This window comes from Erwinia sp. MYb375 (assembly GCF_037479175.1).
Classification (GTDB): Bacteria; Pseudomonadota; Gammaproteobacteria; order Enterobacterales; family Enterobacteriaceae; genus Erwinia; species Erwinia rhapontici.
This window is the reverse complement of sequence record NZ_JBBGZS010000020.1, coordinates 1-49230: the sequence shown is the minus strand read 5'-3', so window position 1 is coordinate 49230 and position 49230 is coordinate 1. Positions and strand designations below refer to the sequence as shown.

The 49230-nt window shown below is 54.2% G+C and carries 44 protein-coding genes and 1 rRNA gene; 15 read left to right on the top strand and 30 right to left on the bottom strand.

Going from position 1 to position 49230, the window contains the following annotated elements:
* The 5 genes from WH279_RS11915 to pepQ form a co-directional block, all read right to left on the bottom strand.
* Positions 1 to 249, bottom strand: a 16S ribosomal RNA gene (locus tag WH279_RS11915); the annotation flags it as partial.
* Between the two features lie 410 nt (positions 250 to 659).
* Positions 660 to 1196 (bottom strand): menaquinone-dependent protoporphyrinogen IX dehydrogenase, encoded by a 537-nt coding sequence (hemG, locus tag WH279_RS11910; RefSeq protein WP_339456766.1) that lies wholly within the window; start codon positions 1194 to 1196, stop codon positions 660 to 662.
* Positions 1197 to 1210: 14 nt separating this feature from the next.
* Positions 1211 to 2662, bottom strand: a complete 1452-nt coding sequence (trkH, locus tag WH279_RS11905; RefSeq protein WP_339456764.1) for a Trk system potassium transporter TrkH — start codon at positions 2660 to 2662, stop codon at positions 1211 to 1213.
* Positions 2663 to 2690: 28 nt separating this feature from the next.
* Positions 2691 to 3302, bottom strand: a complete 612-nt coding sequence (locus tag WH279_RS11900; protein ID WP_200643919.1) for an IMPACT family protein — start codon at positions 3300 to 3302, stop codon at positions 2691 to 2693.
* Positions 3302 to 4633, bottom strand: a complete 1332-nt coding sequence (gene pepQ / locus WH279_RS11895; RefSeq protein ID WP_339456762.1) for a Xaa-Pro dipeptidase — start codon at positions 4631 to 4633, stop codon at positions 3302 to 3304. The genes WH279_RS11900 and pepQ overlap by 1 nt, the downstream gene beginning before the upstream one ends.
* A 186-nt stretch (positions 4634 to 4819) precedes the next feature.
* On the opposite strand from pepQ, the gene fadB reads away from it, so the two are divergent.
* Positions 4820 to 7006, top strand: coding sequence for a fatty acid oxidation complex subunit alpha FadB (gene fadB, locus WH279_RS11890; protein WP_339456760.1), 2187 nt, complete (start codon positions 4820 to 4822; stop codon positions 7004 to 7006).
* 10 nt (positions 7007 to 7016) lie between these two features.
* Entirely contained in the window at positions 7017 to 8180 is a 1164-nt protein-coding gene (gene fadA, locus WH279_RS11885; RefSeq protein WP_339456758.1) for an acetyl-CoA C-acyltransferase FadA, read from the top strand.
* Positions 8181 to 8238: 58 nt separating this feature from the next.
* Here the strand turns inward: fadA and fre are convergent, their stop codons facing one another.
* Together fre and ubiD are read right to left on the bottom strand one after the other, a co-directional pair.
* Complete coding sequence (gene fre, locus WH279_RS11880; RefSeq protein WP_133846817.1) at positions 8239 to 8937, bottom strand: NAD(P)H-flavin reductase; 699 nt, start codon at positions 8935 to 8937, stop codon at positions 8239 to 8241.
* A gap of 45 nt (positions 8938 to 8982) precedes the next feature.
* Positions 8983 to 10467, bottom strand: a complete 1485-nt coding sequence (gene ubiD, locus WH279_RS11875) for a 4-hydroxy-3-polyprenylbenzoate decarboxylase (protein WP_133846818.1) — start codon at positions 10465 to 10467, stop codon at positions 8983 to 8985.
* Positions 10468 to 10795: 328 nt separating this feature from the next.
* On the opposite strand from ubiD, the gene rfaH reads away from it, so the two are divergent.
* The gene (gene rfaH, locus WH279_RS11870; protein ID WP_200643915.1) at positions 10796 to 11281 is read left to right on the top strand and encodes a transcription/translation regulatory transformer protein RfaH; all 486 of its coding nucleotides are present in this window, start codon (positions 10796 to 10798) and stop codon (positions 11279 to 11281) included.
* 39 nt (positions 11282 to 11320) lie between these two features.
* Here rfaH and tatD read toward each other — a convergent pair whose 3' ends face one another.
* The 9 genes from tatD to udp form a co-directional block, all read right to left on the bottom strand.
* Positions 11321 to 12100, bottom strand: coding sequence for a 3'-5' ssDNA/RNA exonuclease TatD (gene tatD / locus WH279_RS11865; RefSeq protein ID WP_200643914.1), 780 nt, complete (start codon positions 12098 to 12100; stop codon positions 11321 to 11323).
* Positions 12101 to 12181: 81 nt separating this feature from the next.
* Complete coding sequence (gene tatC / locus WH279_RS11860; RefSeq protein WP_339456753.1) at positions 12182 to 12943, bottom strand: Sec-independent protein translocase subunit TatC; 762 nt, start codon at positions 12941 to 12943, stop codon at positions 12182 to 12184.
* A gap of 2 nt (positions 12944 to 12945) precedes the next feature.
* Positions 12946 to 13479: a Sec-independent protein translocase protein TatB gene (tatB, locus tag WH279_RS11855; protein ID WP_200643912.1), complete on the bottom strand. Its 534-nt coding sequence runs from the start codon at positions 13477 to 13479 to the stop codon at positions 12946 to 12948.
* A gap of 3 nt (positions 13480 to 13482) precedes the next feature.
* Positions 13483 to 13728 (bottom strand): twin-arginine translocase TatA/TatE family subunit, encoded by a 246-nt coding sequence (gene tatA, locus WH279_RS11850; protein WP_200643924.1) that lies wholly within the window; start codon positions 13726 to 13728, stop codon positions 13483 to 13485.
* A gap of 116 nt (positions 13729 to 13844) precedes the next feature.
* Complete coding sequence (gene ubiB / locus WH279_RS11845) at positions 13845 to 15482, bottom strand: ubiquinone biosynthesis regulatory protein kinase UbiB (protein WP_339456751.1); 1638 nt, start codon at positions 15480 to 15482, stop codon at positions 13845 to 13847.
* Positions 15479 to 16084, bottom strand: coding sequence for a ubiquinone biosynthesis protein UbiJ (gene ubiJ / locus WH279_RS11840; RefSeq protein ID WP_339456749.1), 606 nt, complete (start codon positions 16082 to 16084; stop codon positions 15479 to 15481). Before ubiJ ends, ubiB begins: the two co-directional genes overlap by 4 nt.
* Positions 16085 to 16096: 12 nt before the next feature.
* Positions 16097 to 16852, bottom strand: coding sequence for a bifunctional demethylmenaquinone methyltransferase/2-methoxy-6-polyprenyl-1,4-benzoquinol methylase UbiE (gene ubiE / locus WH279_RS11835; RefSeq protein ID WP_200643909.1), 756 nt, complete (start codon positions 16850 to 16852; stop codon positions 16097 to 16099).
* 74 nt (positions 16853 to 16926) lie between these two features.
* Positions 16927 to 18462, bottom strand: a complete 1536-nt coding sequence (gene rmuC, locus WH279_RS11830) for a DNA recombination protein RmuC (RefSeq protein WP_339456748.1) — start codon at positions 18460 to 18462, stop codon at positions 16927 to 16929.
* A gap of 177 nt (positions 18463 to 18639) precedes the next feature.
* On the bottom strand, positions 18640 to 19401 hold the full coding sequence (gene udp / locus WH279_RS11825; RefSeq protein WP_133846827.1) for a uridine phosphorylase: 762 nt from the start codon (positions 19399 to 19401) through the stop codon (positions 18640 to 18642).
* 295 nt (positions 19402 to 19696) lie between these two features.
* Here udp and WH279_RS11820 point away from each other — a divergent pair, with 295 nt between their 5' ends.
* A complete protein-coding gene (locus WH279_RS11820) occupies positions 19697 to 20533 on the top strand; it encodes a dienelactone hydrolase family protein (protein WP_339456746.1) in 837 nt (278 codons plus the stop codon).
* 49 nt (positions 20534 to 20582) lie between these two features.
* Here WH279_RS11820 and metE read toward each other — a convergent pair whose 3' ends face one another.
* Complete coding sequence (gene metE / locus WH279_RS11815) at positions 20583 to 22856, bottom strand: 5-methyltetrahydropteroyltriglutamate--homocysteine S-methyltransferase (protein WP_339456744.1); 2274 nt, start codon at positions 22854 to 22856, stop codon at positions 20583 to 20585.
* A 251-nt stretch (positions 22857 to 23107) separates the two neighbouring features.
* Here metE and metR point away from each other — a divergent pair, with 251 nt between their 5' ends.
* The 4 genes from metR (at position 23108) to glpQ (ending at position 27442) form a co-directional block, all read left to right on the top strand.
* The gene (metR, locus tag WH279_RS11810; protein ID WP_200643905.1) at positions 23108 to 24046 is read left to right on the top strand and encodes an HTH-type transcriptional regulator MetR; all 939 of its coding nucleotides are present in this window, start codon (positions 23108 to 23110) and stop codon (positions 24044 to 24046) included.
* Between the two features lie 146 nt (positions 24047 to 24192).
* Complete coding sequence (locus tag WH279_RS11805) at positions 24193 to 24666, top strand: YehS family protein (protein ID WP_133846831.1); 474 nt, start codon at positions 24193 to 24195, stop codon at positions 24664 to 24666.
* A 365-nt stretch (positions 24667 to 25031) separates the two neighbouring features.
* Complete coding sequence (glpT, locus tag WH279_RS11800) at positions 25032 to 26378, top strand: glycerol-3-phosphate transporter (RefSeq protein ID WP_339456741.1); 1347 nt, start codon at positions 25032 to 25034, stop codon at positions 26376 to 26378.
* A gap of 14 nt (positions 26379 to 26392) precedes the next feature.
* The gene (glpQ, locus tag WH279_RS11795) at positions 26393 to 27442 is read left to right on the top strand and encodes a glycerophosphodiester phosphodiesterase (RefSeq protein WP_339456739.1); all 1050 of its coding nucleotides are present in this window, start codon (positions 26393 to 26395) and stop codon (positions 27440 to 27442) included.
* A 50-nt stretch (positions 27443 to 27492) separates the two neighbouring features.
* On the opposite strand, the gene yigL is transcribed toward glpQ, so the two are convergent.
* Together yigL and pldB are read right to left on the bottom strand one after the other, a co-directional pair.
* Entirely contained in the window at positions 27493 to 28293 is an 801-nt protein-coding gene (yigL, locus tag WH279_RS11790) for a sugar/pyridoxal phosphate phosphatase YigL (RefSeq protein ID WP_200643902.1), read from the bottom strand.
* A 65-nt stretch (positions 28294 to 28358) separates the two neighbouring features.
* Positions 28359 to 29351: a lysophospholipase L2 gene (gene pldB, locus WH279_RS11785; protein ID WP_339456737.1), complete on the bottom strand. Its 993-nt coding sequence runs from the start codon at positions 29349 to 29351 to the stop codon at positions 28359 to 28361.
* A 114-nt stretch (positions 29352 to 29465) separates the two neighbouring features.
* Between pldB and rhtB the strand changes: the two genes are divergently transcribed.
* Positions 29466 to 30089 (top strand): homoserine/homoserine lactone efflux protein, encoded by a 624-nt coding sequence (gene rhtB / locus WH279_RS11780; protein ID WP_200643900.1) that lies wholly within the window; start codon positions 29466 to 29468, stop codon positions 30087 to 30089.
* A gap of 78 nt (positions 30090 to 30167) precedes the next feature.
* On the opposite strand, the gene recQ is transcribed toward rhtB, so the two are convergent.
* Both recQ and pldA read right to left on the bottom strand, forming a co-directional pair.
* Positions 30168 to 32000 (bottom strand): ATP-dependent DNA helicase RecQ, encoded by a 1833-nt coding sequence (recQ, locus tag WH279_RS11775; RefSeq protein WP_339456734.1) that lies wholly within the window; start codon positions 31998 to 32000, stop codon positions 30168 to 30170.
* Positions 32001 to 32067: 67 nt separating this feature from the next.
* The gene (gene pldA / locus WH279_RS11770; protein WP_200643898.1) at positions 32068 to 32946 is read right to left on the bottom strand and encodes a phospholipase A; all 879 of its coding nucleotides are present in this window, start codon (positions 32944 to 32946) and stop codon (positions 32068 to 32070) included.
* A gap of 173 nt (positions 32947 to 33119) precedes the next feature.
* On the opposite strand from pldA, the gene WH279_RS11765 reads away from it, so the two are divergent.
* Positions 33120 to 33590, top strand: a complete 471-nt coding sequence (locus tag WH279_RS11765; RefSeq protein ID WP_339456733.1) for a thioesterase family protein — start codon at positions 33120 to 33122, stop codon at positions 33588 to 33590.
* A 4-nt stretch (positions 33591 to 33594) separates the two neighbouring features.
* A complete protein-coding gene (rarD, locus tag WH279_RS11760) occupies positions 33595 to 34488 on the top strand; it encodes an EamA family transporter RarD (protein ID WP_339456732.1) in 894 nt (297 codons plus the stop codon).
* A 57-nt stretch (positions 34489 to 34545) separates the two neighbouring features.
* On the opposite strand, the gene corA is transcribed toward rarD, so the two are convergent.
* From corA to WH279_RS11720, 9 genes are all read right to left on the bottom strand, one after another.
* Positions 34546 to 35505 (bottom strand): magnesium/cobalt transporter CorA, encoded by a 960-nt coding sequence (gene corA, locus WH279_RS11755; protein ID WP_133846841.1) that lies wholly within the window; start codon positions 35503 to 35505, stop codon positions 34546 to 34548.
* Between the two features lie 150 nt (positions 35506 to 35655).
* Positions 35656 to 35712, bottom strand: a complete 57-nt coding sequence (gene ysgD / locus WH279_RS22740; protein ID WP_374760164.1) for a YsgD/CorL family protein — start codon at positions 35710 to 35712, stop codon at positions 35656 to 35658.
* Positions 35713 to 35798: 86 nt separating this feature from the next.
* Positions 35799 to 37961, bottom strand: a complete 2163-nt coding sequence (gene uvrD, locus WH279_RS11750; RefSeq protein WP_200643895.1) for a DNA helicase II — start codon at positions 37959 to 37961, stop codon at positions 35799 to 35801.
* Positions 37962 to 38020: 59 nt separating this feature from the next.
* Complete coding sequence (yigB, locus tag WH279_RS11745) at positions 38021 to 38737, bottom strand: 5-amino-6-(5-phospho-D-ribitylamino)uracil phosphatase YigB (protein WP_339456730.1); 717 nt, start codon at positions 38735 to 38737, stop codon at positions 38021 to 38023.
* A complete protein-coding gene (xerC, locus tag WH279_RS11740; RefSeq protein ID WP_339456729.1) occupies positions 38737 to 39645 on the bottom strand; it encodes a tyrosine recombinase XerC in 909 nt (302 codons plus the stop codon). Before xerC ends, yigB begins: the two co-directional genes overlap by 1 nt.
* A complete protein-coding gene (locus WH279_RS11735; RefSeq protein WP_339456728.1) occupies positions 39642 to 40349 on the bottom strand; it encodes a DUF484 domain-containing protein in 708 nt (235 codons plus the stop codon). The genes xerC and WH279_RS11735 overlap by 4 nt, the downstream gene beginning before the upstream one ends.
* Complete coding sequence (dapF, locus tag WH279_RS11730) at positions 40346 to 41170, bottom strand: diaminopimelate epimerase (RefSeq protein WP_339456727.1); 825 nt, start codon at positions 41168 to 41170, stop codon at positions 40346 to 40348. Before dapF ends, WH279_RS11735 begins: the two co-directional genes overlap by 4 nt.
* Before the next feature lie 27 nt (positions 41171 to 41197).
* Entirely contained in the window at positions 41198 to 41398 is a 201-nt protein-coding gene (gene lptM, locus WH279_RS11725; protein WP_200643892.1) for an LPS translocon maturation chaperone LptM, read from the bottom strand.
* Positions 41399 to 41601: 203 nt separating this feature from the next.
* The gene (locus tag WH279_RS11720; RefSeq protein WP_200643891.1) at positions 41602 to 44157 is read right to left on the bottom strand and encodes a class I adenylate cyclase; all 2556 of its coding nucleotides are present in this window, start codon (positions 44155 to 44157) and stop codon (positions 41602 to 41604) included.
* Positions 44158 to 44449: 292 nt separating this feature from the next.
* Here WH279_RS11720 and hemC point away from each other — a divergent pair, with 292 nt between their 5' ends.
* From hemC to hemY, 4 genes are all read left to right on the top strand, one after another.
* Positions 44450 to 45391: a hydroxymethylbilane synthase gene (gene hemC, locus WH279_RS11715; RefSeq protein WP_339456723.1), complete on the top strand. Its 942-nt coding sequence runs from the start codon at positions 44450 to 44452 to the stop codon at positions 45389 to 45391.
* Positions 45388 to 46131 (top strand): uroporphyrinogen-III synthase, encoded by a 744-nt coding sequence (gene hemD / locus WH279_RS11710; protein WP_339456721.1) that lies wholly within the window; start codon positions 45388 to 45390, stop codon positions 46129 to 46131. The genes hemC and hemD overlap by 4 nt, the downstream gene beginning before the upstream one ends.
* 79 nt (positions 46132 to 46210) lie before the next feature.
* Positions 46211 to 47350: a uroporphyrinogen-III C-methyltransferase gene (hemX, locus tag WH279_RS11705; RefSeq protein WP_339456719.1), complete on the top strand. Its 1140-nt coding sequence runs from the start codon at positions 46211 to 46213 to the stop codon at positions 47348 to 47350.
* Between the two features lie 2 nt (positions 47351 to 47352).
* Positions 47353 to 48543, top strand: a complete 1191-nt coding sequence (gene hemY / locus WH279_RS11700; protein ID WP_339456768.1) for a protoheme IX biogenesis protein HemY — start codon at positions 47353 to 47355, stop codon at positions 48541 to 48543.
* Positions 48544 to 49230: the final 687 nt, after the last annotated feature.

The following is a 49230-nucleotide window of genomic DNA, read 5'->3' as shown; positions in this document are numbered from 1 at the left end:
AGCTAATCCCACCTGGGCACATCCGATGGTGTGAGGCCCGAAGGTCCCCCACTTTGGTCCGAAGACGTTATGCGGTATTAGCTACCGTTTCCAGTAGTTATCCCCCTCCATCGGGCAGTTTCCCAGGCATTACTCACCCGTCCGCCACTCGTCACCCGGGGAGCAAGCTCCCCTGTGCTACCGTTCGACTTGCATGTGTTAGGCCTGCCGCCAGCGTTCAATCTGAGCCATGATCAAACTCTTCAATTAAAAGTTCGATTTGCTGCAACAAGTGCAGCGATGCTCAAGTGTAAAACGTCATAATGAATTTCATTATGTGTTCACTCTTAAGACTTGATATTTTTTGTCACCCGGAGGTGACTGATATCAATCCTGCGAGTGCCCACACAGATTGTCTGATAAATTGTTAAAGAGCGGTGCAATCAGTGCCGAAGCTTCCTGTTGCGAGGTGGCGTATATTACGCCTTCCTCCTTCGGAGTCAACTTCTTTTTGAGAAGTTTTTCCGGCGGTTCAGATGCTTCCTGAACCTCCTGAGCCGCTGGCCGTAAGCCGTTGTGCCGTCTCAGTGGTTGCGCATTATAGGCAGTTTCCGACGAGTGACAAGTGTTTATTGCAATAAAATGACTGAGCGCGTTATTTTTCAGCGAAGCGCGTTTTTTTACTGCGATTTGCTCGGTAATTCAGCAAATTCATGGGCAAAACGGGCCACTTGTTGCCAATCGGTATACTCCACTTCTTTACTGGCATCGGTTTCTCCCTTTGTCATACGCATAATCAACTGGATCATGATGCGGTCGAAGAAACTGTAGCGAGGATAGCGCAGCGCACCAGCAAAGACAGCACAGCAGTCAGGCTCCCACGGCGACTGAATCAAAAACTTGCGAGTATAAGCATTAGTCTGGGGTGTACGCTTCTCAGGCTTACGTGCCGTGAGGTTTACCGAGAAAAAGCCACTTGAACGCTGCTGCAATGCATTAAGGTGTGTTTTCACAAATTTGGCCACCGCAGGATGGAAGTGACCATAACGAATAGAAGCACCAATCAACACCCGATCGTACTGTGCCCAGTCAATCTCGTTAATAAGCTGGATGTTGAACACATCACAGTCCCGAACCTCCTTTAGCTGGTTAGCTATATAGAAGGCAATCTCGCGGGTCTGCCCATCACGGCTGGAAAACAGGATTAACGCTTTCATTATTCCACTCTCACTTATTCACGCCAGAATGTCGGCGTAAACAGAACTAATAAGGTGAAGACTTCAAGACGCCCGAAAAGCATCGTCAAAATCAGGATCCATTTGGCGGTATCATTCATGGAAGTAAAGTTGTCAGCCACCACACCAAGGCCCGGGCCAAGATTGTTCAGCGTTGCCGCCACCGCCGCAAATGCAGAGAAGTCATCAACGCCAGTGGCGATGATCGCCAGCATGCTGAGGATGAATACCAGTGCATAGGCAGAGAAGAACCCCCACACCGCTTCAAGAATGCGTTCAGGCAGCGCACGGTTACCCAATTTAATAGTGTATACCGCATTAGGGTGTACCAGCCTTTTCAGTTCTCTCGATCCTTGCTTAAACAACAGCAGAATACGGATCACCTTCAGGCCGCCGCCCGTTGAACCGGCACAGCCCCCAATAAAAGCAGAACAGAGTAACAATACGGGTAAGAAAAGAGGCCAGCGAGCAATACTGTCCGTCGTGAAACCTGCGGTGGTTGCCATCGATACCACCTGGAAGAAAGCCTGATTAATTGTCTGCATTCCTGTCTGATAGACATTATGGAACCACAGCACCAGGGTACAGATAATCACCAGTGTAATCTGTACGCCGATAAACATACGAAATTCAGGGTCACGCCAGTACACGCGTAAGTTGCGCCCGCTCAGTAACGAGAAGTGCAGGCCATAGTTACAGCCAGAAATCAGCAGGAAGACGGCGATGATGGTATTAATAGTCGGACTATTAAAGTAACCAATGCTGGCATCATGGGTAGAAAACCCCCCAATGGCGATAGTTGAGAAGCTGTGCCCAATGGCATCAAACAACGACATACCCGCCATCCACAGCGACACTGCACAGGCAATTGTCAGCAGCACATAGATCAGCCACAGCGTTTTCGCTGTTTCAGCAATACGCGGCCGCATTTTGTTGTCTTTCAACGGGCCAGGCATTTCGGCACGGTAGAGCTGCATTCCCCCAACCCCAAGAATGGGCAGGATCGCTACGGCGAGTACGATGATCCCCATCCCCCCCAGCCACTGCAGCATCTGGCGATAAAACAAAATCGCCTTCGGCAATGCATCCAGCCCCACCAGCGTGGTGGCTCCGGTGGTCGTCAGAGCGGAGAACGATTCGAAAAAGGCATCGGTCAGCGACAGGTTAGGCTGCTCTGCGAAGATAAAGGGCATAGCACCCACACTACCCAGCACCGTCCAGAACAATACGACGATCAGGAATCCTTCCCGTGGCTTCAGCTCGCTCTTCTTTTTACGGTTGGGCCACCACAGTAACGTCCCAATCATCAGCGCCATGAAAAACGTCTGAGTGAATGCTCGCCCTGCCCCATCGCGGTAAATTAACGCCACCAGCCCGGGCACAATCATGGTGCCTGAGAACAAAATGACCAGTAAACCCACTATGCGGGTAATGGCGCGAAAATGCATTCTGCCGTTCCTTTCCTGACATGAAGTGTTATGTGAGCGAGGCTAAGTGCAAAGCGCCCCGGCTAAAGTCTGACAGATTTTGCCTGAAACCCGGCACCTGCACGTGAGGCAGAGCCAGGTGAAGAGTAATGTTCTGTTGGAACTCAGTATGAATCAGCTGACCCTCAAAGCGTGCCACCATCCGTTCAATATCACCCAGTTGGGCATAATCGCAGATTAGGCTGAACTGCAGCATGGGAACCTTGACCTTGCGGGGCAGTAATCGCAACGCCTGCTGCACGCCACCGCCATAGGCCTTGACCAGCCCCCCCGTTCCCAGCTGGATGCCGCCATAATAACGCACAACCACCGCCGTAATTTCGCCAATATTGTTACCCATTAACTGGGCCAGCATCGGTTTACCGGCGGTACCGGACGGTTCCCCGTCGTCAGAGAATCCCAACTGTTGCGAATCATCGGGAGCCCCGGCAACGAACGCCCAGCAGTGATGCCGGGCCGTTGGGTGCTGTTGCTTGATCTGCTGTACGAATCCCCGCGCCGCCTCCACACCTTCGGTATGGGCCAGTAACGTGATAAAGCGGCTTTTCTTGATCTCTTCGCTAAAGCTGAATAGTTCAGCCGGGATATCGTAAGCGTCCATCAGGCCAGATGCAGATCGCGAGTCATATTTTCTACGCCGTTGGTATGAATCACGACATTATCTTCAATACGGATACCACCGTAAGGTTTCAGCGCATCAATTTTCGCCCAGTCAAAATGCTGGCTGAACTTACCGGCACGCCACGGTGCCAGCAGCGAATCGATGAAGTAGATACCCGGTTCAATCGTCAGCACCATTCCAGGCTCCAGCATGCGGGTACAACGCAGGTAAGGATACTGCGCAGGGGCGGCCAGGTGTGTCCCCTGGTCATCCTGCATAAAGCCTGCAACGTCATGCACCTGCAAGCCCAGCGGATGCCCGATGCCATGGGGCATAAAGGGACCCGTAAGATCCTCTTTAACCATGGCTTCCGCGCTAATGCCATTCACCAGTTGATGTTTAAGCAACAGACTGGCGATACGGTAATGCATCTGCTGATGGTATTCGGTATAGCGCACACCCGCTTTCATCGTGGCAATCAACGCCAGCTCTTCAGCATTCATGTCCCGGATCAACTGCGCATAGTCGCTCTTCTCGTTAGCCGCATAGCTGCGGGTCAGGTCGGCCGCATAGCCGTTATACTCGGCCCCTGCATCGATCAGAAAACTGCGGCGCTGTTCAGGAAGCTGATGCTCGAGTTTAGTGTAGTGCAGCACCGCTGCATGTTCGTTAAGGGCAATGATATTGCCATAAGGAACATCGGTATCGCGATGGCCGGTCGCACTGAGATAGGCGACATTAATATCGAACTCGCTCATACCCGACAGAAACGCTTCTTTCGCCGCACGATGACCGGTCACGGCTGTTTTCTGCGCCTGACGCAGACAGTGCAGCTCATAACCCGTTTTATAAGCACGGTGATAATGCAGGAAGTCGATCACACCCTGAGGATTAATCGCCCCGGCACTGAATCCAAGCTGAGTGGCTCGTGCAGGCACCGGGCCGATATACGCCACATTCTGGCGCTGCGCAGGTAAATGCTGGCCAATGTCATCCGCACTCTTCAGGCCGACAATGTCAATTTCGCCTGTCCAGAAACTGTGCGGCAAAGGTTCAACGTTGTGCCAGTAGTCAACAGGGGAATAGAACCACAGTTTCGGTTTGTTCACACCGTCGATCCACAGCCAGCAGTTTGGCACCTGAGTGACCGGCACCCAGGCTTTGAACTGAGGGTTTACCTTGAAGGGATACGTGTGATCGTCGAGAAATACCGTCAGTAATTCCCCGGAATGAACCAGCATGGCATCAAGATTGTGCCGCGCCAGCACCTGCTGTGCGCGCTGCTGTAACGTTTTAACATGCTGCTGATAAAGCGTAACCAGTGACTCCATCTTCCTGTCTCCGTTATTACGAAATTGTCGGCATCTTACCACAGCCAGCAGGGGTATGGCGTTTTGCCGCAGTTGTGATCTTGTTTGCAAATCGACAACGTATCGTTTGCAAATAAGCAACACCAATCCCACACTCACGATCATCTGGTATGACCAGATCCCCTTATCGCAGCACAGGAGACACACATGCTCTACCAAGGCGAAACCCTATCCCTCGACTGGCTGGAAGACGGCATAGCCGAACTGGTTTTTGATGCGCCCGGCTCGGTGAACAAGCTGGATACACAGACGGTTGCCAGCCTCGGTGAAGCTATCTCGGTGCTGGAACAGCAACCCACCCTGCGCGGCGTTCTACTAACCTCGCGCAAAACGGCCTTTATCGTCGGTGCCGATATCACCGAATTCCTCTCACTGTTTATCGCCCCGGAAGAAAAACTGACAGCATGGCTGGGCTTTGCTAATAGCATCTTTAATCGGCTGGAAGATCTGCCTGTCCCCACCGTTTCGGCCATCCGGGGTTATGCATTAGGTGGCGGATGCGAATGCGTGCTGGCAACAGATTTCCGTATCGCGACTGCCGATACCCGCATTGGCCTACCGGAAACGAAGCTTGGCATCATGCCAGGTTTCGGGGGCTCCGTGCGCCTGCCACGTCTGCTGGGAGCTGACAGTGCACTAGAGATTATTGCCGCAGGTAAAGATATTGATGGCGCCCAGGCACTGAAAGTAGGTCTGGTAGATGCTGTCGTGGCTGCGGATAAACTGGATGCCGCCGCATTATCCGTGTTGAAAGAGGCTATCTCCGGCCGACAGCCGTGGCGGGAACGCCGCCAGTGCAAGCTGGAGCCGCTAAAACTGAATAAGATTGAAGCCGCAATGAGTTTCACTACGGCCAAAGCCATGGTGATGCAAACCGCTGGCAAACACTATCCGGCCCCACTGACCGCAGTGAAAACCATTGAAGCTGCTGCACGTCTGGGACGCGATGAGGCACTGAAACTGGAGACCGCTGCGTTTGTTCCCCTGGCGCGATCGAATGAAGCCCGCGCCCTGGTCGGGATTTTCCTTAACGATCAGGCGGTGAAAGCCAAAGCGAAAAAACTGACCCGCGACGTGGAAACGCCAAAACAGGCCGCCGTGCTGGGTGCTGGCATCATGGGCGGCGGTATCGCGTATCAGTCCGCCTGGAAAGGTGTGCCGGTTATCATGAAAGATATCAGCGACACATCGCTGACGCTGGGGATGAATGAAGCCGCAAAGCTGCTGAATAAGCAGCTGGTGCGCGGCAAGATTGATGGTCTGACGCTCGCAGGCGTCATCGGCACCATTCAACCCACGCTGAGCTATGCGAATTTCGATCGGGTTGATGTGGTGGTAGAAGCCGTGGTTGAAAATCCGCAGGTTAAAGCAGCCGTTCTGGCCGAAACAGAAAGCCATGTTCGGCCGGATACGATTCTGGCATCAAACACCTCGACTATTCCCATCAGCCAGCTTGCTAAGGCACTCACCCGCCCGGAAAATTTCTGCGGTATGCACTTCTTCAACCCGGTGCCGCGTATGCCCTTAGTTGAGGTTATCCGGGGAGAAAGAACCGCTGACAGCACCATCGCCAAAGTGGTGGCCTGGGCCAGCAAAATGGGCAAGACACCGATTGTCGTCAATGACTGTCCAGGATTCTTTGTGAACCGCGTGCTGTTCCCCTACTTCGCTGGCTTCAGTCTGCTGCTGCGCGACGGCGCCGACTTCCGTCGGGTTGATAAGGTGATGGAAAAACAGTTCGGCTGGCCAATGGGCCCCTCGTGGCTGCTTGATGTCGTAGGAATCGATACGGCGCATCATGCGCAACGCGTAATGGCAGAGGGCTTTCCGCAACGCATGAAGAAAGAGTACCGCGATGCCATCGATATCCTGTTTGAAGCGAAACGCTACGGCCAAAAAAACCAGCAGGGGTTCTGGCGTTGGGAAACCGACAGCAAAGGCAAAGCGAAGAAGGTGACGGATGCCGAAACCGATCGTCTGTTGCAGAGCGTGTGCCAGCCTAAACGCGTGTTTAGCGATGAGGAAATTATCGCACGCATGATGATTCCGATGATTAACGAAGTGGTTCGCTGCCTGGAAGAAGGCATTATCGCCAGCCAGGCGGAAGCCGATATGGCGCTGGTTTACGGCCTTGGCTTCCCACCGTTCCACGGCGGTGCTTTCCGTTATCTGGACACCCTCGGCAGCGATCAGTTTGTCGCCCAGGCTGAACCGTTCACTTCACTGGGTGCACTTTATCAGTTGCCGGACGGGCTACGCGATAAAGCTGCGCAAGGCGCAAGCTGGTACCCGCAGGCGGTCCCCCTGAATGCTCTCTCTTTGAAAACGGCGTGAGGAAATCAAAATGGAAAAAGTTGTGATCGTTGATGCCATTCGCACGCCAATGGGACGCTCGAAAGGCGGCGCGTTTCGTCACGTGCGGGCCGAAGACCTGTCAGCCCATCTGATGCGTAGCCTGCTGAGCCGCAATTCTGCGCTGGATGCCGCATTGCTGGATGACATCTATTGGGGTTGCGTTCAGCAAACGCTGGAACAGGGTTTCAATATTGCGCGTAATGCAGCTCTGCTGGCGGAAATTCCTCACAGCGTGCCCGCGACCACCGTCAACCGCCTGTGTGGCTCGTCAATGCAGGCCCTGCACGATGCTGCACGCGCCATTATGGTCGGCGATGCCCGTGCCTGCCTGATTGGCGGCGTAGAACATATGGGCCACGTACCGATGAATCACGGCGTCGACTTCCATCCCGGCCTGAGCCGCAATGTCGCGAAAGCGGCGGGAATGATGGGGCTGACGGCTGAAATGCTGGCGAAAATTCACGGTATCAGTCGCGAGATGCAGGATCAGTTTGCCGCCCGCTCACATCAGCGCGCCTGGGCAGCAACGGAAGCCGGGCATTTCGCCAGTGAAATTGTGTCTGTTTCCGGGCATGACGTCGATGGCGTATTAAAACGCTATGATACCGATGAAGTTATTCGCCCGGATACCTCGGTGGAGAATCTGGCAGCATTGCGTCCGGCATTCGATCCGGTGAACGGTACCGTGACGGCGGGCAGCAGTTCAGCGCTCTCCGACGGTGCAGCCGCCATGCTGGTGATGAGCGAGTCACTCGCCCGTGAATATGGCCTCACACCGCGAGCCCGGATTCGCGCAATGGCCGTTGTCGGCTGTGATCCGTCAATTATGGGATACGGCCCTGTTCCGGCCTCGCAGCTGGCGCTGAAACGTGCCGGGCTGAACGTCAGCGATATCGGTGTATTTGAACTGAATGAAGCTTTTGCGGCACAAACCCTGCCCTGTATTAAGGATCTGGGGTTGATGGATCAGCTCGACGAGAAAGTGAATCTGAATGGCGGTGCGATTGCATTAGGCCATCCGCTGGGATGTTCGGGGGCACGTATCAGCACCACACTGCTGAATCTGATGGAGCGGCGGGATGCGCAATTTGGCCTTGCCACCATGTGCATCGGGTTAGGACAGGGCATCGCAACGGTGTTCGAACGCGTTTAGCTTTCGACACGGAGACTAAACGGGTAAAAAAACGGGGCAGCCAGGCTGCCCCTTACTGTCAGATAAAGGCAAAAGCATCGCCAAACATGCGTGATTCCTGTGCACCACGTTCAGCACAGAAGCGTTCACGGGCGATTTTAGCCATCTCAAAACGACCAGCAATGTAGATATCGTGATCGGCCAGAGAGCCATAATCCTGCATGACAGCGGTCAGAACCGTGCCATTACGGCCGGTAAAGCCCTCTTCAGGTTGCTCCACCACCGGAATAACGCTCAGGTTCGGGTGTTTGATCGCCAGGGCGTTCAGTTCATCCAGATCGTACAGGTGTTTCAGCTCGCGCCCACCCCAGTAGATCGCAATATGGCGATCCGGCTGCTGCGACAAGGCCGTCAGCAAAATGGAACGCGCATAGGAGAAGCCTGTGCCGCCCGCAATCAGTACCAGCGGACGTTCGCCCTCTTGTAGCCATGCATCACCATGAGGAATATCAACGGTGATCTGACGCTGCTGTTGGATACGTTCCATTACGGCCATCGCATAGAGGTTCAGCTCAGAGGCACCAATATGCAGCTCAATAATGTCTTTTTCCATCGGCGTTGATGCCAGTGAGAACGGACGTTTGTCGTTTTCGTCCATCACCACCATCAAATACTGACCCGCCTGGAAGCTAAAATCAGCTTCAGGGATCATTCGTACGCGGTACACGGTATCGGTAATAGCCTCTACTGAGGTCACTTTACAGCTTAAGGTTGTCATGCGTTCCCTCTGTCGGGTCGTCATTATCATTTGACCGCCAGCGCTTTAGCGCGCTGGTGTATCACTCAAGATGCCTAACTCATCCCAAATCGCATCAATACGTGCGGTAACGGCAGGATCCTTACGGATTGGCGTACCCCACTCGCGCTGGGTTTCACCCGGCCATTTATTGGTCGCATCAAGCCCCATTTTTGACCCCAGACCCGAAACAGGCGAGGCAAAATCGAGGTAGTCGATCGGCGTATTTTCAATCAGAACCGTATCACGAGCCGGATCCATACGCGTGGTGATCGCCCAGATGACATCATTCCAGTCACGTGCATTAATGTCATCATCACAGACAATAACAAATTTGGTATACATAAACTGACGCAAGAAAGACCAGACGCCCATCATGACGCGTTTGGCGTGCCCGGCATACTGTTTCTTAATCGTCACCACGGCCAAACGGTATGAACACCCTTCCGGGGGTAAATAGAAATCCACAATCTCCGGAAACTGTTTTTGCAAGATTGGCACAAACACTTCATTCAGCGCCACACCCAGTACCGCAGGTTCATCCGGCGGACGCCCGGTAAAGGTGGAATGATAGATCGCATCGCGGCGCTGCGTAATATGCGTGATAGTGAACACCGGGAAATTATCCACTTCATTATAGTATCCAGTGTGATCACCGTATGGACCTTCCGGTGCCATCTCACCCGGCTCAATATATCCCTCCAACACAATTTCTGCACTGGCAGGCACTTCCAGATCGTTGGACACGCACTTAACCACTTCGGTTTTCGTGCCGCGTAACAGCCCGGCAAAAGCATATTCCGACAGGGTATCCGGCACGGGTGTGACGGCTGCGAGAATGGTGGCCGGATCGGCACCCAGCGCAACAGAGACAGGGAAGCGTTCACCCGGATGCTGCTGGCACCAATCCTGGAAATCCAGGGCACCGCCACGGTGTGAAAGCCAACGCATGATCAGTTTGTTTTTACCAATCACCTGCTGACGATAGATGCCTAAATTCTGGCGCTCTTTCAGCGGGCCGCGCGTCACAGTCAGACCCCAGGTCACCAGCGGTGCTGCATCGTCTGGCCAGCATTTCATCACCGGAATACGGCTGAGATCGACATCATCGCCCTGCCAGATTTGTTCCTGGCAAGGTGCACTGCGCAGCCGTTTAGTTGGCATGTTCAGGACCTGCTTCCACTGCGGCATTTTATCGAAGAAGTCGCGGAAACCACGCGGCGGCTCAGGCTCCTTAAGGAATGCCAGCAAGCGGCCAACGTCACGCAGTGCTTTAACATCCTCCTGGCCCATGCCCAGCGCCACGCGGTCCGGGGTACCAAAGAGGTTGCACAGGACTGGCATGCTGTAACCTTTAGGGTTTTCAAACAGCAGAGCAGGGCCACCGGCACGCAGTGTGCGATCGGCAATTTCGGTCATTTCCAGATCGGGATCGATCTCGTGTTTGATGCGTTTTAATTCCCCACGCTGTTCAAGCAGAGAAAGGAAGTCGCGTAAGTCGTGGTATTTCATGACTTTCCATCAGTACGGTCAGTGAGTCGGCCATTATAGTGCCGATCCATCGTTCAGGGTAAATTTTGTTGCAACGTTTAGCCCCTTGCGGAAAGCAAGACGCTGCGGATTCGCTTATTAGAATACGGCTCACCCGCCGTGCATAATAAGGATACGACACCGGTGTAAGGAGACAAGTTGATTCGATAATAACGGCGAATTCAGGGTTATAGTATGACTGAGTACCTTGTGAACCCGGGGGATGAAACAGACTGATGCCGCCAATCTCGCTATATCTCTCAGAGCGATTTTGCTATTCTTATCGGACAGATAATTGGAAAGTGATGTTATGGAATCCTGGTATTTACTTTACTGCAAACGAGGTCAGTTACTGCGCGCAAAAGAGCACCTTGAGCGCCAGGCCGTGCATTGCCTCAGCCCGATGATTGCTTTAGAGAAAACAGTGCGTGGCAAACGTACCCAGGTGAATGAGCCGTTATTCCCTAATTATCTGTTTATTGAGTTCGATCCTGAATCCATTCACACCACAACCATCAGCGCAACGCGTGGGGTCAGCCATTTTGTCCGTTTTGGTAACCAGCCCGCCACCGTTCCGCTGGATGTGATTGTCGCGTTGCAAAGCCCCATCGAATCCCCCTTAGAAAGTGAGCTTCCGCAGCCAGGCGATACGGTGATTATTACCGAGGGGGCATTTGAAGGGTTGCAGGCGATATTCACTGAACCTGACGGTGAAGCCCGATCTATGCTGCTACTGAACCTGTTAAATAAACAGGTGGTACGCAGCGTGGGCAACCGCCAGTTTCAGAAGCTGTAACACGCATCATCAAGGGGCAAAAATAGCCCCCTGGGCGTATCACAGACCAAACAGTTTTCGTGCGTTTAACGCCGTTTGCCCTGCCAGTTCACCCGCATCTTCCCCACGCAGTAGTGCCACCTGTTGAACAATATGCGGTAAAAAACAGGGTTCATTGCGGCGCGATGCAGGGCGTGGGTGCATATCACGCGGGAGCAACCAGGGTGCATCCGTTTCCAGCAGCAGACGCTCTGCAGGGATCAGCGGCATCAACTCGCGCAGCGCCTGCCCTCTTCGCTCATCGCATACCCATCCGGTAATACCGATGGATAATCCCAGTGCCAGACAGGCTTCCAGCTCTTCACGCGTCCCGGTAAAGCAGTGCAATACAGCAGCCGGTAGCTTAGGTAACCACGGCGTCAGGATCGCAATAAACCGCTCATGAGCTTCGCGGCAGTGCAAAAATACAGGCAGTGACAATTCGGCGGCCAGAGCGAGCTGAGCCTCAAAGGCGTAAGCCTGCTGTTCTGGCTCAGAGAAGTTACGATTAAAATCGAGGCCACACTCACCGATGGCAACAACCCGGTCGTTTTCAGCCAGGCGACGCAGCGTAGCCGCCGTTTCTCCCGACCATTCGCTGGCATGGTGGGGGTGAACGCCAGCGGTTGACCAGCAATAATCCGGATGCTGCTTTGCAAGGCTGCACGCCTGCTGACTTTCCAGCGCGTTGGTGCCCGTAATTAACATGCCGGTGACACCCGCTTCACGCGCACGTTTAACGACTTTTTCGCGATCTTTCGCGAACTGCGTGCTGGTCAGGTTTACACCAATATCAAACATAGTCTCTTCCATACAGTAACCGCCCTGACGGGCGGTTAATTTATTCAGGTTGTTCTGCCGATGGCAGCCGTTCGCGTATCGTTACTCCGATTCCGCGTCCTGCGCGTCGTCTTCGTCGCGACGGTTTTTACCCACGTAGAAGCGGGAAACAAAAACACCGACTTCAAACAGGCAGTACATCGGGATGGCCAGCAACGTCTGGGAGAAGATATCCGGCGGCGTCAGCAACATGCCAACGACAAATGCACCTACCAGCACATACGGGCGCTTCGCGCGCAAATCTTCTGGCGTTGTTACCCCAGTCCAGCACAGCAGAACGATAGCGATCGGTACTTCGAACGACACACCAAATGCCATAAATAACGTCATCACAAAATCGAGATAGTTATTAATGTCGGTGGCAATCGTCACTCCCTGTGGCGCGGTCTTGGCAAAGAAGCTGAACGCCAGCGGGAAGACAATAAAGTAGGCGAAAGCCATCCCCAGGTAGAATAGGAATGAACTGGAAAACAGCAGGGGCATAACCAGCCTGCGTTCATGGCGATACAACGCAGGTGCCACAAATGCCCAGACCTGGTAGAGGATAACCGGTACTGAAAGGAACAATGAGACAATGATCGTCAGCTTAATCGGCGCCAGGAAAGGGGAGGCAACATCCGTAGCGATCATACTGGCCCCGGCGGGCAATTGCTTGATCAATGGGGCCGAGACAAGTTGATAAATATCGTTGGAAAAATATACCAGGCACAGAAAAATGGCCAGAACAGCAATAATGCTGTTCAGCAGGCGCTTACGTAGCTCAATCAGATGACTGATAAGCGGTTGGGTATCATCAACAGCCATATTTAACGTTCATCGCCTGGTTGAATGGGTGGCACGGATGCACGCGGAGCGGAAGACGCTGGCGGCTGTTTCGTTTCAGATGGCATTGACGAGGCAGATTGCGTCACCGTGACGGGTGCCTGTGTAGGTGCACTTGCCTGGTGATCCGCTGCCGCTGGCGTAGCACCATCATGCGATTGCTGCGGATCGCTCACTAACGGGTTATGGATGGTGTGAGCTTCGTCATCCGCTTTTTCATTTTCACCTAAGTAGGAGCGCTTCATTGAATCAGCCGTTTGTTTCAGCTCATCTACCGTCGCTTTCAGCTCAGGGGAGAGACTGTCTTTGCTAGCCTGTTCAATTTTTTTCAGGCCGTCCTGCAGTTCCTGAATTTTCAGTTCCTGAGCCAGCTCATTCTGAACGCTGGTTGCCAGAGAACGCATTGCGCGAATCCAGCCCATCACCGTTCTGACTGCGACAGGTAAACGCTGCGGACCCAGTACTACCAGGCCAATAACGAATACCAGTACCAGTTCACCAAAGCCTATGTCGAACACGGATTATACCTTGTCGTTCTTAACGTCTTCTTTCTTCGCTTCAGTCTGCTGCGGTTCAGCCAGTTTGGCATTGAAGTCAGCATCATGAGCCTGGTTTTTTTCTTTGTCGTCCTCATCGCTCATCGCTTTTTTAAAACCTTTGATCGATGAACCGAGGTCAGAACCCAGTGAGCGCAGTTTTTTGGTGCCAAACAACAGAATCACCAGTACCGCGATGATCAACAAGTGTGGAAGTGTAATACCCATGATTACCTCTGATAACAATAAGTGATGCGGATTTCGAGTATATAACAGCTTATGTCTTACTTACGATGCGCAAACCTTGCCCCTTGCGCAATAAACTGCCTATTTACCTTTCATGACAATCAGTTTGTTCTGCGCCAGCCCACCAGCCAGGCAACAACGCCTGCGGCCATCAGCCCGGCAGAGAACATATCCCATTCAGGACGTGACAGCAGGATTGCCGTCCCACTGAGCAGCAATGTAGCACCGACACCAAACAGATAGCGCGACTGATGCTGCTTTGCACGCTCTCCTTTCAGATCGTTAGCCAGGCGATCAACACTGTGGCGCAAATGCTTATGCTGACGCAGGCTGTCATAAAATAGCTCTGGCAGCTCAGGCAATTTTTCTGCCCAGAACGGCGCTTTTTCTTTCAACGCACGCACAATGGCAGGAATCCCTACCTGGTCTTTAATCCAGTCTTCCAGGAAAGGCTTGGCCGTTTTCCACAAATCCAACTGCGGATAGAGCTGGCGACCCACCCCTTCAACGTACAGCAAGGTTTTTTGCAGCAGAACCAGCTGAGGCTGCACTTCCATATTAAAGCGACGTGCCGTGTTGAACAGGTTAAGTAGCACATGTCCGAACGAAATTTCGGCCAGCGGTTTCTCAAAAATCGGTTCGCACACCGTGCGAATGGCGAATTCGAAATCTTCCACATTGGTATCGGGCGGCACCCAGCCGGAATCCACGTGCAGCTCGGCCACCTTACGGTAGTCGCGATTAAAGAAGGCAATGAAATTCTCTGCCAGATAGCGTTTATCTTCTTTGTTCAGAGAGCCAACAATACCGCAGTCAATGCCAATATATTGCGGATCTTCCGGATGTTCATAGCTGACGAAGATATTACCGGGGTGCATATCCGCATGGAAAAAGCTGTCACGGAACACCTGGGTAAAGAAGACCTGTACGCCACGCTCGGCCAGCAGCTTCATGTTGACGCCATGCTGCTCCAGCGTCACCACATCGGAGATGGGAATACCGTAAATACGCTCCATCACCATCATATTTTCACTGCAGTAATCGGAATAGACTTCCGGTATATACAGCATCTTGCTGCTATCAAAGTTACGTCGCAGCTGGATAGCATTGGCGGCTTCGCGCAGCAGGTTTAGCTCGTCGAGCAGTGTTTTTTCATAGTCCGCAACCACTTCGCGTGGACGCAGACGGCGACCATCAGGTAACAAACGCGGCACCCAGCGCGCCAGGCGGTAAATCAATCGCATATCCGCTTTGATCACCGGCAAAATGTCCGGACGGATCACCTTGATCACCACTTCACGGCCGTTCTCTTTCAGGGTTGCAGTATGTACCTGGGCAATAGAGGCAGAAGCCAGCGGAACAATATTGAAATCATCGAACTGGGTGTCGATAGGCGCGCCCAGCGATTGTTCAATCAGTTTAAGCGCTTTAGCCCCATCAAATGGCGCGACGCGATCCTGTAACATCGCTAGCTGGTCAGCGATCAACGGCGGAAACAGGTCCCGACGGGTCGACATCATTTGCCCAAACTTAATCCACACCGGCCCTAACTGCTCCAGGGACAAGCGTAAACGCTCGCCCAATGGCTTATCTTTATGGCGGTTAGGGATCCAGAACAGGCATTTACGCCCCAGTCGTAACGGCAGAGTCAGGCGCATTTTAGGGATGAGTTCATCAAGACCGTAGCTGAGGAACACACGAATAATCAGATAGAGACGACGCAGTTCACCGAAGGTCATTTGACCTCCATCTGGCTTAGGCGAGCATCTAACGCATCCAGCGAACGGGTCAACGCATCCACCTCTTCAGCAAACCAGGCCAGCTCAAGTGAACCCGGTGCCAGACGCCACTCTTCCGTCAGCGTTTGTGACAGATAATTCTGTTTACGCTGCACATCGCGGCGGACCGCGTTGAAACCCCGTCGGGCGAACTGCGTGATCCCCTGGGCGGCAATGTCACCGATCCAGGGCGCAAGATACTCTGCCGGGTCCAGTTCTGCCAGGTCCAGCAGGGCCGAAAACTGCTGCACAACCTGAAGGTCACCTTCAACTTCCAGCTCACCGCTGCGAATAAGCGTCGTCAGTTGCTGCCGGTCACGCAGTTTTGACAGCGTGGCAAAACGCGTCTTCACCGTACAATCCGGTGTATCGCTCCATTCGCCAATCACGTCCACCTGCTGTTCACTGAAAATGAAGATAATCGGCTGCTTAAGCTCGGCCAGCACGATCGCCAGGCTGCGACCATTGAGACGTTGACGCGCCGCCTTCAGGCCACGGTCGCGATACAGCAAATGGTTAAGTGCGGTCTCCAGACTGGCGGTTACTAGCGGCGTTAATGTCATTCGTTTCCCTGCTTAAAACTTAAATCCGCGGTGCAAAGCAACAATGCCGCCCGTCAGATTGTGATACGTGGTGTTTTCAAAGCCAACATCATTCATCATCTCTTTCAGGGTGTCCTGATCGGGATGCATACGAATAGATTCTGCCAGATAGCGATAGCTGCCTGCGTCTTTCGCGACCATTTCACCAATGCGCGGCAAAATATGGAACGAATAGGCATCGTACGCTTTGCTCAACGGTGCGAACTGCGGTTTGGAAAACTCCAGTACCAGCAAACGCCCACCCGGCTTCAGCACACGGAACATGGACGCCAGCGCTTTTTCTTTTTCAGTCACATTACGCAGACCGAAAGCGATGGTGATGCAGTCAAAATAGTTATCAGGAAACGGCAGTGCTTCAGCATTGGCCTGCACATAATTCACGTTGCCGATAATGCCTTTATTGCGCAGCTTTTCACGGCCCACTTTCAGCATTGAGCTGTTGATATCAGCCAGCACGACTTCACCGGTTTCACCCACCAGGCGCGAGAATTTCGCCGTGAGGTCACCCGTGCCACCCGCCAGATCGAGAACGCGTTGCCCACGGCGCACGCCGCTGGAATCAATGGTAAAACGCTTCCAGATGCGGTGAATGCCGAATGACATCAGGTCATTCATCAGATCATATTTGGCCGCAACGGAATGGAAAACATCAGCAACCATTTCGGCCTTTTCGTCTTTCGCAACGGTGCGGTAGCCGAAGTGGGTTGTGTCCTTTGATTCATCTGCCATTTGTTTTGCCTGCTCTACAATCAAATATTTGCCAAGTGTACCAGAGTCACGCAGGCCAGGCACTGGCCGCACGCTTATTCATTGATACGGCGTGATAATGCATCCGGCGAATATTCCGCCTTTTCTGCAGGCGGCATCTCATCATCGTCATCCACATCGTCATCAGCTTCTGGTAATGCCTGTTCCACTAGCCTTGGGTTAATCGGACGCTTCACTTCAACCCCCATCTGGCGGAACCCTTCTGTCTGAGCAATCAGATTGCCCCGACCTTCGGACAATTTTTTCATTGCCTGTCGATAGCTATCCTGAGCCTTATCAAGGTTCTGGCCGATGGCACTCATATCATCGACAAAAAGACGCATTTTGTCATAGAGCCGGGCGGCACGATCGGCAATACGCTGGGCGTGACGACTCTGGTGCTCATAGCGCCAGAGATTATTAATGGTGCGCAACGCCACCAGCAAGGTGGTCGGGCTGACCAGCATGATGTTCTGGTTCAACGCCTCGTTGATCAACTCTGGCTGCCGGTCGATGGCCAGCAGGAAAGCAGGTTCCACCGGGATAAACATCAACACATAATCCAGCGAGCGTAAACCCGGTAATTGTTGGTAATCTTTTCGGCTTAGCAGGCGTAAGTGCCCACGGATCGCCGCAATATGCTCAGTGATGGCCAGCTCACGCGCTGCGTCATCATCACCGTTAAAATAGCGTTCATAGGCCACCAGCGTCATTTTGGCGTCAATCACCACATCCTTGCCCTGCGGCAGGCGTACGATCACGTCAGGCTGCATTCGCCCATTGTGCTCAAGCTGGATGTTAACCTGCGTTTCGTATTCATGGCCTTCACGCAAACCGGAAGCTTCCAGCACCCGGCTGAGGATCACTTCTCCCCAGTTACCCTGCGTTTTGTTATCTCCCTTGAGCGCCTTGGTCAGGTTGATCGCTTCCTGGGCCATCTGCGCATTCAGCTGTTGCAGGTTACGTATTTCATGCGCGAGGGTGTGCCGTTCACGCGCCTCCTGACCAAATCCTTCCTGAACCTGACGGCGAAAACCCTCAAGCTGTTCCCGCAGCGGCGTAATCAGGCCATGCAGGCTCTGACGATTTTGTTCATCCACCCGGCGGCCGCTGTTTTCAAAGATGCGGTTCGCCAGATTCTCAAACTGCGCGTTAAGGCGCTGCTCGCTGTTCACCAGCAGCCGCTGCTTCTCTTCAGCAGCCATGCGCGTCTCTTCCAGGCGGATGGTGACTTCACGCAGCTCGGCCTCCTGCGAAGCATTGATCTCCAGCTGATTGCGCAGCTCACGATTGAGCTGCTCAGATTCACCACGCCAGTGATCAAGCTGGTGCAGCTTCTCTCCGGCCGCTGCCAGTGAACCGTGCAGCTGACGCAATTCCTGCTCATTCTGTTTTTGCGTCAGGAGCTGGGCATCCAGCTGCTGCTGCTGACGCTGGCGTTCAGATTCCGCCTGCTCCACCGACTGCTGAAGCAAACGCCGCTCAGTTTCGCCGTTGGCCAACTGCTGCTGGCTGCGGATCCCGGCGATTAACCAGCCCGCCAGCAACCCAACCAGACCAATACCGGCACCATATACGATTGTTGCATCCACCCTGCTTCTCCTGCTGAAACCCTGACAGGGGAAAAATAGAGGCGCACTGTATGAATGTCCAGATAAAAAGCAGTGAACGGGCAGGTTAGGGAGGGAATATCGAGGAGGTTCTGAATTTTTTCACGGCGGGAAAAGGCATTGCAGGCCGTGCGTGAGCACGGCCAATAAGAAAAACGATTAGATCAGACGGCGGGCAGCCTCAACCACAATCTTTACTGCATCGCTCTCGGTGCGTTTCATGGTTTCTGCATCCGGGATTTCCTGCTGGGTGCGGTTGACGATGACGCCTGCCACCATACCGGCACGCAGCCCCTGGCTGGCACACATGGTGAGCAGCGTGGCAGATTCCATTTCGTAGTTCAGTACGCCCATCTGTTGCCACTCTTTCATCGAGTTCTGGAACCGGCTGACCACCCGTCCGGAGAAGGTATCGTAACGTTCCTGACCTGGGTAGAAGGTGTCCGACGAGGCGGTAATGCCAATATGGGTCGTCGCACCAGCCGCTTTAGCCGCATCGACCAGCGCCGTGGTACAGGTAAAGTCCGCCACAGCCGGGAACTCCAGCGGAGCAAAGTGCAGGCTGGCGCCATCAAGACGCACAGAACCCGTGGTCACCAGCACGTCACCGACGTTGATATCAGGCTGGATCGCGCCGGTAGTTCCCACGCGCAGGAAAGTACGTACTCCAAGCTGAGCCAGCTCTTCCACGGCAATCGAGGTGGACGGGCCACCAATACCTGTTGAGCAGACAATCACGGGTTTACCGGATAACTCGGCACGCCAGGTGGTGAATTCACGATGCGATGCCAGATGAACCGGATTGTCCATCAGGGCGGCAATTTTCTTCACGCGCTCCGGGTCGCCCGGCACGATGGCCAGTGTGGCGCCCTGAAGATCGGCTTTCGTTAAGCCAAGATGGAAAACGTCAGACTGTGCCATTTCAAACTCCTTTCACGGGAAGAGGGATAGTTAACGGGATGCTACTGTAAGGAAATCCGGCGAACATTTATGTGATTAACATCGATAATACAAATGAAAGTTGCATTGATTACATTGTAAAAAGTGATGGATGTCACATTATTAAATCCGATCATGGCACTTTCACACATCCGGGCCTGTGGTTCAGGGCTATCTGGTGATAGAGATAGCCCGTAGTGAAACCTGATCCCATCGCATTACGGGCTATAGTTAAACCCTGAATGCCGATCGTACTTGTGCATGCACGGAGAGGATAATGAAAACCGACGATAACACGACGCAAGAATCGAGCAATAAAGGGTTTGCACCCGCAACAGGTCCTGCCGCAGCCACCACGATTATCACTGACAGTACCGATATTATTTCAGGTGAGACGTCCATTCCTACCCAGGGTGAGAACATGCCGGCCTTCCATGCGAAACCGCGCCATGCCGAAGGGCTGCTGCCGGTAGTGCTGGTGGTCCAGGAGATCTTTGGCGTACATGAACATATCCGGGATATTTGCCGTCGTCTGGCCCGGGAAGGCTATCTGGCGGTGGCGCCAGAACTCTATTTCCGCCAGGGTGATCCTGCGGATTACACCGATATCTCTACTCTGTTCAATGACCTCGTCAGCAAGGTCCCGGACAGCCAGGTACTGGCCGATCTCGACCACGTGGCAAACTGGGCGTCCCGTCATGGCGGGGATATGCGCAATATGGCTGCCACCGGTTTTTGCTGGGGCGGACGTATCACCTGGCTGTATGCCGCGCACAATCCGCAGCTAAAAGCCGCTGTCGCCTGGTATGGCAAGCTGGTGGGTGAAAAAACCATGAAGCAGCAAAAGCATCCGGTGGATGTTGCCGTGGATCTCAATTCGCCGGTCCTGGGGCTGTACGGCGGCAAGGATGACGGCATCCCGCTTGAGAGCGTGGAGACCATGCGCCAGGCGCTGCGTGCGGCGAATGCTGACGCTGAGATTATCGTTTACCCCGATGCCGGGCACGCCTTTAATGCGGATTACCGTCCCAGCTATCACGCGGAGTCTGCTCAGGATGGCTGGCAACGGATGCTGGCATGGTTTAAACAGCATGGCGTGGCGCCAAAAGCATAAAAAAGGGGCGCCTCCTGGCGCCCCTTTATGATCAGCAACAACATCGTCATCAGGCTTTTTGCGTGCTGCGCAGGTTCTGGGCCGCTTTCACCATGTTTGCCAGAGCCTGACGTGTTTCTGTCCAGCCACGCGTTTTCAGACCACAATCCGGGTTAACCCACAGACGTTCAGTCGGGATGCGTTGTGCCGCTTTCAGCAGCAGTGCTTCCATCCACTCCACGCTCGGAACGTTTGGCGAGTGAATATCGTAAACGCCGGGACCGATTTCATTCGGGTAGTCGAACTCTTCAAACGACTCCAGCAGTTCCATATCCGAGCGTGAGGTTTCGATGGTGATCACGTCGGCATCCAGTGCAGCGATCGAATCCATGATGTCGTTGAACTCGCAGTAACACATGTGGGTGTGAATCTGAGTGTCATCCTGCGCCACGGCGGCGTTCAGACGGAAGGCATCCACAGCCCACTCCAGATAGGCAGCCCAGTCGGAGCGATGCAGCGGTAAACCTTCGCGCAGTGCAGGTTCGTCAATCTGGATGATCCCGATACCGGCTTTTTCCAGATCTTCCACTTCGTCACGCAGTGCCAGGGCAATCTGTTTTGCGATGGTTTCGCGAGACACATCTTCACGCGGGAATGACCAGCACAGGATAGTCACCGGGCCGGTCAGCATGCCTTTGACCGGCTTGTCGGTCAGAGACTGCGCATACTTCGCCCACTTAACGGTAATGGCTTCCGGGCGGCTGACGTCACCGATAATCACCGGCGGTTTCACACAGCGCGAACCGTAGCTCTGTACCCAGCCATTCTGCGTAAAGATAAAGCCATCCAGATTTTCACCGAAATATTCCACCATGTCGTTACGTTCCGCCTCACCGTGCACCAGCACGTCCAGACCTAAACGCTCTTGCTCAGCAATCGCCTGCTTAATATGTTCAGCGATGCCGGTACGGTAGTGATTGCCGTCCAGACGCCTCTGCTTGAAATCAAGGCGCAGGCCACGAATTTCGGTGGTTTGTGGGAAAGAGCCGATAGTGGTGGTGGGCCAGGCGGGCAACTGGAAACGCTGACGTTGTGCTTCAGCACGCACCAGGTAGCTGCTGTTACGCTGGCTGTCTCTGGCAGTAATCCCGGCCAGACGCTCACCGACGGCCGCATTGTGAACACGGGGGGAGTGTTTACGGGCGCGAACGGGCGCACTCCAGGCCTCCAGTGACGCCGGATCGTTGTTGTTCAGCGCATTGCTCAGCAGTGACAGTTCAGCACACTTTTGCAGCGCAAAGGCGAACCAACTTTTTACTTCATCATCCAGACGGGTTTCCACGCTCAGGTCGATCGGGCTGTGCAGCAGTGAGCAGGAAGAACCGATCCACAGCTGTTTACGGGCAGCGCTCAGCGGCTGCAGACGCTCAAACCAGCGGCTCAGATCCGCACGCCAGACGTTACGGCCATTAATTACCCCTAGTGACAGCAACCAGCTTGCCGGTACTTTGCTGTTGAGCACAGAGAGATCATCGTTACCGTGGACCAGGTCAACGTGCAGCCCCTGAACCGGCAGTGCCGTAATGGTGTCAATGTTCTGGCCGATGCTGTCGAAATAGGTGGTCAGCAGCAGTTTGCTGTGCCCCTGCAATGCAGCATAGGCGGGTTTGAAAGCGGTTAACCACTCGGCAGGCAGTTCCAGCGCCAGCGCGGGCTCGTCAATCTGCACCCACTCGATATCACGTTTAGCGAGTTCGGCCAGCACCTGCTGGTAAACCGGCAGGATGTCTTTCAGCAGGCTCAGGCGATCAAACTGATCCCCTTTCACTTTGCCCAGCCACAGATAAGTCAGCGGACCCAGTAATACAGGTTTAATTTTGTGGCCCAGTGCCAGCGCTTCGTCGACTTCGTCCAGGAGTTGTGTCCAGGTCAGTTTGAACTGCTGACCCTGGACAAATTCAGGCACCATGTAGTGATAGTTGGTGTTAAACCATTTGGTCATTTCGGCGGCGGCGGCAGGTTCACCGGTCGGAGCACGGCCACGGCCAAGGCGGAACAACGTATCGAGGTCAACTGAGCCCTCTTTATTCTGGTGGCGCGCGGGGACGTTACCCAGCATCAGGCTGGTGGTCAGCACGTGATCGTACCAGGCGAAGTCACCGACCGGCAGCAGATTCACACCTGCGTCTTTCTGCTGTTGCCAGTGGCGTGCACGAAGTTCACGGCCAGTCGTCAGCAGATCGTCTTGGCTGGTGGTGCCCGCCCAGTAGCTTTCCTGCGCTTTTTTCAGTTCGCGACGCAGACCAACGCGGGGAAATCCGAGAATGTGGTTCAGAATAGTCATCAGTTGTGCCTCGTTAAATTGTTCTTTACCGGGACCATCAAAATTGGCTGATGTCAGTGTGCACACGGCCAGCGCGCAAGAACCGGAGCGTACTGAAGTACGTGAGGATTCTGAGCACTGCCCGGGATGTAAAATGACAAGTAAACTCATCAGCGGATCATTTAGACGTCCAGATGTTTACACCGCTATATTGTGCAGGTACTGTATCAACCACAAGCGCAAAATATTCACTGTCGATGTGAAGGACTCTCATGATCGAACTTAAACACCTGCGGACGCTGCAAGCGTTGCGAACGACAGGTTCACTGGCGGCGGCGGCGGCCCAACTTCATCAAACGCAGTCAGCGTTATCTCATCAGTTCAGCGACCTGGAGCAACGTCTGGGGTTCCGGCTGTTTGTGCGTAAAAGCCAGCCGCTGCGTTTCACGCCACAGGGAGAAATTTTGCTGCAACTGGCGGAACAGGTGCTGCCGCAAATCCAGCAGGCATTGCAGGCCTGCCATGAACCGCACCAGACCACATTGCGCATCGCTATTGAATGCCACAGTTGTATTCAGTGGCTGACCCCGGCGCTGAACAATTTCCGCCAGAGCTGGCCGCAGGTGGTGATGGATTTCAAATCAGGCATGACATTTGACCCGCAGCCCGCCCTGCAACAGGGAGAGCTGGATGTGGTACTGACCTCCGATATTCTGCCGCGCAGTGGGCTGTTTTATTCACCTATGTTTGATTTCGAGGTCCGCCTGGTGCTGGCACCGGACCATCCCCTGGCGCAAAAGGCGCATATTTCACCGGAAGATCTGGCCAGTGAGGTGCTGATGATTTATCCGGTTCAGCGTCAGCGCCTGGATATCTGGCGTCATTTCTTACAGCCTGCCGATATCAGCCCAACGTTGAAAAGCGTGGACAACACGCTGCTACTGATTCAGATGGTGTCCGCACAAATGGGGATTGCTGCGCTGCCACACTGGGTAGTGGAGAGTTTTGAACATCAGGGACTGGTGGTGACGAAAACGCTGGGAGAGGGGCTTTGGAGCCGCCTGTATGCGGCAGTGCGCGACGGTGAACAGCGTCAGCCGGTGGTAGAAGCCTTTATTCGTTCCGCCCGCCAGCACGCCTGCGATCATCTGCCTCGGGTACGTGATGCATCCCGTCCTGGCGTGCCACATCCTTCCATCAGCCACCCTTAGCGTGCTCGACAGCCAGTCGACCACTGGCGTTACACGCTGACCGACGCTGGTGACTCAGCGCAGCGCGGGCCGCTAACGCAGATGCACCCTGAGGGACGACGAGTTATACTGCACTCACTGCAATTGTTTCACTACAGAGAGTCCCTATGACCAATAACGATGTCCTGCGCAGCGTGCGTTACATGCTGAATTTAAGCGATGCTAAAGTTGTGAGCATTCTGGCGCTGGCAGAGAGCGAAGTAACAGAAGCCGAAGTGCACAGCTTCCTGAAAAAAGAGGATGAAGCCGGCTATCGCCCCTGCCCCGATGTCATCATGGGTTACTTTCTGAATGGTTTGATTTTTGAACGCCGTGGCAAAAGTGAAGACGCACCTGCGCCTTCTATCGAACGCAAGATGACCAACAACATCCTGATGAAGAAGCTGCGTGTGGCCTTCGACCTGAAAACCACCGACATTCTGGAACTGCTGAAAAGCGCCGATTTTGCGGTAGGACAGTCAGAAATTGGGGCGATTTTCCGTAAACCTGGGCATAAAAACTACCGCGAATGCGGCGATCAAATTCTGCGTAACTTCCTCAAAGGCCTGACGATGAAAATCCGTCCGGTGAAGAAAGCCTAAGCGATTGACTGACTGATTAACGCCACCTGCTGGCGTTAATCTTTGTTCTTCCGCCAGATCAAAACCTTCCTTTTAGAACAAAATCACTCACCAAACGAAACCCACAGCCTTTATCTGGGTTTGTATATGTGACTATCCTCACACTTTATAGTTTCATTATGAAAATAAAACACCGATTTGTGATGTAGATATAGCCATCTCGTCATAAAACTGTAACATTTGCGCCATTCTTCACAGTCAGTTGTTCTGATTACGACTACGCTATGCGCGAAATGGAACATTTATTCCTGTTTTAACAGGATCCTGTTCCTCTACTCTGCGCATTCGAAGCCGGATATCAGTCTTTCGAGCCATGGGAGGCCAAAATGTTACGTTTTTTCAAACCTGCTGCACATCAGCCCCGCGTTGATGACAGCCGCGTTGACCCGTTATACCGCAAGCTACGCTGGCAGATCTTTCTGGGGATATTCTTCGGTTATGCTGCCTACTACCTGGTGCGTAAGAACTTTGCCCTCGCGATGCCCTACCTGGTTGAACAGGGTTTCTCACGTGGTGACCTCGGCTTTGCGCTCTCCGGCATCTCTATCGCCTACGGTTTCTCAAAATTCATTATGGGGTCGGTCTCTGACCGCTCCAACCCGCGCGTCTTCTTACCTGCTGGCCTGATACTTGCCGCTGCTGTCATGCTGTTCATGGGCTTTGTTCCCTGGGCAACGTCCAGCATCATGGTGATGTTTGTACTGCTGTTCCTGTGCGGATGGTTCCAGGGGATGGGCTGGCCGCCGTGCGGTCGTACGATGGTGCACTGGTGGTCGCAGAAAGAACGCGGCAGCATCGTTTCCGTCTGGAACTGTGCGCATAACGTCGGTGGTGGTATCCCTCCGCTGCTGTTCCTGCTCGGTATGGCCTGGTTTAACGACTGGAAAGCGGCGCTGTATATGCCTGCTTTTGGTGCCATTGTTATCGCCATCATTGCTTTTGCGCTGATGCGTGATACCCCACAGTCGTGCGGCCTGCCGCCGATTGAGGAGTACAAAAACGACTATCCGCCGAACTACGATGAAAAGCATGAAGATGAGCTGACGGCTAAGCAGATCTTTATGCAGTACATCCTGCCGAACAAACTGCTGTGGTATATCGCGCTGGCCAACGTGTTTGTTTACCTGCTGCGTTACGGCATCCTCGACTGGTCACCGACCTATCTGAAAGAAGTGAAACACTTCACGCTGGATAAATCATCGTGGGCTTACTTCTTCTACGAGTATGCCGGTATCCCGGGTACCCTGCTGTGCGGCTGGATGTCGGATAAAGTCTTTAAAGGTAACCGTGGTGCAACAGGCGTGTTCTTTATGGTGCTGGTGACCATTGCCACCGTCGTGTACTGGATGAACCCGGCCGGTAATCCTGGTGTGGATATGGCCTGTATGATGATTATTGGCTTCCTGATTTATGGTCCGGTGATGCTGATTGGTCTGCATGCCCTGGAACTGGCACCGAAGAAAGCGGCGGGTACAGCGGCAGGCTTTACCGGTCTGTTTGGCTACCTGGGTGGGTCCGTTGCGGCCAGTGCTATCGTCGGCTATACCGTTGATTACTTCGGCTGGGATGGCGGCTTTATCATTATGATCGGCGGCTGTGTGCTGGCGGTAATCCTGCTGACGATGACGATGTTCAGCGAGAAGAAACACAAACAGGGCCTGAACTCACTCTGATTGAAGGGAACATTATGTTGAAAAACGTTATCGCTACCTTACTTCTCACCACCTCTCTCGCGGCCACAGCCGCGAGTTCTTCGCCTGTCGTGATTGCGCATCGTGGGGCCAGCGGTTATCTGCCGGAACACAGCCTGCCGGCAAAAGCGATGGCCTATGCTCAGGGGGCGGATTACCTTGAGCAGGACCTGGTGATGACCAAAGACGATCACCTGGTGGTGCTGCATGACCACTATCTGGATCGGGTGACGGATGTTGCCACGCGTTTTCCGAACCGCGCACGGGCTGACGGACGTTACTACGCCATCGACTTTACCCTTGCCGAGATCAAGAGCCTGGCGTTTACCGAAGGCTTTACGCTTGAAAACGGCAAAAAGGTGCAGACCTTTCCAGGCCGCTTCCCGATGGGGAAATCTGATTTCCGTGTTCATACCTTTGAGGAAGAACTGGAGTTTATTCAGGGCCTGAACCACTCCACCGGCAAAGACATCGGGATTTATACCGAAATTAAAGCCCCGTGGTTCCACCGCAAAGAAGGCAAGGATATCTCTGCCAAAGTGCTGGACGTCCTTAAGCAGTATGGTTACAGCAGTAAGACCGATAAGGTTTATGTGCAGTGCTTTGACTATAACGAAGTGAAGCGCATCAAGACCGAACTGGAACCTCAGCGGGAAATGAATCTGAAGCTGGTGCAGCTGATCGCCTATACCAAATGGGATGAAACTCAGGAGCAGCGCGACGGTAAGTGGGTGAACTACGATTACGATTGGATGTTCGCGCCGGGTGCGATGAAAACCATCGCTCAATACGCCGACGGTATCGGCCCGGATTACCATATGCTGGTGGCGCCAGGCGCAAAAACCGGCAATGTGCCGCTGAACGATATGGTGAAAGAGGCACACCAGAATCATCTGGTGGTGCATCCGTACACGGTACGCGCCGATCAGCTACCGCCTTATGTCAGCAACGTCGATCAGCTGTACGACCTGCTGTACAACAAAGCGGGGGTGGATGGTCTGTTTACTGATTTCCCAGATAAAGCCGTTCATTTCTTAGGTCGATAAACATCGGGTGACAAAAGGGCCGATCGAAACAGGCGATCGGCCCTGCAGGCTTACACGTTATACAGCTGACGCAGGAAGTTCGGCACGGCCTGATCGGCATTCGACCCGATCACTTCCAGCTCCGGTAAGATATCTTTCAGGCGCTGATGAGAGTTGCTCATGATGCAGCCTTTACCCGCCATACTCAGCATCTCTTTATCATTCATGCCGTCACCAAAGGCGATGCACTCCTGCAGCGAGAAGCCCAGTGATTTTGATACCGCATCCAGCGCGTGCCCTTTCGACACACCGCCCGCCATCACTTCCAGGCAGGTTGGCAGCGAGAAGCTGACGTTAACCCGATCACCCCAGCGCGCAATCAGCGCCAGCTCCAGTGGAACCAGCAGTTCAGGGATCGCACAGGTGAAAAACACCTTGCTGATGCCGTCGGTCGACAGCTGGCCCGGCTCATAGATCTGATAGTTGAAGTCAGACTCGCGGAAGAAATCCATCTCTTCAGGACGGTGGCGGTTCAGGAACCACTCTTCATCCCGGTACACGTTGGTGTAGATATCAGGGTTGGCGTGCTGCATGGCGAACAGTTCAAGCGCGATATCTTCATCAAGGTTATGACTGAAAACCAACTCGCCTGCGGTGTTATGCACCCGCGCCCCATTTGAGGTGATCATGTAAGCATCGATGCCCAGGCTGTCACGCATCTGCGCCACGTCGATATAATGGCGGCCCGTTGCAAAGACAAAATGGATGCCTTTACGTGTCAGCAACTGTAACGTTTCGCGGGCATAAGGGGAAAGCGTGTGGTCCGGTGACAGCAGCGTGCCATCCAGGTCTGAAGCAACAATACGGTACATAACACCTCTGGTTAATATTTTCTGGCGGGCAGTCAAGTACCCACCGACAATGTCATTCTGTCCACTCAGCAGTGGCGGGAATAAAAGGCCAGGATGGCCTCCAGCGCTTCGCTGCGCATGCTGTCTTTCTCAAACAGGATCTCGTGGCGGGCACCGTCGATAATCATCGGCTTACCCCCTTCGCAGGGCTGACCGGCGGCCACCATCGTCTGGCAAAACAGATCCTGAGCGCGATTATCCACAACTTTATCGTCAGCGGCCTGGAGCAGCAGCAACGGCGTCGATATCTTCGCCGCCTGGCTTAAAATACTGTGCCCGGCGCGTACGCCTTCTCTCACCCAGTGATAAGTGGGGCCCCCCACGCGCAGGCCCGGATCGTCGGCATAAAAGCGCAGGTTACGGCGATAGCGCTCACGGCTGTGCGTCAGTTCGTTAATGGCGAACGGGCGCGCATGCCATTTTCCGGTCCCCAGTGCATAACCCTCGCGTACCGTCGGATATTTTTCCGCCCAGTTAAGGATAGAGTTGGCCATCCATAACGGCATCGGCAGGAAGATGCCAAACATCGGCGATGCCAGCGCCACCGCATCAAACGCCTCAGGCTGGCGAGCCAGCATCAGCGCCAGTATCGCCCCGCCCATCGAATGGGCCAGTGCATAACGGCGGCGATAGTGACGTGTGACAATCTCTTTCAAATACAGGGTTTCGAGGTCGTCGACATAATCTTCGAATTCAACCACATGGCCACGGTGAGAATCCTGCAATAACCGCCCGGATCGTCCCTGCCCACGATGATCGATAATGATGACATCATAACCGCTATGGAACAGGTCATAGGCCAGCTCCGGGTATTTCACATAGCTTTCAATGCGCCCCGGGCACAGCAGTATCACCTTATCGTGTTGCGGTGAGATGAAACGGACGTAGCGGATCGGGACGTTTTCAACACCGAAAAATTCATCCTCTTCACGCAATTTCCAGAAATCCAGCAACGGGCCAGTAGCAAATGCCGCAAAGGCTTTTTCCCGCGTCGTCCAGTTGTGTTTACGATGTTCCATCAGGCTCATTTCCAGAAAGGACTCTCCCTTAAAAAAGGGACAGGGTTCCCCGTAGCGCCGCATTCAACAATAACGTATTGTGTCACAAATGAGCGTTTTTCGGGAGTTTTACGCATGACCATCGAGTGGTGGCTGACCTATCTGTTAACAACCAGCATCTTAAGTCTGTCGCCAGGTTCTGGCGCAATCAATACCATGAGTACCGGTATCAGCCACGGTTATCGCGGTGCGGTCGCCTCAATCTCCGGCCTTCAGGTTGGGCTGTCGCTGCATATTGTGCTGGTCGGCATTGGGCTGGGTGCGCTGTTTTCCCAATCGTTACTGGCTTTTGAAATTCTTAAATGGGCCGGGGCGGGATACCTGGTCTGGCTGGGTATTCAACAGTGGCGATCGGCCGGGGCGATCGATCTGAATGCGGTTGCCAAAGCGATGCCGCGCCGTAAGCTGTTTAAACGCGCCGTGCTGGTGAATCTGACCAATCCAAAAAGTATTGTGTTCCTGGCGGCCCTCTTCCCGCAGTTCATTCTGCCACATCAGCCGCAGGCGATGCAGTATCTGGTCCTGGGCGTCACGACCGTGGTGGTGGATATTATCGTGATGATTGGCTATGCCACGCTGGCCACACGCATCTCTGCGTGGATCAAAGGACCGCATCAGATGAAATTGCTAAACCGGATTTTTGGGGGCTTGTTTATTGCGGTAGGTGCACTGCTGGCATCGGCACGAAGAATCGCCTAACAGAACCCGGGTCGGGCATGCCCGCCCCCTACAAAACCTGTCGGGGCCGATAATTTATCGATCGGCCCACATCAAACATTACTCGTCGTCGTCACCGTCGACATGTTCTTTGATCATCACCATAAACGGCCTGCCAAAACGCTCCAGCTTCTTATGCCCGACGCCATTCACACTCAACATCTCGGATGCTGTCAGCGGCATTTGCTCCGCCATTTCAATCAGCGTTGCATCGTTAAACACCACATATGGCGGAACATTGGCTTCATCGGCGATGGATTTACGCAGCTTGCGCAGTTTGGCAAACAGCTTGCGGTCATAACTTCCGCCATAGGATTTCTGGCTGCTGTTACGCGGTTTAATACTCACCAGGCGAGGAACCGCCAGCATCAGCGGCACTTCACCACGTAAGGTGGGGCGTGCGGCTTCCGTCAGCTGTAATGCTGAGTGCATGGCAATGTTTTGCGTCACCAGCCCAAGGTGAATCAACTGGCGTAACACGCTGGTCCAGTGCTCATGGCTCTGCTCACGGCCGATGCCATACACCGGTAATTTGTCGTGCTGCATATCGCGGATGCGCTGGTTATTGGCGCCGCGCAGGATCTCGACGATATACCCCATACCAAAACGCTGCCCAACGCGGTAAATGCAGGAGAGTGCTTTTTGCGCCTCGACCAGGCCATCATAGCGGCGCGGTGGATCAAGGCAGATATCGCAGTTGTCGCAAGGCTGCTGACGCCCCTCTCCAAAATAGTTCAGCAAAACCAGACGACGGCAGGTCTGCGCTTCGGCAAACGCACCCATCGCATTCAGCTTATGGCGTTCAATATCTTGTAGCGGCCCCGGTGTTTTCTCTTCCAGACACTTACGCAACCAGGCCATATCGGCCGGATCGTACAGCAGCAGCGCCTCGGCTGGCAGGCCATCACGCCCCGCACGCCCGGTTTCCTGATAGTAGGATTCGATATTGCGCGGAATATCAAAGTGCACCACAAAACGCACGTTGGGTTTGTTAATGCCCATACCAAAAGCCACGGTCGCCACCACGATTTGCAGATCATCGCGCTGGAAGGCTTCCTGCACATGAGCACGGTGTGCGTTATCCATCCCCGCATGATAGGCACCAACGCTCAGGCCACGGCTTTGCAGACGGGCAGCGGTGTCTTCCACTTTGGCCCGGCTGTTACAGTAAATGATGCCGCACTTGCCGCGCTGATCCTGCACATAGCGCAGCAGCTGTTCGGTAGGTTTGAATTTTTCCACCAGCGTATAGCGGATATTGGGGCGGTCAAAGCTGCTGACCTGGATGAGCGGGTCATCAAGCTGCAGCAGACGGGCAATGTCGTTACGCGTGGTTTCATCGGCGGTGGCGGTCAGCGCCATCACCGGGACATCCGGCAGGCGATGACGTAGCTGGCCCAGCGCACCGTATTCCGGGCGGAAGTCGTGGCCCCACTGGGAAATACAGTGGGCTTCATCCACCGCCAGCATCGCCGGATTCCAGTGTGTCAGCTGCTCAAGGAAGCTGTCCATCATCAGACGTTCAGGGGCAATGTACAGCAGACGGATGCGACCGGTACGGCAACCTGCCATCACTTCCTGCTGTTCTTCACGGTTCTGCGTCGAATTGAGGCAGGCCGCCGCAACGCCGTTTGCCAGTAGCTGGTCGACCTGGTCTTTCATCAACGAGATCAACGGCGACACCACCAGCGTCAGCCCCTCACGCACCAGCGCAGGGATCTGATAACAGAGTGATTTTCCGCCGCCGGTTGGCATAACGACCAGACAGTCACGCCCGTTGAGCGACTCCTGAATGATGGCTTGTTGCCCCGGACGAAACTGCTGATAGCCAAAGGTATCGCGTAATACCTGCTCTGCCAGCGTTTCTTTATTGATGACTGCTGCCGTAGACACGTTGTCCCCACATCTGAAATAACAAGAATTCTGGCCGGGTTGATTGCTCAACCCGGTCACGACGACCTTAGAACAGGTCGTTGAGCGTCACGCCCACACCGACGCGCGTTTGACGGTGGTTATAGTCGATTAACGATTCGCCATAACCACTAAACACCTGCGTATAGAAACGCACATGATCGGTCATCGGGTAGCTCCAGCCCAGTTCAGCGCCGCCGTAGCCGCTGTTCCAGTTGTAGTTGCTCCTCACGCTGAAGATGCTCTCGCCCCACTGGTAGCCCACCGTCAGGCGATAATAACCCATGTACTTAGTGATATCCGGGTTATCGTCATTATTTTCACTTTCTGGAATACGGTACCAGGGTTTGACCTCAACCATCCAGTTGCCATTTTCTGCCATCAGTCGGGCATAGACACGGTTCCAGCTGCGCGATGTCGGATCGGATCGGCCGTTAGACTCATGATTCAGGCCCGTTTCCACATCGCGTAACGTCCAGCCTGCGAAAGAGTAATCCGTGGACCACCCCAGGAAAATCTGCGGCTGGTAGTTGGTTTCACGGAACGGTGAAGAGGCACCACGATTAGATAACTGCCACCAGGAACGCTGAGTATAGGACGCCGCCAGTACCGAGTTATCACCGAGAATGCCACGCCATAACGGGAAGGCCAGGCTTAACTGGAACTTCACTTCATCGTGTTTGGCTTTGTTTCCCCAGTCGTAAGACTCGATCGCTTCCTTGTTGATATTGCTGGTATCCGTGTAAAGCAGATAGTTGTTTTCGTAAGGGAACAAGATAAACGGGTTGTCATGCTTCTCCAGCAAATTGGCAATAATGCTGCCGCGAACCGCAGGCTGATCGTGGACATCTTTTACGGTAGCGGTCTGTGCCAGCACCAACGTCGGAAACAGAATTGCTGACGCCAGCAATCCTTTCAGCAGAGCCATAGGATTCTCCCAGAGAGGCGGATAAGTGAATAAAAAGCACGCCATTCTACACAGAAACATCCAGGGGGATTAGTGCTCATTTCCGAAAGTGGAAAGCACCTTCAACGAAGCATATTATACACACTCCGTTAACCTGATTTTTCATTCAGACCGCATTACAGGAAGACCCGATAATGTCAGCAGTACCTATGGATCAGGCTGCCGCTCGCCGCCTGATTGGCGAGATTTTTGTCTACCACATGCCGTTCAATCGCGCACTGGGGCTGGAGCTGGACCGACTGGAGTCGGATTACGCAGAGATAAGCCTGGCAAACCAGACCATGCTGGTCGGTAACTCCGCTCAGAAAATATTGCATGGTGGCGTGATCGCTTCCGTCCTGGATGTCGCTGCCGGTCTGGTGTGCGTCACCAGCGCGCTGACACGCCAGGAAAGCATCACTGAAGAGGAGCTACGCCAGCGCCTGTCACGCATGGGAACCATCGACCTGCGGGTGGATTATCTGCGTCCCGGCCGTGGTGAACGCTTTACGGCCAGCAGCAGCCTGCTGCGCGGTGGTAATAAAGTGTCGGTTGCCAGAGTCGAGCTACACAACGATGGCGGTGTTCATATTGCCAGCGCCACTGCTACCTATCTGATTGGTTAACTTCATGAATCCACAGCTCACTCTCCAGGGCATTTTCTTTGCTCTGGGAGCCTATTTTATCTGGGGTGTTGCCCCGGTTTATTTCAAGCTCATCCAGCAAGTTGCCCCCGGGGAAATTATGACCCACCGGGTGATCTGGTCATTTTTCTTTATGCTGGTGCTGCTCACCGCCAGCCGACACTGGCGCAATGTCCGTACGGTTATCCAGCACCCCAAAAAGGTGCTGCTGCTGGCGCTCTCCGCCGTCGTGATTTGCGGTAACTGGCTGCTGTATATCTGGGCGGTGAATAATCACCATTTGCTGGAGGCCAGCCTGGGTTACTTTATTAACCCGCTGCTGAATGTCCTGGTGGGGATGGTGTTTCTCGGGGAACGCTTTCGGCGCCTGCAATGGCTGGCAGTGGCACTCGCGGCCTGCGGCGTACTGATACAGGTGTGGCAGTTTGGTTCAGTGCCGGTGATCGCTCTCAGTCTCGCCATCAGCTTTTCATTCTATGGCTTGCTGCGTAAAAAAATAGCCGTTGATGCCCAAAGCGGAATGCTGATTGAAACCAGCTGGCTGTTAATCCCTGCGGCAATCTATCTGTTCGCGATAGCCGACAGCCCCACCAGCCATCTGGGAAGCAACCCACTGAGCCTCAATTTGATGCTGGCTGCTGCCGGGGTGATCACCACGGTTCCGCTGATGCTGTTTACTGCCGCTTGCACACGTTTGAAACTGTCCACCGTGGGCTTTTTCCAGTATCTGGCGCCCACGTTGATGTTCCTGCTAGCCGTATTATTTTACGGAGAGCAAATGACGCCCGATAAAGTCGTGACCTTTGGCTTTATCTGGACAGCACTGGCGCTCTTTATTGCCGATGCTCTGTTGGCATTACGCCGATCGTCGGCCGTATAGCGTGATAAGCAGAAATAAAAAAATCGCCCCTCAGGCGATTTTTTTTTATCGAGCGGCTTACAGCCAGTTCTTACGCTTAAAGTAGGCGTAAGGTGCCAGACCGGCGAGGATCATCAGGCTAATCGCCCCTGGATAGCCAAAGCTCCATTTCAGCTCAGGCATAAACTCGAAGTTCATCCCGTAGCTGGAGGCCACCAGGGTAGGCGGCAGGAAGACCACCGATACCACCGAGAAGATCTTGATGATGCGGTTCTGTTCGATGTTGATAAAGCCCATCGCCGCCTGCATCAGGAAGTTAACTTTCTGGAACAGGGATTCATTGTGCGGCAGCAGGGATTCGATATCGCGCAGGATCTCGCGTGCCTGCTCCAGCTGATTGCCTGGCAGACGCGCCTTGCGTACCAGGAAGTTCAGGGCGCGCTGGGTATCCATCAGACACAGGCGCACCTTCCAGCCGATATCTTCCAGCTCTGCCAGCGTCGACAGCGCTTCATCAAACGCATCGCCCTGCTGTCCTTCCATAATCACGCGGCTCAGCTTTTCCAGATCGCTGTAGATATTCTCGATCTCATCCGCCAGCTGTTCGATTTTTGTCTCAAACAGATCGAGCAGCAGTTCGTAAGCATTTCCGTCGCTCAGAACCTGATTACGGGCACGCATACGGTAAAGACGAAACGCCGGGAGTTCACGTTCGCGCAGGGTATACAGACGCCCTTCACGAATGGTGAAGGCCACCGTCGAGTTACCCGCGTGATCGTCAGCATCTTCATAGAAGAAAAATGAGTGAATATGCAGACCATCTTCATCTTCGAAGAAACGTGCCGAGGCTTCGATATCTTCCAGTTCAGGGCGGGTCGCAAGGCTCTGGCCCAGTTCGGTTTGTACCCGATCTCGTTCAGCTTCTTCCGGTTCGATCAAATCGACCCAGACGGAACCGATCAGCTCGTCCCTGGCATCAGCATCATCCAGTTCAAGGCGGGTCAGACGGTTTTGGTCGAGTTTAAATGCGCTCAACATTAGCTGTACTCCCAAATTCACAGTAACAAAATGGGACAGAGCGCTTGAACACGGGAAACAGATGTTTCAGTCAGCGAGCAAAACTGACTCAGAGCGACGGGAAATGCGGTCGCCAACAACCACGAAGGCTATCGGCAAAAGAGGATAGCCTTAGGAGTTGTACCTGAAATGCAGGTCAGTGAGCCAGTATGTACTGGGTGTGTCCAAGGCGAATGTCCTCTTAGGGTAATGGTGGGCGCATGTTACGCTGAGACTAAAAAGGCGTCAAGCGGGGCCATGCGCCCTACAGGGCGTCACATCGCTTCCAGTTTGGCATAAGCCGCCACCAGCCACTTAATGCCCTGTCCCTGAAACGCGACCTGGAGTCGGCTATGCTCGCCACTGCCTTCCAGATTGACGATAGTCCCTTCACCAAACTTGGCATGATGCACCCGCTGGCCGAGGGCGAAACCACTGTCATTTTTCGCGATCGGCGTCCCCATGCGCTGATGGTTGGCCGGGCGACTGACGCTGGCACGCAGACGAACCTCTTCCACGCACTCTTCAGGCAGCTCACCAATAAAGCGCGATGGGCGGTGATACACTTCCTTACCATAAAGCCGTCGGGTTTCGGCGTAGGTCAGGGTCAGTTTCTGCATCGCACGCGTCACACCAACGTAGGCCAGGCGACGTTCTTCTTCCAGCCGGCCGCCTTCATCCAGTGACATCTGGCTGGGAAACATGCCCTCTTCCATGCCGACAATAAACACCTGCATAAACTCCAGCCCTTTGGCGGAGTGCAGGGTCATTAACTGCACGGCATCCTGCCACTTGTCGGCCTGCCCTTCACCGGCCTCAAGGGCGGCATGGGAGAGAAACGCCTGCAGCGGCATCAGGTCCTGGTCTTCATCCTGATAGCTGTACTGTCGTGTGGCATTGACCAGTTCCTCAAGGTTTTCGATACGTGCCTGGCCCTTCTCGCCTTTTTCCTGCTCATACATCAGCCACAAACCGGAATCTTTGATCACCCGGTCCGTCTGCACATGCAGCGGCATCTCAACGGTTTCCTGCGCCAGTGAATCGACCAGCTCGGTAAAGCGTTGTAAGGCAGAGGCGGCACGCCCGGCCAGCGCTTTTTCCTGCAACAGCACGCGCGTGGTTTGCCACAGCGTGAGCTGACGCTCACGTGACGTCTGGCGTATGACATCCAGCGTCCGGTCGCCTATGCCTCGGGTCGGCGTGTTGATCACGCGTTCAAAGGCGGCATCGTCATTACGGTTGGAGATCAAACGCAGATAGGCCAGCGCATCCTTGATTTCCTGACGCTCGAAGAAGCGCATACCGCCATAGATCCGGTACGGCATACTGGTTTGCAGCAGCGCTTCTTCCAGCACGCGCGACTGGGCGTTACTGCGATAGAGGATCGCGCAGTCATTCAGCGCGCCGCCATTCTCCATCCACACCTTAATGCGGTTGACCACAAAGCGCGCTTCATCCAGTTCATTGAAGGCACAGTAAACCGCAATTTGCTCGCCATCGCTGTCTTCGGTCCACAGCTCTTTACCCAGGCGGCCACTGTTATTAGCAATCAGGGTGTTCGCTGCTTTCAGAATATTGTTGGTCGAGCGGTAGTTTTGCTCAAGGCGGATGGTTTCCGCACCGGGGAAATCTTTGAGGAAGCGCTGGATGTTTTCCACCTGCGCACCACGCCAGCCATAGATAGACTGATCGTCATCCCCCACGATGATCACTTTACCGGTGTCACCCGCCAGCATACGGATCCACGCATACTGGATGTTGTTGGTATCCTGGAATTCGTCCACCAGGATATTGGTAAACCTTTCGCGGTAGTGATTGAGGATATGCGGTTTGTTCAGCCACAGCTCATGAGCACGCAGCAGCAGCTCGGCAAAGTCCACCAGACCGGCGCGATCGCAGGCTTCCTGATAGGCCTGATAAATACGCAGCCAGGTCTGTTCAATCGGGTTACCGTAACTTTCGATATGTTTCGGACGCAGCCCTTCGTCTTTTTTGCCATTGATGTACCACATCCCCTGACGGGCAGGCCACTGCTTCTCATCCAGATTCATCGCTTTAATCAGGCGCTTCAGCAGGCGCAGCTGATCTTCACTGTCGAGGATTTGGAAGTCCTGGGGCAGATTGGCATCAAGATGGTGGGCGCGCAGCAGACGGTGCGCCAGCCCGTGGAACGTCCCGATCCACATACCGCCCTGGCTGGTCCCAATCAGCTGTTCGATACGGTGGCGCATCTCGGCCGCCGCTTTGTTGGTGAAGGTCACCGCCATAATCGAATAGGGGGAGCAGTTTTCCACTGCCATCAGCCAGGCAATGCGATGCACCAGCACGCGGGTTTTACCACTGCCCGCACCCGCCAGCACCAGCAGGTTGCTGCGCGGCGCGGCAACGGCTTCGCGTTGTTTGTCATTCAAGCTGTCGAGCAGTTCAGAAACGTCCATAGGCACCGTCGGGGATCGGGGGCAGCATCAGGCCGCCCACTGGATATTTAACCAGCTTATTATATCAGCGCGGTCAGCGATGCCAACCGGGAAATTTCCAGCGTGGGAAGCAGGCGGGTGTCGTTAATATGCATCAGGTTGCCTTCACGCAGGTTAATCCAGCATGACTGCATCCCGTAGCGGATAGCACCGGCGACATCCGTAGTGAGATCGTCACCCACATGCAGGATATTTTCAGCAGGCAGATTTAACCGCTCTGCCGCCAGCTGATACATATCATGGAAAGGTTTAGCGCGGCCATCCGGCCCGGCACGCAGGGTAAACTGGAAGTACTTATCCAGGCCACAAAGGTGGGGCTCCGCATTGCCATTGGTGATCGCCACCAGCGGTATGCGCTGAGCCAGAGCCGCCAGCGTGGCGTGCGTCTCTTCAGGCATCTCAATCTCGCTGCGCCAGCGGGCAAAGACAGCCATGACGTCATGCGAACCTCTCAGCGCCTGTGTTGACGGCAGCCCCACATCCAGCATCACCTGCTCGACTGCGCGGCGACGCCACTCGCTGACATCATGATAAATTTCAGGCTCGGCAGCCAGCAGGCGGTCACGCACCTGTTGATACTGCGCCACGCTGTAGTCCTTCAACGCGGGATGATACGCCTGTAGCGCGCTGTGAGATTCCCGCGTGGTACGCAGGATCACCGGGTGATTGTCATATAGCGTGTCATCAAGATCGAAGGTCATTGCCGCAACAGGGCGTAGAGGCCGATAAAAGTGCATCAGGATTTTCCTCGTTTCGCACGGGGATGGGCAGCATCGTAAACCGACGCCAGGTGTTGAAAGTCGAGATGGGTATAGATTTGCGTGGTAGTCAGGTTGGCATGGCCGAGCAGCTCCTGCACGGCACGCAAATCACCACTGGATTCCAGCATATGGGTAGCAAATGAATGGCGAAGTTTATGCGGATGAACATGGCTGGACAGCCCCTGTTTGACGCCCCACTCAGCAAAACGCTTTTGTACGTTACGCGCTGAAATGCGCTTGCCCTGCTTCGAGAGGAATAACGCATTGTCCTCCGGTGCAAACAACTCACGCAGCACCATCCAGTGCTCGATCCAGTGGACGGCGGTTCGGCCAATCGGCAGACGGCGCTCTTTGCTACCCTTACCGATCACCCACACTTCACCGGAGGCGAGGTCAAGATGACTCAGGTCAATGCCCACCAGTTCGGACAAACGCAAACCGGCGCCGTACATCACCTCCAGCATTGCGCGATCGCGAACCGCAAGCGGGTCATTGAGATCAATATCCAGCAACCTGTCGACTTCATCGACATCAATATTTTTAGGAAGATGGCGTGCAGCACGCGGCGTGGCAACGCCTTTCGCCGGGTTAGCGTTGATGACACCCTGGCTGATCAGCCAGTCGAGGAAGCTACGTAATGCGGAAAGCCTTAGCGCCAGGCTTGCAGGCTTCAACCCACTTCGGCTGCTGCGTGCCGCCAGTGAACGGACCCGCGCAGCATCCAGTTGCGCCCACGCTTTAACACTGAGCTCATCCAGCAGAACAATGATGGCGTTGAGCTGGCGCTGATAGCTCTCCTGCGTCAGCGGACTGAGCTGACGCTCCACTTTCAGATAGCGCAGGAAGCCCTCTACGGCTGGCAGCAGGGGCGACTCGCTATTCACGCGCGCTCTATCCAGCGTGATAGCAACTGAGGCAACATCAGCGACAGATGCTGTAACAACACCGTGCCCATGCCCGACTGGTAATGCTGATTATCACGGCTGCTGAAAATCAGTACACCGAGGTCACCCTCTTCCCCCAGCAGCGACATCGCTACCGAACCAATGGCTTTTGCCTGTGGCAACAGTAACAGTAACTCCGGGCCATTAAGGCTGCCAAGATAGTGATTCTGTTTACCCAAACGCTGAATGCGCACAGATTCAAATGCCTGACGCGGCAGCGCCAGTTGCGTAAAGTCGGAAGGAGCCCCTATGCGCCATTTCTCAGCGAACAGGCGGATATTTGCCCCCGCAAGGCCAAATTCACGCGCCCAGCGATGGAGGCGGTTAAGCATGTCATGCAGACTGGTGGCCGAGGCCAGGCGGCCCTGCAGGGCGAACAACCGATCAAACAACTGCTGATTCGCGCTGGCCTGCTCCATCAACAGCGTAATGTCTTCTTCCAACTGGTGAATATGATTGCGCTGACGCGCCAGCTGCCACTCCACCAGCGAGACGGTGCCGCGGATCGGATGCGGCACGATCATCTGTTCAACCTGGCGGGCATTGCGGATAAAGAAGTCTGGATTTTGCATCAGGAACTCACTGACCGTACGATCGTCTAGCAAGATTTCGCCAGTGTCCTGTTGTTCCCCGACATTTTTCATAAATGAATAAACCCGTCATATACGTGAGTGGCAGGGCCGGTCATATACAGGGGATGCCCCGGACCTTTCCAGGCGATATTGAGGGTGCCGCCAGGCAGGTCAACCCGCACTTTTTCCGCCAGCAATGTTTGCTGTATTCCGACCGCGACGGCGGCGCATGCACCGCTGCCACAGGCCTGGGTTTCACCCGCGCCGCGTTCATACACGCGCAGACGGATATGTTCACGGCTGACCACTTCCATAAAGCCAACGTTGACCCGCTCAGGAAAACGTTCGTGGCTTTCCAGCACCGGCCCCAGTGTTTCCACCGTGGCGGTTTTTACACTCTCAACCTGTAAGACGCAGTGTGGGTTACCCATCGACACCACACCACACATCACAGTTTGCTCAGCCGCGCGCATCAGGTAGATGTTTTCCGCTTTGTTGGCACGGAAAGGTACCTGCTGTGGTTCGAAATTGGGTTCGCCCATGTTCACGCACACCAGTTCATCCTGGTTAACGCTTAACACCATGCGGCCGGTTTGGGTGCTGACGCGGATATCATTTTTATTGGTCAATCCTTTCAGGCGAACAAAGCGGGCAAAACAGCGCGCGCCGTTGCCGCACTGTGCCACTTCGCTACCGTCGGCATTAAAAATACGATAATGGAAATCAAGATCGGGATCGTAAGGTGGCTCGACGATCAGCAGCTGATCAAAACCGATCCCCAGGTGACGATCGGCCAGACGGCGAATCAACTCAGGTGAGAAATAGACATTCTGCGTCACGGCATCGACCACCATAAAGTCGTTGCCAAGACCGTGCATTTTTGAGAACTGCATTTTCTGCTCCGCCGAGTGCGTCATAGTTTACTGAGCCGGTTGCACACTCTGTCCGCTGGTCGTGGCAGGTTGTTGCGCCTGATTGCCAGACTGCGTTGCAGGGGTTGTCTGAGTTGTTTGTGGTTTAGCCTGCTCATCTTTCGGGAAATAGAGCGGCCCTTTTAATCCACATCCCGCCAGGCTGGCGACGGCCAGTATCACGGCCAGCTGGCAAATTCTTTTCTTCATTCTCATATGCTCGTCATTGATGCCTTTTGGTTGTCTATCATCGCAGGTGAAGTTCGAAAAGCAACAGGAAAAGCGCAATCCCTGCTGCATCGTTAACCTCACGCTGATGACCACAACGCGGCACGGCAAACCTGTGATGTAAACTGATTGGAGTGAGCGAAAGCCACCAACGCACCTGCAGCTTGAAGAATGAAAGGTCGTGCTTAATGCATCTGATAGCGCCGAGCGTTCTCTTGGCTGGCAGTATCATCCGGCACGGCGGCACAAAGTTGTGTCAGAACCTGGCTACGAAATGGAATGACCTGGAAACGTTCTTCAACCTTCACAATCTGATAGAACTGCGGCAGATTGAAGTTAATAAAACTGGAACCGTAGGTGAATCGATCATGTGAGGACGAGTAGAAACGGCTGACATCACGCACCAGCTCTTCTTTACTGCCTTCACAATGGTGATACACCTCAACGCGATTGGTTTCGTCCAGGATATAGATATTGAAGCCGTGATCGTCCAGCGTATCTTCAAAGAAGAACTGAATGATGCCTTCACTGGCATAGCCATTCACTACGGCAGGCAGGCGCACCTGGTCCGTTTCCACCTTAAGCGACAGGCCGTGCAGCTTATTATTGGAAATGGCGCCGTAGAACTCGACCGCGTTTTCCAGTTTCTGTACCGAAACACTGAGGCGCTCAAAGAACAGCCCCCATGTTTGCCCCGCTACACGTACGGCTTTGAATCGACCTGGCTCCTGACGAGTGCTGGAAAGGCGTAGTTCAATGCATTCTGACACCAACTGCTGCACACGGGTGCGAATCAACCCGCGCAAGTGCTGGCTGTAGCAGAACACTTCTACGGAATCTGGCGGTGAGGCGTCCTGATGCATTTTGCCCAGAATGGTTTTCAACGCTTCAATCATTGCCTGCTCGCCGTTGAAATGCAGCGTACGCACTTCATTCCACGAGTTGCGGTACAACAGATCGACACTGCCGACCAGGCACTGCTGCTGCTGACCAAAACTGAATACATCCAGCTTACGGAAGTCGAAATGCACCACCTGATTGCGGAAGGCCGCCGTCGGGTCATATTCAAGATTGACGATAATCGCCAGATGACGGATTTCGCACGGGCTATAAAGGGCTTTCGGTGTAGGCGAAGGCAGCCGCAGCGGGAAGTGATGCGAAACGTCGGACACCAGCTCCTGCAAGCGGGCAAGATCGCAGATCTCGTTCCCTTTAATATGCAGCCGCGTTTTGCTGGTAAGCAGGCCGTTAAACCATGCCCATGCCACCAGCTTGTTAAGGTAGCGGTTATATTCCAGCGGCTGATGGCTGATAATCGAACTCATGTCTGGCGACTGGTTATACAAATACCAGCCTGCACGGTTAGCACGGCCGTTTGGCACATGAATAAAGGTCAGGTGCGATTCAGACAGGTCAGGCGAAATCTGCGGATTAAGCAGAGTGACTTTCCCTGGCAGGGCTTCAAAAGCCGCGTACAGCTTACGCGTCAGCACGCCAATATCCTGCGGGCTGGCGCTGACGCTTAAGTTGTTACGGCGCGCAAAACGAATCAGATTGCGATAGCTCTGCATCATCGCATCCAGTAATTCATTATGGGCTTCACGAACCTGGCTTATTTTCCAGTCGGCACGGCTGTCGAGCATCGCCAGACGAGCGTTATCCCAGCCCCATTCTTTGACCAGTTGGCCAAGAATTTCGCGGCGCCAACCCGTGTCTTCTGCTGAAATCGACAGTTTTTCACAGACTTTGAGATAGAAGCAGCGCCGCACAAGGTCAAGGCGAGCATGATCGTCAATGCTGGTGAGATAGTGAGTCACCCGCTCCAGCATCATGCAATAGGGGTCGAGCCCATAAGAGACGATTTCACCGTCGTGCAGGCGTTGTTTAATATCCATTGCCAGCAGACGCGTGGCAGGGTATTCCCAGGAATAGGCCTCCAGCAGCAGCGTTTTCAGCACCGCTTTGTAGGGCGAATCGATACTTTTATACAGCTGCCACAGGCTGGCACCGAAATACTCTTCGGCTGACAGCGTACCCAGGCCACCGAGGTCCAGCCATTCGTTAGGCGTCAACACGCCCTGCTGATACAGCGACATAACATAGTCGTCGTAATGTTCTTCTTCTTCGCGTGGCACCATATTCCACAGAATACGTTTCCCCGCCATGCGCACCGCCGTGCGATAGAACTCATCCAGCAACAGGATATGCTGAGTGGAGCCGCAATCTTCGCCGCCGAGGCTGCCACTTTCGTTATGCCGGAAACGGTTTTCATCAATCAGGAAAAAGCTCACTTCAACGCCCATGGCCGCACACCACTTTTGCAGTTGGGTGCATTTTTTCTGCAGGCTCAGGCGCTCGTCATTGTCCAGCCATGACTGATGGCAGACCCAGATATCGAGATCGGAGGTATCATTTTGACCGACGGATGAGGTACTGCCCATGGAGTAGACGCCAGTGATCGGCATTTCACCCTGTGGGGGAATCGCCGCGGCAGATCCAGATTTTCCTTCTAAATCATCCAGATAGAATTTTTGGCTTTCATCAGGCGTGTAAAAGCTGATGCCATGTGGAACGTTACCTTCGAAGTAACCCGGCATCAGCGGATGATGATAATGTAATAAGGTCGGCAGCAGACTGTAAACCTGTTGGAACGCAGGTCCCATGGCCGCCAGCGCGCGATCAACGCGCAACTGGTTAATGGCATCCAGTCTCTGTTTCAGTGTCTCAATGTAGAGGTACAAGACGTCTCGCCTGATTATCCCAGTGCCTATACCCTTATTGGACTAACAAGGGTATATAAAAGTTCGGTTTCCGAAATCTGCCGCTTGCTTTAAAAATAGTCGTGCAGATTATTGCTGGAAACGTGATCAATCTAACACCTGGCAGATTGACCGTAAAGAAAGTTGCGCTACTTAACAGTTTAGCACATTTTGCGACCAACCTGATGCAATACCTCCATGTACCGCCGTTTAACTGACAGCATTCCCGGTTCAATGATAGGATAATCAGTGAACGATCAAAACGGTATCAAGCATGTTAGACAAAATTTTAAGAATTGCCACCCGACAAAGTCCACTCGCGCTATGGCAGGCAGAGTATGTTCAGCAGCGTTTAAGCGCTGCCCATCCAGGCCTGCGCGTTGAGCTGGTGCCTATGGTGACACGCGGGGATGTGATCCTCGATACGCCTCTGGCGAAAGTCGGCGGTAAAGGCCTGTTCGTTAAAGAACTGGAACAGGCCATGCTGTCCGATCGCGCCGATATCGCCGTGCATTCGATGAAAGACGTGCCGGTCGATTTTCCGCCGGGTCTGGGATTAACCACAATCTGCGAGCGTGAAGACCCGCATGATGCCTTTGTTTCTCATCATTACGCTTCCGTCGATGATTTACCGCACGGCGCGATTGTCGGCACGTCCAGTCTGCGCCGCCAGTGCCAGCTGAGTGCACGTCGCCCGGACCTGATTATCCGTTCGCTGCGCGGGAATGTTGGCACTCGCCTGGGCAAGCTGGATGCCGGTGAATATGATGCCATTATCCTTGCGGTGGCTGGACTGAAGCGTCTGGGCCTTGGCGATCGCATTCGTCAGATCATGCCGGCTGAGGAGTCGCTTCCAGCGGTGGGCCAGGGCGCGGTAGGCATTGAATGCCGCCTCGACGATGCCTGGGTTATAGGGCTGTTATCTGCGCTGAATCACGACGACACCGCCTGCCGGGTACGGGCAGAGCGCGCAATGAATACCCGCCTGGAAGGGGGTTGCCAGGTACCCATCGGCAGCTATGCGCTGCTGGAAGGCGATCAACTCTGGCTACGGGGGCTGGTCGGTGCGCCAGACGGAAGCCTGATGGTTCGCGGTGAACGTCGCGGCCCACGTACAGATGCAGAAAAAATGGGTATTTCGCTGGCGGAGGAACTGCTGGATAACGGCGCGCGCGACATCCTCGCTGAGGTCTACCAGGGAAATCCCCCGGCATGACGATTCTGGTCACCCGCCCGTCACCGGCCGCCGACGAGCTGGTCAGTCGTCTGCGCACGCGTGGTCAGGTGGCCTGGGCGTTCCCGTTGATTGAGTTTACGCCGGGAACCCAGTTGGATACCCTGCCCGGGCGGCTGCGCTCGCTGGCGGCAGGCGATCTGGTCTTTATCTTGTCACAACACGCGATCCACTATGCCCAGCCCGCGCTCGCTGCTGCTGGAACAACATGGCCTGCCAACCTGAACTATTATGCTATAGGCCGCACGACAGCGCTGGCGCTGCATGCGGTCAGCGGCCATAACGTTGTCTGGCCACACGAGCAGGAAATCAGCGAAGTGCTGATCCAGCTTCCGGCCCTGCAAGCGGTGGTCGGCAAGCGCGCCCTTATTCTGCGCGGCAACGGTGGACGGGAATTACTGGCAGAAACTTTGCTTGCCCGTGGCGCTCAGGTAGAGTTCATTGAGTGCTACCAGCGCTGTGAAAAACATTATCACGGCGCGGAAGAAGGCCGCCGCTGGCGTAATTGCGGCATTGATACCCTGGTTGTGACCAGTGGTGAAATGCTGCATCAGCTTTACCAGCTGTTCCCCAATGTTGATCGGGATGAATGGCTCCTGCACTGCCGACTGGTTGTCGTCAGTGAACGTTTGGCTACTCTGGCCCGGGAACTGGGCTGGGCGAACATTTGTGTCGCCGGGGGTGCCGATAATGACGCGCTATTGCGCGCGCTATACCTTTAAAAGGTCGTACGGATGTTGCGTGAGCAATGAGACGTCAATGCTAAGGTATAAAACACACTTAAATATGGGATGAGCCATTATGACGGAACACAAAGATTCCTCCGCCATGGTTGAAGAGACTACCCCAGCGGTTGATAACTCAACATCTGAATCACAACCACCACGCAAAGTGAAAAACAACGGTGTGGTGCTGGGTGCTGTAGCCATCGCGATTGCACTGGCTATGGGTGCAGGTCTCTCTCTGTATGGAAACCATCAAATACAGCAGCAGGCCGCCGCCAGTCAGGCGCTCGCCTTACAGCTATCCGATCTGCAACAGTCCGCGCTCAGTGACAAAAAGTCACTGGAACAACAGTTGGCAACGCAAACCAGCGCACTGGATACCGCCCGTGAGCAGCAGGCAGCCACCAGCCAGCAGTTGGATGAGCTGAAACAGAAAGTGGCTACCATCTCAGGCAGCGATGCCCAGACATGGATGCTGGCGCAGGCTGATTACCTCGTCAAAATGGCCGGACGTAAGCTGTGGAGCGATCAGGACGTCACCACCGCAGCAGCGCTGCTGAAAAGTGCGGATGCCAGCCTGGCCGACATGAACGATCCGAGCCTGATCGATGCCCGCCGCGCGCTAACGCATGACATCAGCACCCTGTCCGCTCTCAGCCAGGTCGACTACGATGGCGTGATCCTCAAATTAAACCAATTATCTAACGATGTTGATAATCTGCGTATCGCCGATAATGACAGTGACAATGAGCCGATGGATGCCGACAGCAATGAGCTTTCCTCTTCGCTGCGTGAATGGCGTCAGAATCTGGTTAAGAGCTGGCATAACTTTATGGACGATTTCATCACCATCCGTCGTCGCGACGCAACCGCAGAGCCGTTGATGGCACCGGATCAGGATATTTATTTACGTGAAAATATCCGTTCACGCCTGCTCATTGCGGCTCAGGCAGTTCCGCGTCATCAAGATGAAATCTTCAAACAGTCTATCGACACGGTTTCCGCCTGGACACGTGCCTGGTTTGACAGCAACGATCCGAACACAAAAGCCTTCCTTAGCCAGTTGGATGAGCTGAGCCAGCAGAGCGTATCAATGGATGTTCCGGAAGCGCTGCAAAGTCAGCCACTGCTGGATAAATTGATGGAGACACGCGTGCGTAACCTGCTGGCACAGCCAGCCGCACCATCAGCTTCGTCTCAGCAGCAGGGAGAATAATGATGTTGAAAGTACTTCTGCTGTTCCTGCTGTTAATTGCCGGTATTGTGCTGGGCCCCGTGATTGCGGGCCATCAGGGCTTTGTGCTGATCCAGACCGACAACTGGGATATCAAAACCAGTGTGACTGCACTGGTGATCATGTTGATCCTGACGCTGATAGTGATTTTGGCTATCGAATGGCTGCTCCGCCGTCTCTTCCGTACGGGGGTACGCACCCGCGGCTGGTTTAGCGGCCGCAAACGTCGCAGCGCGCATAAGCATACGAATGCGGCGTTGATCAAACTGGCTGAAGGTGATTATCAGCAGGTTGAGAAACTGCTGTCACGTAATGCCGACCACGCTGAACAACCGATGGTGAACTATCTGCTGGCCGCCGAAGCTGCACAACAACGCGGTGACGAGATACGTGCCAATCAACATCTGGAACGTGCTACCGAATTAAATAACGGTGACCCGCTGCCCGTAGAGATCACCCGTGTACGTATTCAACTGGCACGTAATGAAGATCACGCCGCACGCCACGGTATTGATCGTCTGCTGGAGATTGCGCCACGCCACCCTGAAGTCCTGCGTCTGGCTGAACAGGCTTATCTGCGTACCCATGCCTGGGGCGCATTGCTGGATATTCTGCCTGCAATGGAGAAGATTCAGTTGGGTGATGAAGCCCATCGCCTCGATCTGCAACAGCAGGCATGGCTGGGGCTGATGAGCCAGGCCATGGCCGATCAGGGCAGTGATGGTCTGAAGCGTTGGTGGCAGAACCAGAGCCGCAAAACGCGTCATGACCCCGCTTTACAGGTGGCAATGGCGGACCATCTTATCGTTTGTAATGACCACGACACCGCACAGCAAATCGTGTTGGATGGCCTGAAGCGTCAGTACGATGAGCGCCTGGTATTGTTGATGCCACGGCTGAAAACCGGTAACCCGGAGCAACTCGAGAAAGCGCTTCGTCAGCAGATCAAGCAGCATGGCGCAACACCGCTGTTGCACAGTACGCTGGGTCAACTGTTGATGCAGCACGGTGAATGGGAACAGGCTGCCGAGTCCTTCCGTGCGGCGCTGCAACAGCGCCCGGATGCTTTCGACTACGCCTGGCTGGCTGATACGCTGGATCGTCAGCACAAACCGGAAGAAGCGGCCACCATGCGCCGTGATGGCTTGCTGCTGACGCTGAAAAATAATTCTTAATCTGCATCTGCAAAAAGACACGAAAGCCGGGCAATGCCCGGCTTTTTTTATGCCTGTCACTGCGCAGCGAACGCATCTGGGCGCGAAAGATGACGCAGTGCGATGCCCTAAAGATTTCGTGTTGCAGAAAGGCGGCAACCGAGCGAGTCCCCGGGAGCTTACATCAGTAAGTGACTGGGGTGAGTAAGGACAGCCAACGCATCTGCGGCGCGAAAGATGACGTAGCGCGATGCCCTAAAGATTTCGTGTTGCAGAAAGGCGGCAACCGAGCGAGTCCCCGGGAGCTTACATCAGTAAGTGACTGGGGTGAGTAAGGACAGCCAACGCATCTGCGGCGCGAAAGATGACGTAGCGCGATGCCCTAAAGATTTCGTGTTGCAGAAAGGCGGCAACCGAGCGAGTCCCCGGGAGCTTACATCAGTAAGTGACTGGGGTGAGTAAGGACAGCCAACGCATCTGCGGCGCGAAAGATGACGTAGCGCGATGCCCTAAAGATTTCGTGTTGCAGAAAGGCGGCAACCGAGCGAGTCCCCGGGAGCTTACATCAGTAAGTGACTGGGGTGAGTAAGGACAGCCAACGCATCTGCGGCGCGAAAGATGACGTAGCGCGATGCCCTAAAGATACACCTGTCCGGGGACAGGTGCAAATTTTCAGGTCGGTTAAGACAACCGGTTGGTACCTGACTC

What these genes read in the sequence shown, in the direction of transcription:
- WH279_RS11820 (WP_339456746.1), top strand. Translation starts at nt 19,697, where the DNA reads ATGAAAACCGACGATAACACGACGCAAGAATCGAGCAATAAAGGGTTT.
- rfaH (WP_200643915.1), top strand. Translation starts at nt 10,796, where the DNA reads ATGGAATCCTGGTATTTACTTTACTGCAAACGAGGTCAGTTACTGCGC.
- tatD (WP_200643914.1), bottom strand. Translation starts at nt 12,100, where the DNA reads ATGTTTGATATTGGTGTAAACCTGACCAGCACGCAGTTCGCGAAAGAT.
- trkH (WP_339456764.1), bottom strand. Translation starts at nt 2,662, where the DNA reads ATGCATTTTCGCGCCATTACCCGCATAGTGGGTTTACTGGTCATTTTG.
- tatC (WP_339456753.1), bottom strand. Translation starts at nt 12,943, where the DNA reads ATGGCTGTTGATGATACCCAACCGCTTATCAGTCATCTGATTGAGCTA.
- pldA (WP_200643898.1), bottom strand. Translation starts at nt 32,946, where the DNA reads ATGGCTCTGCTGAAAGGATTGCTGGCGTCAGCAATTCTGTTTCCGACG.
- yigB (WP_339456730.1), bottom strand. Translation starts at nt 38,737, where the DNA reads ATGCACTTTTATCGGCCTCTACGCCCTGTTGCGGCAATGACCTTCGAT.
- hemC (WP_339456723.1), top strand. Translation starts at nt 44,450, where the DNA reads ATGTTAGACAAAATTTTAAGAATTGCCACCCGACAAAGTCCACTCGCG.
- ubiJ (WP_339456749.1), bottom strand. Translation starts at nt 16,084, where the DNA reads ATGACATTAACGCCGCTAGTAACCGCCAGTCTGGAGACCGCACTTAAC.
- yigL (WP_200643902.1), bottom strand. Translation starts at nt 28,293, where the DNA reads ATGTACCGTATTGTTGCTTCAGACCTGGATGGCACGCTGCTGTCACCG.
- rarD (WP_339456732.1), top strand. Translation starts at nt 33,595, where the DNA reads ATGAATCCACAGCTCACTCTCCAGGGCATTTTCTTTGCTCTGGGAGCC.
- fadA (WP_339456758.1), top strand. Translation starts at nt 7,017, where the DNA reads ATGGAAAAAGTTGTGATCGTTGATGCCATTCGCACGCCAATGGGACGC.
- rhtB (WP_200643900.1), top strand. Translation starts at nt 29,466, where the DNA reads ATGACCATCGAGTGGTGGCTGACCTATCTGTTAACAACCAGCATCTTA.
- pepQ (WP_339456762.1), bottom strand. Translation starts at nt 4,633, where the DNA reads ATGGAGTCACTGGTTACGCTTTATCAGCAGCATGTTAAAACGTTACAG.
- fadB (WP_339456760.1), top strand. Translation starts at nt 4,820, where the DNA reads ATGCTCTACCAAGGCGAAACCCTATCCCTCGACTGGCTGGAAGACGGC.
- uvrD (WP_200643895.1), bottom strand. Translation starts at nt 37,961, where the DNA reads ATGGACGTTTCTGAACTGCTCGACAGCTTGAATGACAAACAACGCGAA.
- metE (WP_339456744.1), bottom strand. Translation starts at nt 22,856, where the DNA reads ATGACTATTCTGAACCACATTCTCGGATTTCCCCGCGTTGGTCTGCGT.
- glpQ (WP_339456739.1), top strand. Translation starts at nt 26,393, where the DNA reads ATGTTGAAAAACGTTATCGCTACCTTACTTCTCACCACCTCTCTCGCG.
- WH279_RS11765 (WP_339456733.1), top strand. Translation starts at nt 33,120, where the DNA reads ATGTCAGCAGTACCTATGGATCAGGCTGCCGCTCGCCGCCTGATTGGC.
- fre (WP_133846817.1), bottom strand. Translation starts at nt 8,937, where the DNA reads ATGACAACCTTAAGCTGTAAAGTGACCTCAGTAGAGGCTATTACCGAT.
- glpT (WP_339456741.1), top strand. Translation starts at nt 25,032, where the DNA reads ATGTTACGTTTTTTCAAACCTGCTGCACATCAGCCCCGCGTTGATGAC.
- ubiE (WP_200643909.1), bottom strand. Translation starts at nt 16,852, where the DNA reads ATGGCAGATGAATCAAAGGACACAACCCACTTCGGCTACCGCACCGTT.
- hemG (WP_339456766.1), bottom strand. Translation starts at nt 1,196, where the DNA reads ATGAAAGCGTTAATCCTGTTTTCCAGCCGTGATGGGCAGACCCGCGAG.
- pldB (WP_339456737.1), bottom strand. Translation starts at nt 29,351, where the DNA reads ATGGAACATCGTAAACACAACTGGACGACGCGGGAAAAAGCCTTTGCG.
- WH279_RS11805 (WP_133846831.1), top strand. Translation starts at nt 24,193, where the DNA reads ATGACCAATAACGATGTCCTGCGCAGCGTGCGTTACATGCTGAATTTA.
- dapF (WP_339456727.1), bottom strand. Translation starts at nt 41,170, where the DNA reads ATGCAGTTCTCAAAAATGCACGGTCTTGGCAACGACTTTATGGTGGTC.
- WH279_RS11900 (WP_200643919.1), bottom strand. Translation starts at nt 3,302, where the DNA reads ATGGACGCTTACGATATCCCGGCTGAACTATTCAGCTTTAGCGAAGAG.
- corA (WP_133846841.1), bottom strand. Translation starts at nt 35,505, where the DNA reads ATGTTGAGCGCATTTAAACTCGACCAAAACCGTCTGACCCGCCTTGAA.
- WH279_RS11735 (WP_339456728.1), bottom strand. Translation starts at nt 40,349, where the DNA reads ATGAAAAATGTCGGGGAACAACAGGACACTGGCGAAATCTTGCTAGAC.
- metR (WP_200643905.1), top strand. Translation starts at nt 23,108, where the DNA reads ATGATCGAACTTAAACACCTGCGGACGCTGCAAGCGTTGCGAACGACA.
- hemD (WP_339456721.1), top strand. Translation starts at nt 45,388, where the DNA reads ATGACGATTCTGGTCACCCGCCCGTCACCGGCCGCCGACGAGCTGGTC.
- hemX (WP_339456719.1), top strand. Translation starts at nt 46,211, where the DNA reads ATGACGGAACACAAAGATTCCTCCGCCATGGTTGAAGAGACTACCCCA.
- lptM (WP_200643892.1), bottom strand. Translation starts at nt 41,398, where the DNA reads ATGAAGAAAAGAATTTGCCAGCTGGCCGTGATACTGGCCGTCGCCAGC.
- ubiD (WP_133846818.1), bottom strand. Translation starts at nt 10,467, where the DNA reads ATGAAATACCACGACTTACGCGACTTCCTTTCTCTGCTTGAACAGCGT.
- hemY (WP_339456768.1), top strand. Translation starts at nt 47,353, where the DNA reads ATGTTGAAAGTACTTCTGCTGTTCCTGCTGTTAATTGCCGGTATTGTG.
- udp (WP_133846827.1), bottom strand. Translation starts at nt 19,401, where the DNA reads ATGGCACAGTCTGACGTTTTCCATCTTGGCTTAACGAAAGCCGATCTT.
- ubiB (WP_339456751.1), bottom strand. Translation starts at nt 15,482, where the DNA reads ATGACCTTCGGTGAACTGCGTCGTCTCTATCTGATTATTCGTGTGTTC.